The organism is Mycobacterium persicum, from assembly GCF_002086675.1.
Classification (GTDB): domain Bacteria; phylum Actinomycetota; class Actinomycetes; order Mycobacteriales; family Mycobacteriaceae; genus Mycobacterium; species Mycobacterium persicum.
This window is the reverse complement of sequence record NZ_MVIF01000003.1, coordinates 57672-115342: the sequence shown is the minus strand read 5'-3', so window position 1 is coordinate 115342 and position 57671 is coordinate 57672. Positions and strand designations below refer to the sequence as shown.

The window sequence follows — 57671 nt, the reverse complement described above, 5'->3', positions numbered from 1 at the left end:
GTCGCCGCCGTCGTGCTGCGGTTAACCGGCGCGCCGGGGCCCGGCCAGGGCGCCCGACCGCTGCTGCTTGCCGGCGTGGCCTGGGTCGTCATTCCCGCCGCCGTCGTTCTGATCTACTCGGCGACCGTCGAACCCATCTACTACCCGCGCTACCTGATCCTGACCGCCCCCGGGGCGGCGGTCATCCTGGCCATCTGCATCGTCACCGTCGCCCGCAAGCTCTGGCTCATAGCCGGCGCGGTGGTCGTCTTCGCCGTCGCCGCGTTCCCGAACTACTACTTCACCCAACGCGGGCCCTACGCCAAGGAGGGCTGGGATTACAGCCAGGTGGCCGACGTCATCAGTGCCCATGCCGCGCCCGGTGATTGCCTGCTGGTGGACAACACCGTGCCGTGGCGACCCGGGCCGATCCGGGCGCTGCTGGCCACCCGACCGGCAGCGTTCCGGTCGTTGGTCGACGTGGAACGCGGCGCCTACGGGCCCAAGGTCGGCACGCTGTGGGACGGCCACGTCGCGGTGTGGCTGACGACCGCCAAGATCAACAAATGCACGACGCTGTGGACCATCACCAACCGTGACAAATCATTGCCGGATCATCAAGTGGGACAAGGTTTGTCGCCGGGAACGGCGTTCGGGCGCACGCCGGTGTATCAGTTTCCCGGCTACCTGGGTTTCCACATCGTCGAGCGGTGGCAGTTCCACTACTCGCAGGTCGTCAAATCAACCCGGTGACCGGCGTGCGCGCCGGGTCGCCCGGTAGGAGGCGACGAATCCGACGGCGGCCAGCACGGTGAACACCGCGAACAACCAGCGAGCGGCCGTCACTTCGCCCCCCTCGGCTCTGTTGACCACGACACCGGCCAGGCCGGCGCCGAAGGCCGCCGAGATCAGCTGCACGATGTTGATGGCCGCCGCCGCGGCGCCGCTCTCGGCCGGATCGTCGACGGAATCCATCGCCCACGCCGACAGATGCGGCCAGGCGATCCCGATCCCGGTCCCGGTGATCAGCAGCGCCAGCGCCCACAGCGCGACCACCCTCAGAGGCGCATCGGCACGCTGGGTGACGGCACCCAGCGCCAAGCCCGACGCCATCACCAACGGCGCTGCCGCCACTACATGCCCGATCACCCGGGTGTTGTTCACCGATGCGCTGACGATCTCGCTGACCGTCCAGCCCAGCGCCAGTGACGCACCCAGGAATCCGGCCGCCACCGGTGTCAGATTGCCCAACCGCTGACCGAACAGCGGCACATAGGTGGTCACCATCGCGGCGACCATCTGCACGGACATGGTCAGGTAGATCCATTTCAACGGTCCGGGCCCAAACACGCTGTGCGGCAACACTGCTACGTGCATCCGCCAGTCGACGACCACAAAGATCCCGATCAGCAACACGCTGGCGGCGAGCAGGCCCGCGGTCTGCACCAGGTAGCGCGGGAGTTCGGCGACGCTGACGGCCAGGGCGGCCGCGCCCATCAACAACAACGACCACACCGGCACCTTGTGCGCGGGGGTCACCGGCTGCTCACCGCTTACGCCGGCCCGGCTGCTCAGCACGGCCAGCACCAACAGTGCCATCAGCCCGGACATCACCGCCATCGCGGCGAACGCCCACCGCCACAGCCCGAACTGTGCGAAAAGTCCGCCCATGGCCGGCCCCACCAGCGTCGCCACCCCCCACATCGCCGACACCAGCGCCGAGCCACGCGTCCACAGCCGATGCGGCAGCGCGGCGTTGATCAGCGCGTAGCCGAGTCCGGCCAGCAGGCCACCGGCCACCCCTTGCAGGGTGCGTCCGGCGACCAGGGTCTCCATATTCGACGCGGCCGCGCACAACAGGCTCGCGACACCGAAGACGGTCAGTCCCATCAGATACGAGGTGCGGGCACCGACCCGCAACAGCATCGGGTTGACCGAGGTCGCCGCCACCACCGAACCGACCAGATACAGGGTCGTCACCCAGGCATACAGCCGGCTGCCACCGATTTCGGCGATGGTGCTCGGAAGGAGGCTGACGGTAAGGAACTCGTTGGTGGCATACAGCGCAACGCCGCCGGACAGCATGGTGGCCGTCCCCAAGTGCCTGCTCAGCAGTTCGCGCCAGCTGCCGGTCTCGCTCGCCGTATCGGTCACAGCTACACCGTAGGCACCGCGTGGTCACCCCGAGTCACTTGAGCCCGGCAGCGTCCATTCCACGCAATTCCTTTTTCAGGTCGGCAATTTCGTCGCGGAACCGGGCGGCCAGTTCGAACTGCAGGTCGCGCGCGGCGGCCATCATCTGCTCGGTGAGGTCCTTGATCAGGTCGGCCAGCTCAGCGCGGGGCATGTTCGAGGTGTCTCGGCCCTCGACGACGCCGGCGCTGACCGCGCGGCCGGGGGCACCCTGGGCACGTCGGCCGCGGGACGCGTTGCGGCCCGACCCACCGACCGCAACCGCCTCGGTGGCGTCAGTATCCGCGGCCTCGCGGTAGACCTGGTCGAGGATGTCGGCGATCTTCTTGCGCAGCGGCTGCGGATCGATCCCATTGGCCTCGTTGTAGGCGGTCTGCTTTGCCCGACGCCGCTCGGTTTCGTCGATGGCCTCTTTCATCGAGTCGGTGATCTTGTCGGCGTACATGTGCACTTCGCCGGAGACATTGCGCGCGGCGCGGCCGATCGTCTGGATCAGGCTGCGCGACGACCGCAAGAAGCCCTCCTTGTCGGCGTCGAGGATCGACACCAGCGACACCTCGGGGAGGTCCAAGCCCTCACGCAACAGATTGATGCCGACCAGCACGTCGTAGTCGCCCAGGCGCAACTGGCGTAACAGCTCCACCCGCCGCAACGTGTCGACCTCGGAATGCAGGTAGCGCACCCGGATACCCATCTCCAGCAGGTAGTCGGTGAGATCTTCGGCCATCTTCTTGGTCAGCGTGGTCACCAGCACCCGCTGGTCGGCATCGGCGCGTTTGCGGATCTCCCCGATGAGATCGTCGATCTGCCCCTTGGTCGGTTTCACCACCACCTTCGGGTCCACCAAGCCGGTCGGCCGGATCACCTGCTCGACGAACTCGCCGCCGGACTGGCTGAGCTCGTACGGTCCCGGCGTGGCCGACAGATATACCGTCTGCCCGATTCGGGTGGCGAACTCCTCCCAGGTCAGCGGGCGGTTGTCGCACGCCGACGGCAGCCGGAACCCGTATTCGACCAGATTGCGCTTGCGCGACATATCACCCTCGTACATGCCGCCGATCTGCGGCACGGTGACGTGCGACTCGTCGATGACGAGCAGGAAGTCCTCCGGAAAGTAGTCCAGCAACGTCGCGGGTGCGGAGCCGGGCGGCCTCCCGTCTATATGTCGCGAGTAATTTTCGATGCCCGAGCAGAACCCGACCTGCCGCATCATCTCGATGTCGTAGTTGGTGCGCATTCGTAGCCGCTGGGCTTCCAGCAGCTTGCCCTGCCCCTCCAAGTCGGCGAGCCGCTCGGCCAGCTCCTCCTCGATGGTGGAGATCGCGTGCGCCATCCGCTCCGGGCCGGCCACGTAGTGAGTGGCCGGGAAGATCCGCAACGAGTCGACCTGGCGGATCACCTCGCCGGTCAGCGGGTGCAGGTAATACAACGCCTCGATCTCGTCGCCGAAGAACTCGATGCGAACCGCCAGCTCCTCGTAGGAGGGGATGATCTCCACGGTGTCGCCGCGCACCCGGAACGAACCGCGGGTGAAGGACAGGTTGTTGCGGGTGTACTGCACGTCGACCAGCAGCCGCAACAGCCCGTCGCGCGGCACCTCGCCGCCGACCCGCAACTCGACCGAGCGGTCCAGGTAGGACTGCGGGGTGCCCAGACCGTAGATGCAGGACACCGAGGCCACCACCACCACATCACGGCGCGACAGCAGCGCCGACGTGGCGGAATGGCGCAACCGCTCCACGTCGTCGTTGATCGAGCTGTCCTTCTCGATGTAGGTGTCGGTCTGGGCGATGTACGCCTCGGGCTGGTAGTAGTCGTAGTACGACACGAAGTACTCAACGGCGTTGTGCGGCAACATCTCTCGCAGCTCATTCGCCATCTGGGCGGCCAGCGTCTTGTTGGGTTCCATGACCAGGGTGGGGCGCTGCAGGCGCTCGATGAGCCACGCGGTGGTGGCCGACTTTCCGGTGCCGGTGGCGCCCAGGAGCACCACATCACGCTCCCCCGCGTTGATCCGGCGCTCCAGCTCGTCGATGGCGGCCGGCTGGTCGCCGGCGGGCGCGTGCGGGCTGACCACCTCGAAGCGGGCGCCGGAGCGCACCAACCCTTCCACGTCCTCTGCGGCTGGGCGGTATTCGGAATGGGCAACTACTGGGTGTTCGGTGGCAAAAGCCATGTCATCAGAGTAGAACGAGGCACCGACACGTCTTAGCCGTGACGGACCCACATGCGCCTGGTCGGGTCCGATTCGAGCAGGTAGCCGTCGTTGGGGGCGGATACGGCAGACGCGGGGATGACGCGGCGCTGCGACGCCGGATTTGTCTCCCGTAGCACCATCCGGCTGCGCCGATAACGGGCCGTCCCGGCCGGGTAGGGTGGCCTCATCCACCCACCCAAGCACGAGACGTTCGACCTGGCGGCCCGCACCAACACCGACCCCAAAGGCATTGTGCGGGCCGTCGATGAGTACACCGTGCGTCCATGGGGGCTCTATCTGGCCCGGCCCACCCCGGGCCGTGCCCAGTTCCACTACCTCGAGTCCTGGCTGCTGCCATCATTTGGGTTGCGCGCCACCGTCTTTCACTTCAACCCTGGCCATGAACGCGACTACGACCACTACCTCGACGTGGGTGAATACACGCCCGGGGACGCGGTGTGGCGCTCCGAAGATCATTACCTCGACATCGAGGTCCGCACCGGACGCGGGGCCAGATTGGCCGACGTCGATGAGCTGCTGGATGCGGTCCGCCACGGATTGTTGCCCGCCGAGGTCGCCGAGAAGGCACTGCAGCGGGCGGTGACCGCCGTCGACGGCCTGGCCCGCCATGACTACGACTTGGTGCGCTGGTTGGCCGCCTACGGCATGGCCCTCACCTGGCACTCCGGTTGATCGCCGACCGCCGCGGGTCATTTGCGGCCATCGCGGGTATCCGTGTCGTATGCACTTCACCGGATACCGGCGCATGGGGCTGCCCGGCGCCATCACCGTGCGCCGCGGCGCACCAGCAGGACGGCACCGCCCGAAGAAGCTGACGACCGAGCAGGGCCCACGTTTCGTCATCCGCCATCACGTGACACACAGCGACCACTATGACCTGTCCCTCGAGATCGACGGCATGCTCGTCTGCTGGGCGATACCCCGAAGCCCGTCGACCGATCCGAAGGACAAGCGGATGGCCCTGCGCACCGAGGACCGCCCGGTGCAATACGCCACATTCGAGGCGGCGCGTGGCGTCATCGTCTGGGACCACGGCAGCTACGCCAACATGACGGGGCACGCCATGATCAAGGGTCTTGAGCGCGGCCATCTTTGGTTCCACTTGCACGGCCGGACACTGCGCGGCTGCTACGCGCTCACCCGGATCCGCGAGGGCGAGGACGAGACCTGGCTCCTGACCAAACGCAACGACGCCGTTCACCACGGTGACGCCGACGCACGGCCCAAACTTGGGCTGAGCCAACCCGAATCGGTGCTATCCGGTGGCAAATTTGACAACTCGTCGTGACGGATTTCGCCAAACGTGCGATCCGCTGGGTGACCCGCGCACGGCGCGTATCGTCATCGATATGAGCTCCACCACGCAGAAATGGTCTACGATCGCCGCCATCACGGCCGTCGCGGTCGGCTCACAACTAGACCCCGCACTCGCGCTGGCCGATCTCCACAACGTCACCTACATCGCCAGGATCGACGGTGTCGCACCCGGTAGTCAGGCCACCTTCGTGCTCAACGGCGGCCAGACATCCACCGCCCCGCTGAGCCCGATGCCCGGCAGCGTGTTCGAGGCCAACGAGGTACTGGCCGATCCGCAACAGGCAGGGATGCAGGTGTCGCTGCACTGGCCCTACTCGGCGAATGTCCACTGCGAAATCGACGTCGACGACAACGTCGCCACCCAAGTCGACCAGTTCGTCAGACCGAAGCAAGGCAACAGCGATCCCGTGAGCGGGGTACTGCGCTGCGGCGCCCCGCTACCCGGCGCCTGACCGTCACCTCCGGAACGCACCGGGCCTTACGGACGCCAGCCGACGGAATCGGCCCAGTCCCAAGCCCGCCGGTAGGCGTCGAGAAGCCACGGCTCTTTGGCTGCCGCGTAGTGCACGATGTCGCCGGCGGCTGATGCCGCGCTCTCCTCGGCGGCCCGCTTGAGCGACAGGTAGTCGTCGCGTACGCCGGGATTGGCCCGTAGCCAGTCCACGAACAGCAGCGCGAACTGCTGATTGGGCCAACCGTCCACCCGGATATGTACATTCGTCGGCCGTCCGGGATCGGCCGATGCGTGAAAGCGCTTGTGCCACAATGTGGCATCCGAACTGTGGTCAAAGTGGTCCACGGTGCTGCGCGCATCGGCTTTGGCGACGTCCTGGGTGATGTGCTCCAGCCGCGGATAACCGGCGGATAGCAGCGCGTCGGCGAGTTCGTCTGCCATCGCCAGTGATTCGACGGTGATCTGGATGTCGATGATGTCCTTGGCGTCATAGCCCGGAACCGCCGTTGAACCGATATGGTCCACTCGCAGCCCCCGATGGCCGGCTGCCATCTTGAGCCGGTTGACGATGCGGCGGGCCTGGTCCGGCCAACTCGGATCGGCCGGCACCAATCGTGCCGCTGCGTGGGCACGCCGACGCTCACTGAGGTTGTGGGCGAACGGCAGTATCCGGTTGTACCAGACGTCGCGGGCCCGCTCGACCAAAGCGTCCACGCTGCCCGAGTTGTCCAGCCAGACATCGGCGACTTCACGGCGCTGCTCGTCGGTGGCCTGCGCGGCGATCCGGGCGCGGGCGTCGGCTTCGGACATCCCGCGTTGCTCGACCAACCGTCGCACCCGGTGTTCGGCGTCGGCGTGCACGATCACCACCAGCGGGAACAGCGGCGCCATCCCCGATTCGACCAGCAGCGGAATGTCTTCGACGACAACCGCATCCTGCGCTACCGCCGCAATGATCTCGGCGCGGCGGCGGGCCACCAACGGGTGGACGATCCCGTTGAGTTTCGTCCGCGCCTCGTCATCCCGAAAGGCCTTGGCGGCCAACGCCGGTCGATCCAGCGCCCCGCTGGGCAGCAGGATGTCGTCGCCGAACGCGTCGACCAGTGCCGCCAACCCCTCGGTGCCCGGCTCGACCACCTCGCGAGCCAGGACATCCCCGTCGACGATGATTCCACCGCACTGCGCGAACGTGGTGGACAGCACCGACTTGCCGGCGCCGATGCCGCCGGTGAGTCCGATGCGCAGCATCGGCGACTAAGCGTTGCCGGCGAGTTTTTCCCGCAGCGCCGCCAGCTGGGCATCGCTGGCCAGTGACCCACCCGCGGCCTTCTCCGCCGAGGCCGGACTGCCCGAGGGCTGCTCGCCACCGCTGTGTCCGGCCGCCTCGGCCGCGGCAAACTTCTCCATCTGCGCGGTGTGCATCTTGTGGCGCCGCTCGGCCTCGGCGTAGCGGGCTTCCCATTCGGTGCGCTGCGCGTCGAATCCTTCCATCCACTCGTTGGTGTCGGGATCGAAGCCCTCGGGGAAGATGTAGTTGCCCTGCTCGTCGTAGCTGTCGGCCATGCCGTATTTCGCCGGGTCGAACTCCTCGGTGTAGTCCTCGTTGGCCTGCTTGAGCGACAACGAAATCCGGCGGCGCTCCAAGTCAATGTCAATGACCTTGACCATCGCGTCGTCACCGACGGCAACCACCTGGTCGGGCACCTCGACGTGACGCTCGGCCAGCTCGGAGATGTGCACCAGGCCTTCGATGCCCTCCTCGACGCGGACGAACGCACCGAACGGCACCAGCTTGGTGACCTTGCCCGGCACGATCTGGCCGATCGCGTGGGTGCGGGCGAAGTGGCGCCACGGGTCTTCCTGAGTTGCCTTCAGCGACAACGAAACCCGCTCGCGATCCATATCCACGTCGAGCACCTCGACGGTGACCTCGTCGCCCACCTGCACCACCTCGGACGGGTGGTCGATGTGCTTCCAGGACAGCTCCGAGACGTGCACCAGACCGTCCACACCGCCGAGATCGACGAAGGCGCCGAAGTTGACGATCGAGGAGACCACGCCCTTGCGGATGGTGCCCTTCTGCAGCTGGTTCAAGAATTCGCTGCGCACCTCGGACTGGGTCTGCTCCAGCCAGGCCCGTCGCGACAGGACCACGTTGTTGCGGTTCTTGTCCAGCTCGATGATCTTGGCTTCGATCTCCTTGCCGATGTACGGCTGTAGGTCGCGGACCCGGCGCATCTCGACCAGCGAGGCGGGCAGGAAGCCGCGCAGCCCGATGTCGAGGATCAGGCCACCCTTGACAACCTCGATGACGGTGCCCTTGACGGCCTCGTCCTTCTCCTTGAGCGCCTCGATGGTGCCCCAAGCGCGCTCGTACTGGGCGCGCTTCTTCGACAGGATCAGCCGGCCCTCTTTGTCCTCCTTGGTGAGCACCAGGGCCTCGACCTTGTCGCCGACGGAAACGACCTCGTTGGGGTCGACGTCGTGCTTGATGGAGAGTTCGCGGGCGGGGATGACCCCTTCGGTCTTGTAGCCGATGTCGAGGAGCACCTCGTCCCGGTCCACTTTGACGATGGTGCCCTCGACGATGTCGCCATCGTTGAAGTACTTGATCGTTTTGTCTATTGCTGCGAGAAAGTCCTCGGAGGAGCCAATGTCGTTGACGGCTACTTGCGGCGAGGTGACGGCGGGACTCGGCATATTGTTGGGTTGCTCCGGACAGGGTCGGTCGTAGGGACTGGGACGTTGAATTGTTGGTATGACCCGCCATCGAGCACCGACGGGCATCTGTCGAGGCTACTCGACTGTGTACATGCTGGACAAACCGCACCATCCGTCGCGTAGGTAACGCCGGGGTGCATCTATTGCCGTCGTGCTATCGGCGATGCTCGGGCTTCACATCGAGTCGCTGATCAGCCGCGGTGAGACCAACAGTCACCTGCATCCGCCGCGGTCGGCGCGCCGCTCGTCGAACAAGCCGCAAAGGGCCTGTTCCTGCTGCTAATGCTGACCGGGTATCGCCGCCCATGTGGTCGAACGCGCCTTCGTATCCGACCGCATCTACCGGAGGCCTATGCCGTGCACGCGGCCCGGCGGCAGGCGAAGTCACCCACCGAGACCAAGCTGCTCGCTGCACCTAGCGCAGGAACCTCCGTGCGTCAGCAAGTACCGCGGCCGCCCGTGGTTGGTCGCCGATCCGAGTCGACAGTGTGGCCCGAGCCAACTCGGGCGGCAGGGCCGACGAGAACTTGAGTCCCCGGAGCGCGTTCGCGTCGACCGCCGGCTGCTGCCACTCGACGGCATCCAGCGCAGCCGAGAACTCGGCGACCGTGACACCAGGCAGCAGCCGTAGCGACTTCTCGTCGATCCGCTGCCGGGGGTCGACGATCGTCGGCAACGAAGCCTGCAGCGTCCGGTTGGCCGCAGTTCCCGCCCACGTCCACCAACGCCCGGCCGAGTCGGTAGGCAGGCACACGATCAGGGCGTCGGTAGATAGGTGGTCGTCGTTCGCCTCTCGAATCTCTGCGAGCTTCGAGAACGCTCGGCGGGTGAATTCCACTCCCGCAGGCTGGGATCCGAGTAGCACTGACCGCATGCCGCGGGCGATGTCGTACGACAGACCGCCGCCGGACCCCGACCATTTGGCCCGCCCGCCGCCGTCCTCGGGTTCGACGAAGCATCTCCTGCGATCCCAATCGACATGGGTGACGCACCACGAACGCCCGCCGAGCAACAGCACTCGCGGCCCGTCGACCTCGTCGGTGAGCAATTCTGTACCGATGGTTCCGACTTCGACGCGTCCGGCGAGGACCAGGAACTCCGGGGGCGCCGTGAAGACCGCTGTGAGGTCGGAGAAGTAGCGGCGCCCGAACCTTCGCTCGGCCTCGGGCCCGATGTGCAGGAACGGCCCGTCGCGCTCGAAGAACCCCTCGGCGACGAGGTGATCCAGGATCGCCGGGCCGGCATCGAACAACGGCAGCTCACCCCACCAAGACACCCACTCCCCCGCGCTGATGCGGTGTTCCTGCAGGCACAACCCCATCAACTGCTGCGCCGCGATGTGCCGCGGCGCCGGCGGCGGAGTGATCGGTTCGACCCAGCCCTGCGACCAGCGCTGCAGCATCCCTGCTGCCAACAGCACACTCTCGTCGTCGACACACAGGAACAGGCAGTTGCGGACGGTGTAAGCCCGACGGCCGGTACGACCCAGCCGTTGCAGGAACGACGCGACTGTTCGGGTAGAGCCGATCTGGATGACACGGTCGAGATCGCCGACGTCGATGCCGAGTTCGAGGGTCGAGGTGGCGACGATGACGGTGTCGCGAGCCTCGGCGAATGCCGCCTCCGAGCGCCGCCGCTCGGACGCCGAAAGCGACGAGTGGGAGACGAACGTCGAAACGCCCAATCCCCGCAACGCGACTCCGAGTTCCTCGGCCTGGCGTCTGCTGTCGACGAACACCAGCCGCTTCTCTCCGGCGTGCAGTGACGCGATCACCCTGGCGGCATTGCTCAGTGACGCGACGTAATCCACCGTGATCTCGGGATCGGCATCGTTTACGACGGGAGCCGCCACCACCGACGAGGCGCGTGAGATGAAGCTGCCCTGCAGCCACGCCAGCAGTTCCGCGGGATTCCCGACGGTGGCCGATAGCCCCACCCGCTGCAGCTCACAGCCGGCTCCATCGTCTGATCAAGAATGAACTCCTCGACGAACTCCGGGGTCTGCAGCAGCGCGTAGGTCTTCTTCGCGTACTCGGACAGGTCCTGGTACACGTCGCCGAGAAATCGGGTGTCCACGCCGGCGAACGGATACAGCGCCTCACCCGCGGCGCTCTGCTGCCACCAGAACTCCAGCAACGCCCGGGCCGCATCACCGGACGGTGCAACCAGGTGCAGCGGTGCATACTCGTCCACCAAACCCTTTGTCGCAGTGAACTTTCCGAAGTGAGCGATGATCTGGTGCAGCCATTCACGGTCGGTATGCTCAGGATGCTGCTGGAAGTAGGCACGTCGCGCATCCAGCGCGTGGCCGCGTTCGTCAGCGGTGGCACCACCGATCCAGCGCGGCGTCACCAGCGCATTGTCCTCGCAGTAGCGCGCGAACACCGTCACCAGCACCCACGCCACCGCCGCCTGAGTCACCCGGTCGTCGCGCCCCTGCTGCCACGACGACGCCGTGCGCTGCGCCGCGAACGCCGCGTCGTAGTCCCGCTTCCACGACTCGTACACGCCCGGCTGGCGCAGGTCGTGCTCGCCGCCGTCGACTCGCGCCCGCAAGTCGGCTTCGAGCCCTGACACCTGACTGCGCAGCGCGGCCACCAAATCTGCTGCGGCCCAACTCACCACGATGACACCTTCCCCCTACTCGGTCTCACGCGGATGCCCGGGCCCCGCGTGGCGCAGCCATAACGTGTGCTTCGCGACATCGACGAGGTACCAGGTCCTTCCACCGCCGGTCACCTCGTACTGCCACTGCTCCATCTCCACCCCACCGTGCGCGGCCGACGCCAGCCGACCCTTGAGCCGGTGATGCCGCGGCGTTGGCGCCGGACTTTCTGGACGGCCGCGCAGCTCATTCCACGCAACCTCGGTGTTGGCTGCGGCTTGCTGGCATAACGACTCCCATCGCTTGACCGCCTCGCCGGTCGCGAACCGCAACTCCCATTGCCCCCGCGCGGCCGGCGGTGCGACCCTATCTCCCCGTTTCGGACTCACTCAGGCGCCGGCACCCTTCCGTAATCGCCGTCGCTCGGCGCGGTCAGGACCGCCGCCAACTCCGGATCGGCGAGCACCTCCGCCGTATGTCGCCAACTCTCGATCAGCTGAGCCACCGGCGCCGGGTTATCGATCGAATCCGCGGCCCGCATCGTCGCCACCAACTCATCGACGAACTCGTGGACCTCCGCACGCGACAAGAACGCCACCCACGGGAACGCCTCCGGCAACGCCTCGGTCACCAGGTCACGTACCCCGCGGTCGTGCCGCATCATCGCCACGAACAGCCGAGAGGTCGCCGACGACGCCTCCCGCTCCTGGGCCGCCCGCGAGGCCGTAGTCAGTACCAAATCCTCGGCGTCGCGCCGACGCACTCGCAGCGGGCGGCCCGCCGAACTGCGCAGCCAGCGCTCGACGGTCGCCTTGCCCTTCAACTGCAGATCGGAAAACGACACCTCGTCCATGGCATTAAAACTACTTATAAAGTCATCCTGATGTCGATGGTGCGTGTTCGGCTGCGTTGTCATGTGCGCACTGCATCCGCCGCGGCTGGCCAAAGCAGGAACTGCGCGGGCGAGCCCAGTTGAATCGGCTTGCGGTCCACCAGCGCTGCGGTCTGCCCACGCAGCTGGGGTAGCAGCACCCAGACGGGGCGCCGCCGCGGCGCCGACAGGTCGCTGAGCTCGGCGAGAATGTCCAGATGCCCGTAGCGGGCCAGCGGCGAAACCTCGGTGAGGATCAGCGGCTCGTCGCGGGCGCCGTCGAACACCGACGCGCGCAATTCGCCGGTCAACGCTGGCACCACCCGATCGATCACCGCGCGCAGCCCACGCGCATCGCGGGTGCCCGGTGCCGCGGCGTCGGCACTGCGAATCAGCTCCCATGACACGCCCTGCCGCTGCGCCAGTTCCCGCATCGCGGCGATCAGTCGCGTCGTCACGTCGAGTTCCTCGCCGTCGTAGGTAGCGGCGAGCTCCCGCGCGACCCGCTCATGCTCGCCCGGCCGATCCGGCGAGATGGGCACACCGATCGCGAGGAAACCCCGTTCGCCGATGCACCGGTGCAGCACCGCATCGTGATCCGCCCATTGCGCCGCGACGTCCAGGTCACCGGAGCCCGGTACCCGAGTCGGCGCGTGGGTGTGCATGGTGGTAGCGCTGGGCGGTTCGGGAACCCGGAAACGGTAGGCCTCGCCATCCCACTCGAGGTCGAGTCCGGTCTGCGCAATGAGGGTGTCCAGGTGCGGCCGAGATGGAACGCCATCCAACTCGGGGAACCGCGCGGTGACCCGGCTGCGGACCTGCGAGGGCGACAGCGACTCCGACTGCGCCAGCCCCGTCAGCGCCACCCGCACCGCGGCCGCGGGCGGCATGTTGCGGTTGTGCAACTCGCCGCGGCCGGACACCGCGGCATGACGTGAGATGGCGGCGCCCAGCCGCACCAACCGCGCGTCCGCCGGCAACCGGACTGGCGCGTCGGCGTCACTGACGGCGCGGAAGCCGTTGCGGAATGCCGCCCCCAGCTCCCTGGCCGCCGTCGAGGCGGGCACCACGGCGGCAGCGTCGGCGCTGACCAATTTGTCGGCCCGCTCCCCCGCAGCTTCGGCCGCGGCCAGCAGCATCTCGTCGCCGGCCAGCAGCGCCAGTCGCCGGCCGTGCCGTCGACGCACGAATTCTTTTGTCCCCGATGCTGTTTCGTGCTCGCTGAGCCGGTCCAGGGCCGCACGCAGCAAGCCACCAGCGGCGCGGTCGTGTGCCGACCAGTCGGCCGAGGTGACGCCCGACTGCGACAGCTGCGCGCGGATCTCGGCCGTCAGCGTGCTCACCGCGGCGACCCCGCCGAAATCGGTGACCACCTGCTTGGCGATCTCGGAGATCGCGTCGAGCAAGTCCCGGGTGGCGGTGTTGTTCGCCCAGTCGTCCTGCAGTTCCTTGAGTACCTGGATGCCGCGCGGAGTGGTCTTGCCCAGTTTCTCGGCCAGTTCGGCGCTGCTGGCGAACGCGTCCAGTCCCGGGGTGACACCCAGGATCAGCTCGGCGGCCTGCCTACGGGTGGTCACCGCTCGTGGAGCCGATACGGCCGACATCAACAGGCCGACCGCGTCGTCGAGACCCATGAGTTGATCGGAGGCGATGCGCTGCTTGCCCAGCCGCATCGTCCACTCGCGATAGCGGAGGGTGATCTCCTTGCGAGTGTCTTTGGCTTCGCGGGCGACCAGCCGGTTGAGCGGTGTGGAGTCCAGCGCCAGCAGTTCGCCGACGGTGGCGACCTGCGCGGTGGCCAACGCCGAGACGGCCCGAGCGCTCAGCCCCGCGGCGGCCAGCGGAGTCGACACGTCCGCCGTCGCGGCGGCCGAATCGCTTTCCTGTGGCGCGGTTTCGGTGTCCAGCGCGGCGAAGACGGCACGCCAGGCGCGCAGCATGTCCTCGGCGGTGTCGGGCCGTTGGGCAGCATCGCGGGACAGCGCAGTGGTGAAGAACTCGACCATCGCCGCGGCGACCGTCGGCTCGAACATGTCCGGCGTCAGGGCGATGTCGTCGTCGACCGTCGCCGGATTGGTGTTCGAGTCCGGCCCGTACTGGGGGCTGTTGCCGGTCGCCATCTCGAACAGCACCACCGCGGCGCCGTAGCGTTCGGCGGCGGTGTCGTACTGGCGGCGGCCGCCGGTGCCCAAGAACGGGTCCAAGTAGGGCGGGGTGCCTGCCTCGATATTCTTCGGATCGACCCCGGCCATCGAGAAGTCGAACATCACCAGATGCAAGTCGGCGCGTGAACTCGACTGGTAGACAACGAGATTCGCCGGTTTGATGTCGCGCTGTGTGACCCCTTTGCGTTCCAGCGCCACCAGGGCGGTCAGCAGGTCGGTGCCCCAGCGTTCCAATAGGTCGATCGACAAGCGGCCGCGGTTGTTGAGTTCTTCGGCCAGCGTGGTACGCCCGACGTACTTGAGCAGCAGCGCGGTGCGGCCGCCGACGTCGACGACGCCGTGCAAGGTGACGATGCGGTCGTCGTCCTCGAAGCGGCCCAGGAGCTGCGCCTCGGCGCGCAGCCGCTCGGCGGCGTCGGCGTCTTTGGCCACCTTCAACACCCGTTCGGCGCCACCCACCTGCTGGTCGGCGACCAGGATGCCGACCGCCGTCGACCCGGCGCCAAGCTTGCGGCGATAGGTGAACCGTCCGGCCAGCTCGGTTCCGGGCCCGGCCTCCAGCGGGTCGGTGCCGGTCGCCTTGCCGAGCACGTCCTCGCGGGCAGCGGCGAGTCGTTCGAGAAACTCGGCTACGTCGGCTATGCGACCGTCGGGCCTGGGGTTGGTGGCGTCGAGCACCAGCTGGCGCAGCGACGTTCGGACCTGCGGCATCTCCGCGGCTAGATCCAGGCCATGGTCGCGACGCAGCCGGTCCATCAGCTCGCCGCGTTCGGTGGCCGGCGCCCGGCCGCTGGTCAGCACGAAAAACGCCCGCGCCCCGAGCCCGAAGACGTCGATGCGCGCCGGATCCGTCGGGCGCGGCCCCTCCGGGGCGGCGAACAGCCGGGCCATCTCGTGTGGTGCTGCCGCCATCAGCGACAGCGACCCGCTCGACAGCCGGCTCACGGCGGTGTCGGGGTTGGCGGGCAGCACACCGGCGCTATCCCAGTCGGTGACCTGCGGCAGCGGTTCGTCGCGATCGCGGATTGTTACCGAACGCGGGTTGAGGCCGCGATGCACCACGCGGTTGCGGTGGGCGTAATTGACGATGTCGGCCAGCCGACCGATCAAGTCGAGTTGTTGTTCGAGCGACAGGTTCTTGTGAGCGGCCAGCCAAAGGTCAAGCGGCACATCACCTTCGGGCTGTGGGAATACCAGACCGATACCCAGTTCGGGCTCGTTGACCAGGTCTTCGGGAACCTGCAATCCGTCGTAACGCAACCGGGACAGCAGGTGAAACTCGTGGGCGACGGCCTGCTTGCGGGCGTGGCTGTCGGCGGTGGTGGCGCCGTCTCCGATGGTGTAGAAGCGGATGCGGGCGTGCCGTTCGGTGTCGACATGATGGAAGGCCGGCCAGTCCTGCCAACCGTCGCCGTCGGCGAGTGGCTGCTCGTCGATGATCCACGAGCCGACTTCGCGCTGGCGCCGCGGCGCCAGGCCGATCGCCTTCATCAGACCGTGGATGATCAGGCTGTTCTTTTCGCTGACCGGCTCCCGTCGAGCCGGGGCCAGCAAGCGTTCGGATATCCCGGGCAATCGGGTCTTGGCGCTGTACCCGTCCAGGCCGTACAGGTTGATCGTCGAGGTCTCCGGCAGCTCGCAGGTGAACTCCCGATGGTGCAGGAACACCAATTCCTGCACGTAGGGGATGATGCCCGGGTCGTAGCCCGCCTTCTGCCGCAGCGTGTCCTTGAGCAGCGACGCGAAGTACTGGGCCTCGCGGCGCGTCAGCAGCAGTGGCGAATCCTCAGGCCGCTGCCCGTTGCGGATCCACACGTGGTCGTTGCCCCGCAGGGTGCCCGCGTAATGCTTGAGCTCGATCAGATACAGGGTGTCGCGGGCGAGCACCAGGAGGTCGACCTCGTGCCAGCGGCCGCGGTTGTCGCGGAACTCGAAGTTGGCCCAGGCGCGAAACGGCGCGGCGTCGGGAAGAATCCGCTTGATGGCGTCGAGCCCCTGCTGTTCGTGGGCGAATTGCGACTCGGCGATCTGAACCCAACGGCCGTCCTTCACCGGCCGGGCACCTCCTCGTCGCTCTGGGCCGGATTGCTGTGCCCCAGTATCCGCCGCGACACCGACAATGTAGGCACTTCAATGTCGCGTGTGTCGAGCCGCGAGCGCTAGTGCGCCGCCGCGTCCCAGCTCCGGCCGTAGCCCACCGACACCTCCAGCGGAACATCAAGCGGATAGGCGCCGCCCATTTTCTCGCGCACCAACGCCTCGACCCGGTCCCGTTCTCCGGGTGCGATCTCGAACAGCAATTCGTCGTGGACCTGCAGCAGCATGCGCGACGCCAGGCCAGCCTCAGTAAGCGCCTTGTCGACCTCGATCATGGCCACCTTGATGATGTCGGCGGCGCTCCCCTGGATCGGCGCGTTGAGCGCCGCCCGCTCGGCGGCCTCACGCACTTGGCGATTGCTGCTGTCCAGCTCGGGCAGATAGCGCCGACGGCCCAGCACGGTCGAGGTGTAGCCGTCCTTGCGGGCCTGCTCGACGACGGCCTGCAGGTAGTCGCGGACCCCGCCGAACCGGGCGAAGTACTGGTCCATCTGGATCTTCGCCTCTTCGGTGGAGATCTTCAGCTGGGTGGACAGCCCATAGGCGCTCAACCCGTAGGCCAGGCCGTACGACATCGCCTTGACCCGGCGGCGCAGGTCGGCGGTCACTTCGTCGATAGGCACGCCGAACGCGCGGGACGCGACGAACGAATGCAGATCCTCGCCGGTGTTGAAGGCTTCGATGAGGCCAGCGTCGCGGGACAGATGCGCCATGATCCGCATCTCGATCTGGCTGTAGTCGGCGGTCATCAGTTCGCTGTAGCCGGCGCCCACCACGAAAGCGTCGCGGATCTGCCGGCCGGCGTCGGTGCGAATCGGGATGTTCTGCAGGTTGGGTTCGGTAGACGAAAGCCGGCCGGTGGCCGCGATGGTCTGGTTGAACGTGGTGTGAATGCGGCCGTCGGCGGCCACCGAGTTCAACAACCCGTCGACGGTGACCTTGAGCCGGGTGACGTCGCGATGCGCCAGCAGGTGCTGCAGGAATAGGTGCCCGGTCTTATCAAAAAGACCCTGCAGCGCGTCGGCGTCGGTGGTGTAGCCGGTCTTGGTCCGCTTGGTCTTGGGCATGCCGAGTTCGTCGAACAGCACCACCTGCAGCTGCTTGGGCGAGCCGAGGTTGATCTGCTTGCCGATGACGGCGTATGCGGCCTCGGCGGCATCGCGGATCTGGTCGGCGAATTGGCTTTGCAGCTCGGCCAGCATCGGCAGGTCGACGGCGATCCCGGCGCGCTCCATCTCGGCCAGCACCCGCTGCACCGGCAGTTCCATCTCGGCCAGCAGCGCGGTGGAGTCGATGCGGGCCAGTTCGGCGTCCAGCGCTTCGGCCAGGTCCACCACGGCCCGCGCGCGCAGAATAGTGGTCTGGACCGCCTGGTCGTCCACCCCATCAATATCGTCGAGCAGTGAAAGCTGTTGCTGCTCAGGTGTTTCTGCCCGTAGCTCGCGGCGCAGGTAACGCAGCGAAAGGTCGTCGAGTGTGAAGCTGCGCTGTCCCGGCCGCACCAGGTAGGCCGCTAGCGCGGTGTCGGAGGTGACCCCTTTCAAAGTCCAGCCGCGGCCGGCGAGGTCGTGAATGGCCATCTTGGCCTCGTGCAACGCTTTGGATTTGGCAGGGTCGGCCAGCCAGGCCGCCAGCGCGGCGTCGTCGTCGGGCGTCACAGTCGCGGTGTCGAGGTAGCCGCCTTCCCCGTCGGCGGCGGCGATCGCCAGCGCGGTGGCGTCGCCGCCATGAGGCAGATGTGTGCCCACGACCGTCAGGCCGGAGCGGCGCCCGTCGCTGGCGTGCTCGGCCAGCCACTTGGCCACCGTGCCGGGCTCCAGCGCGCCACCGCGAATGTCAAACCCCTCCTCGACCTCGGGTTCGGCGGCGACCAAGGTGTCGAACAGCCGGTCGCGCAGCACCCGGAATTCGAGGTCGTCGAAGAGCCGGTGAATGTGGTCGCGGTCCCAGGGCTGCAGCCGTAACGTGTCGGGGGTTTGGGCCAGCGGCACGTCGCGGACCAGGTCGGTGAGTTCCCGATTGCGCACCACGCTTGCCAGGTTGGCGCGCAGCGCATCGCCGACCTTGCCGCGCACCGAGTCGACGTTGTCGACCAGCCCTTGCAGGGAGCCGTATTCGGCGATCCACTTGGTCGCTGTCTTCTCCCCCACCCCGGGAATGCCGGGCAGGTTGTCGCTGGGGTCGCCGCGCAGCGCGGCGAAGTCGGGATACTGCGCCGGGGTGAGTCCGTACTTTTCGACGACGGCGTCGGGGGTGAAGCGAGTCAGTTCGCTGACGCCTTTGCGAGGGTAGAGCACCGTCACGTCGTCGCTGACCAGCTGCAGGGAGTCGCGGTCGCCGGTGACGACCAGCACCCGATATCCCTCCTTCTCGGCCTGGGAAGCCAACGTCGCGATGATGTCGTCGGCTTCGAAACCCGGTTCGGCGAGCACCGTGATGCCCAGCGCGCCCAGAACCTCCTTGGTGATGTCGATCTGGCCGTGAAATTCGTCGGGCGTCGATGACCGGTTGGCCTTGTACTCCGGGTAACGCTCGGAGCGGAAGGTCTGCCGGGACACGTCGAAGGCCGCGGCGATGTGCGTCGGGGCTTCGTCGCGAAGAAGGTTGATCAGCATGGCGGTGAAGCCGTAGACCGCATTGGTGGTCAGCCCGCCGCGGGTCTTGAAGTTCTCCGCGGGCAGTGCGTAGAACGCCCTAAAGGCCAGCGAGTTGCCATCCAGCAACATCAACGTCGGCTTGGCCTGATCCTCACTGGCGGTGCTCACGGATCACACTCTATGCACCTGGTCCGACGCATATGCGGACGCCGGAACTGCAACACGTTTCAGTTTTGTGCGTCTGCTCGGTAGGCTGGGCCGGTGCCCGAGGTCACCAGCCAAGCACCGGCCATTGACGGGTGGTTTTCCACCGACGACGCCGGTGTCCCGCATCTAATCGGCAGTAAATGCCCGCACTGCGGCACGTACGTCTTCCCGCCGCGCGAGAACAACTGCCCGAACCCGGCCTGCGACGGCGACTCGCTGGAATCGGTCGCGCTATCGACGCGGGGAAAGTTGTGGAGCTACACCGAGAACCGTTATGCCCCGCCGCCGCCCTATCCCTCCCCCGACCCCTTCGAGCCGTTCGCCGTCGCCGCGGTGGAGCTGGCCGACGAAGGGCTGATCGTGCTGGGCAAGGTGGTCGAGGGCACGCTGGCGGCCGACTTGAAAGTGGGCATGGAGATGGAGCTGACCACCATGCCGCTGTTCACCGACGACGACGGTGTGCAACGCATCGTCTATGCGTGGAGGATTGCCCAGACATGAGCACGCCCGAACCGCTGTACATCCTCGGCGCCGGAATGCACCCGTGGGGCAAGTGGGGCACTGACTTCACCGAGTACGGGGTGGTAGCCGCGCGGGCCGCGCTGCGCGAGGCCGGCCTGGACTGGCATCAGATCCAATTGGTGACCGGGGCGGACACCATCCGCAACGGCTACCCGGGATTCGTCGCCGGCGCCACGTTCGCCCAGAAGCTGGGCTGGAACGGCGTGCTGGTCAGCTCCAGCTACGCCGCGTGCGCCAGCGGTTCGCAGGCCCTGCAAAGCGCCCGCGCGCAGATCCTTGCCGGTTTCTGCGATGTGGCGCTGGTGATCGGCGCCGACACCACGCCGAAGGGCTTTTTCGCCCCGGTAGGCGGCGAGCGCAAGAACGACCCCGACTGGCAGCGCTTCCATCTCATCGGCGCGACGAACACGGTGTACTTCGCGCTATTGGCGCGGCGGCGGATGGACCTCTACGGCGCCACGCTCGAAGACTTCGCTCAAGTGAAGGTCAAGAACTCCAAGCACGGGCTGAACAACCCGAATGCCCGCTACCGCAAGGAGAACTCGATCGACGACGTGCTAGCCAGCCCGGTGGTCTCGGATCCGCTGCGGCTGCTGGACATCTGCGCCACCTCCGACGGCGCCGCGGCGCTGATCGTAGCCAGCGCGAAGTTCGCCCGCGAGCATCTCGGCTCGCTGGAGGGGGTGCCGTCGGTGCGCGCGGTCAGCACGGTGACCCCGCGCTACCCTCAGCATTTGCCCGAATTGCCCGATATCGCAACGGATTCCACCGCGGCGGTACCCGCACCGGACCGGGTGTTCAAGGATCAGATCCTGGACGCGGCCTACGCGGAGGCCGGCATCGGGCCCGAGGACGTGAGCCTGGCCGAGGTTTATGACCTGTCTACCGCGCTGGAGCTCGACTGGTACGAGCATCTGGGGCTGTGCGCCAAGGGTGAAGCCGAGGCGCTGCTGCGCAGCGGCGCGACCACCATCGGCGGCAGGGTCCCGGTCAACCCCTCGGGCGGCCTGGCGTGCTTCGGCGAGGCGATCCCCGCGCAGGCCATCGCCCAGGTGTGTGAGCTGACTTGGCAATTGCGCGGTCAGGCCACCGGCCGGCAGGTGGAGAACGCAAAGGTCGGCATTACCGCGAACCAGGGCCTGTTCGGCCACGGCTCGTCGGTGATCGTGGCGCGTTAGACCCTGCCGGGCAGACACAGAATCGCACTCCGCTGCGCGGATCCGTGCGATTCCGCGTCTGCTCGCGCCGTTAGGTGGGCGTGTCCAGGGTCTCCAGGACGACTTCGGCCACCCGCTTCATGGTGGTCCGCCGATCCATGGCGGCGCGCTGGATCCACTTGAACGCCTCCGGCTCAGTCATGCCCTGCTTGGCCTGCAGCAGGCCTTTGGCACGTTCGACGAGCTTGCGCGTTTCCAGACGGTCGGACAGCGCCGCCACTTCTTGTTCCAGCGCGGTGATCTCACTGAACCGGCTGACGGCCAACTCAATGGCCGGGATCAGGTCGCTGGCGGTGAAGGGCTTCACCAGATAGGCCATGGCGCCGGCGTCGCGGGCGCGTTCCACGAGGTCGCGCTGGCTGAACGCGGTCAGCACCACGATCGGCGCGATGCGCTTACTGGCGATCTCCGACGCCGCGTCGATTCCGTCGCGGCGCGGCATCTTCACGTCCATGATCACCAGATCGGGCTTGTGCCGCTCGGCCAGTTCGACGGCTTCTTGGCCGTCGCCGGCCTCTCCGACGATGTCGTACCCCTCCTCTCGCAGCATCTCGGCGAGGTCCATTCGGATGAGCGCTTCGTCTTCCGCGATCAGGACACGGTGTGGCTTCGCGGCATCGGCGTCGTTGGTGGGGCCGGTCATGACGGACATTGTGGCGTGAGCGGCTGCGATGGGAAACCTTGGGGGGCGGCGAGTCGGGATCGGGGTATGAATCCGCTATGGTTGGAGGCTGCTCTGAGGTGGAAAGCCGTAGCGGAACAACCTCAGCCCTCGTATCCCAACTGGCAGAGGAAACGGACTCAAAACCCGTCCAGTGTGGGTTCGAATCCCACCGAGGGCACTCCGGAATCATGCTGTACACCATTGGCCACGGCGCCAAGACGGCCGCGCAACTCACCGATGCGCTGCGACAGCACCACATCAAGCTGCTGGTCGATGTCCGCAGTTTCCCCGGCTCGCGCCGCAACCCCGACGTGTCCAAACAAGTGATGCCCGACTGGCTGGGCGCCGCCGGGATCGGCTACCGGCACGAACCTGATCTCGGTGGGCGCCGCAAACCGCCCGCAAGCCCGGTACCGCGTGACCTCTGGTGGGAAAACCCGGCGTTCGCGAATTACGCGGCGCACACCCGTACACCCGGATTTCAAGCGGCATACCAGCGGCTGCTACAGGATGCCGAAACCAGCGACGTGGCGGTGATGTGCGGGGAACCGACATGGTGGCGCTGTCACCGGCGCATGATCGCCGACCTGGCCGTCCGCGACGGACGCCGGGTGCAACACATCATGCCCAACGGCGACCTGTCGCCACATCGCCTCTCGGATTGGCTCACCCATGACGTCGCCGGCCAGTCCTGAGTCTTGGCAGCTGGCCGACAATATCGAGCTCGACGGCTACGCTTTTGATCGTGGCGGCTAAGAAACGCGGCGCCCCACGGAAACTATCCGAGGGCTCATCCCGCCACGACTGCGTCACGGTGGTGCGCGAGCAAACCCGCGAGTTCGACCAGCACTACGCCCGCAGCGCGGCGCGCCGGGCCCGGCTGCTCAGTATCGCGGCCTGGCTGGCCGTAGTGGTCAGCGCGAGCTTTGTGCTCGTGCAGGTCCTGACCAATGGCTGGGTCTGGCCGCTGAGTTGGATCAACATCGCCGCGGCCGTGGTCTTCGCGATCGTCCCGATGCTGCACCGCTTCGGTGAGTTGGTGGCACCGCTGACGTTCATCGGAGCCGCGTATGTTGCGGTCTTCGCCAGTTGCTGGATCATCGGCACCGGTTCCGGCGCCCAGTTTTTCTTTCTCGTGGGCGCCTGCCTGGTGGTGCTGGTGCTGGGTATTGAACACATCGTGCTGGCCAGCGTGCTGGCGGCCCTTGCCACCGCGTTGATCATCGCGGTGGAGTTCCTGGTCCCGCGCAACACCGGAATCGAGCCCGCCTGGGCACAGTCGGCGGGTTTCGTCGTCACCACGGTCTCGGCCTGCGTAGTGGTGGTCGTGTCGGTTTGGTTTGCCCTGCGGGACACCGCCCGCGCCGAATCGATCATGGAAGCCCAATACGACCGCTCCGAGGCCCTGCTGGCCAACATGTTGCCGGCCAGCATCGCCGAACGGCTCAAGCATCCCGAACGAGACGTCATCGCCGACAAGTACGACGAGGCCTCGGTGCTGTTCGCCGACATCGTCGGCTTCACCGAGCGGGCCAGCAGCGCCGCGCCGGCCGACCTCGTCCGATTCCTGGACCGGTTGTACAGCGCTTTCGACGCGTTGGTGGACAAGCACGGGCTGGAAAAGATCAAGGTGAGTGGCGACTGCTACATGGTGGTCAGCGGTGTGCCACGGCCGCGGCCCGACCACGTGCAGGCGCTCGCCGACTTTGCACTCGACATGGTCGGCGTCGCAGCCGGATTGACGGACCCACAAGGCGGCCCGGTACCGCTGCGGGTGGGCCTCGCCACCGGTCCGGTGGTCGCCGGCGTGGTGGGTTCGCGCCGCTTTTTCTACGACGTATGGGGCGACGCGGTCAATGTCGCGTCGCGGATGGAGTCCACCGACTCGGTGGGCAAGATCCAGGTGCCGGATGAGGTCTACCAGCGCTTGAAGGACGACTTCGTGCTGCAGGAGCGCGGACACATCAACGTCAAGGGCAAAGGCGTCATGCGCACCTGGTACCTGCTCGGCCGCAGGCCGGCGGAGCAGCCGGCCGATGCGCCTGCCGAGGAGCCAAGCACCGCCGGCGTCTGACGCCTCAACCCACCGGGCGGGCACCGCCGGTTTCACCACTATGCCAAAACCCGTCACATGCGTCACACTGGTGCCATGCAAACCGCACCCGTCTCGGGCCCCGTCCCCCGCTTGTTACCGCATCTGTGGATTTCAACGCTGTTATCGGGACTTCTGTCGCTGATCCTCGGCGTCCTGATCCTGGTCTGGCCCGGAATATCGGTCCTGGTGGCCGCCGTCGCGTTCGGCATCTACCTCGTCGTGACCGGCATCGCGCAGGTCGTCCTCGCGTTCAGCCTGCACGTTTCGGCCGGCAGCCGGATCCTGGCGTTCATCAGCGGCGCGGCCTCGCTGATCCTGGCCGTACTGGCATTCCGCCATTTCGGCAACGCGGTCCTGTTGCTGGCCATCTGGATCGGCATCGGGTTCATCTTCCGCGGCGTCGCCACAACCGTGTCCGCGATCAACGACCCGACCTTGCCGGGACGGGGATGGCAGATCTTCGTCGGGGTTATCAGCCTAATCGCCGGCGTCGTGGTGTTGGCCGCGCCGTTCGAGTCGATCATCACGTTGGCCATCGTCGTGGGTGTGTGGCTGGTCATCATCGGGTTATGTGAGATCGTCTCGGCCGTCGGCATCCGTCAGGCGGCCAAAAAACTGGGGCTATGAGTCCTCCGACAAGCGTCACTCGACTCGCGTCAACTCCGACTGTCTACTACACTTCGTCGTAGCCCGCTTGTAAGGCCCGCGATCCCGGGAGATGACAGATGAATGTCGTCGATATTTCGCGCTGGCAGTTCGGTATCACCACCGTCTACCACTTCATCTTCGTGCCACTCACCATCGGCCTGGCCCCGCTGCTGGCCGTGATGCAAACGGTGTGGGTGCTCACCGGTAACACGGCCTGGTATCGGCTGACCAAGTTCTTCGGGAAGTTGTTCTTGATCAACTTCGCCATCGGCGTGGCGACCGGGATCGTGCAGGAATTCCAATTCGGAATGAATTGGTCCGAATACTCCCGATTCGTCGGCGACATCTTCGGCGCGCCGTTGGCAATGGAAGGTCTGATGGCCTTCTTCTTCGAATCGACGTTCCTTGGGCTGTGGATCTTCGGTTGGAGCAGGCTGCCCCGGCTGGTGCACCTGGCCTGCATCTGGATCGTCGCGATCGCGGTCAACGTCTCCGCGTTCTTCATCATTTCGGCGAATTCGTTCATGCAGCATCCCGTCGGGGCGCACTACAACCCGGCCACCAAACGCGCGGAGCTGAACAGCATTTCCGCGCTGCTCACCAATAACACTGCGATAGCAGCGTTTTCACACACTGTCGCGGGTTCGCTGCTTACCGCGGGAACTTTTGTCGCCGCGGTCAGCGCATGGTGGCTGGTGCGTTCGCACAACGCCCCGGTGGGGCCCGGCACCCGCGCCATGTATCGCCCGCCGACCATCCTGGGCTGCTGGGTTGCGCTGATCGCCACCGTCGGGCTGTTCTTCACCGGTGACCACCAGGGCAAGCTGATGTTTGTGCAGCAACCGATGAAGATGGCGTCCGCGGAATCGCTGTGCGACACCCAGACCGATCCGGACTTTTCCATCCTGACGGTCGGCCGGCAGAACAATTGCGACAGCCTCACGCGGGTCCTCGAGGTGCCCTACGTGTTGCCGTACCTTGCCCAAGGCCGCACCACCGGTGTCACCTTGCAAGGCGTCCGCGATCTGCAGCAGGACTACAACCAGCGATTCGGCCCGAATGATTATCGGCCCAATCTATTCGTCACCTACTGGTCATTTCGCGCGATGATCGGGTTCCTCGCGATTCCGGTGCTGTTCGCATTGCTGGCCCTGTGGCTGACCCGCGGCGGACGGATCCCGGGACGGCGGTGGTTCGCCTGGATTGCGCTGTTGACGATTCCCGCACCGTTCCTGGCAAACATGTTCGGATGGGTGTTCACCGAGATGGGCCGTCAGCCCTGGATCGTGGCTCCCAACCCGACCGGTGACCAGCAGGTTCGACTCACCGTCGGAACTGCTGTCTCGGACCACGCGTTCGGCATGGTCGTCACCTCATTGGTGACGTTTACGCTGGTCTACGCGGTGCTCGCGGTCATCTGGTGCTGGCTGCTCAAACGCTATGTCGTCGAAGGCCCGCAGGAGCACGACGCCGAGCCGGCGGCGCCTGTGGCGCCCAGCCGCGACGAGGTGGCACCGCTGTCGTTCGCTTACTGAGAGCCACTGACCCAGAAGGGAGATGACCGGTGGGACTCCAACAACTGTGGTTCGCTGTCATCGGTGTGCTGTTCCTCGGTTTCTTGGTTCTCGAGGGATTCGACTTCGGTGTTGGCATGCTGATGGAGCCGCTGGCTCGGGTGGCCCCGGGCGATCCTGAAATCCAACGGCGAGCCGTACTGAATACCATCGGCCCGGTCTGGGACGGTAACGAGGTCTGGTTGCTCACGGCCGGCGCGGGAATGTTCGCCGCGTTTCCCGGCTGGTACGCCACCGTGTTTTCGGCATTGTATTTGCCGCTGCTGGCGATCTTGTTCGGCATGATCCTGCGCGCGGTGGCCATCGAATGGCGCGGGAAGGTCGACGACACCAAATGGCGGGCCTGGGCCGATTTCGGGATTGCCGCGGGGTCTTGGCTGCCCGCGGTGCTGTGGGGCGTCGCGTTCGCGATCCTGGTGCGCGGACTCCCGGTCGATGGCAACGGCCACGTACATCTGGCCATCGGCGATGTGCTCAGCGCCTACACACTGTTGGGGGGCCTCGCCACGGCGGGGTTGTTCCTGCAGTACGGCGCGGTGTTCATCGCCTTGAAAACCGCCGGGCCGATCCGCGACAGCGCCTACCGGATCGCGCTGTGGCTAGCGCTCGCGGCGACGGCGCTGGTTGGGGGGTTCGGAGTTTGGACCCAGCTGGCGTATGGCAAGCAATGGACCTGGGCGGCGCTGGGCGTAGCGGTGATCGCCCAGGTGGCGGCCGTACTGCTGGTATGGCGGCGCGCATCCGACGGGTTTGCGTTCCTGAGCACGCTGGTGGTCGTCGCGGCCGTTGTGGTCTTGCTGTTCGGCGTGCTGTATCCGAACCTGGTGCCGTCGACGCTGAACGAGCAGTGGAACGTCACGATCTACAACGCCTCGTCGACGCCTTACACCCTGAAGATCATGACCTGGGTGACGGCCATCTTCGCGCCGCTGACGGTGGTGTATCAGGCCTGGACGTATTGGGTGTTCCGGCAACGCATTTCGGCTGAGCGGATACCTCCGTCCATCGGTCTGGCGAGGCACCCGTCCTGAGCGCGACGGACAGGTCCGCCCGGGCGCCGCTGGATCCGCGGCTGTGGCGGGCATCGTCGGCCTTGCGCCGCTACCTGATCGCCGCGGTGGCGTGTGGAGTGGTGATATCCGGCTGCGCGATCGGCTCGGCGGTGGTCCTGGCGAGCATCGTCGCGCGGATCGTGGCCGATCCCTCGACGCGACATCTGGACCGCTGGCTGGAACCGCTGGCAATATTGTTGGTGCTGTGGACAATTCGCGCCCTGACGCACTGGTTGCAGGCACGTCTTGGGCAGCGGGGAGCCAGCGCGGTGATCGCGGATCTCAGCGGTCAGGTGCTGACGGCGGTAACGGGGCGCCAACCCAGGCAGGTGGCGGCACAGCGTGATGCCGCCGCGGTGCTGGTCACTCGCGGACTGGACGGTTTGCGTCCCTACTTCACCGGTTATCTGCCCACCTTGCTGCTTGCGGTGATTCTGACGCCGGCCACCGTCGCGGTCATCGCGGCCTACGACATGAAGTCGACGGCGATCGTGGTGATCACGCTGCCGCTGATTCCGATCTTCATGGTGTTGATCGGGCTCGCGACCGCCGATCGGTCGGCAGCCGCGCTGGCCGCGATGGGCGCGCTGCAGGCTCGGCTGTTGGACCTGATCGCCGGCATCCCCACCCTGCGGGCGTTGGGCCGTGCAGTGGGGCCGGAGCGGCGCATCGCAGAACTCGCTGCCGCGCACCGCCGTTCGGCGATGGCCACGCTGCGGGTCGCCTTCCTGTCGGCGTTGGTGCTCGAATTGCTGGCCACGCTGGGTGTGGCCGTGGTCGCGGTCAGCATCGGTCTTCGCCTGGTGTTCGGTCAGATGAGCCTGGCCACCGGGTTGACGGTGCTGCTGCTGGCACCCGACGTGTACTGGCCGCTGCGGCGCATCGGTGTGGAATTCCATGCCGCCCAAGACGGCAGAGCCGCGGCCGCCCAGGCTTTCGCGCTCATCGGCGAACCGGCGTCCGCGACCGCGGGCACCCGTACGGTGGCGGCTCGCAGATCCTTGATCCGCATCGAAAACCTCAGCGTCGCAAGCAGAGACGGCCGCTCACCGGATCACCTGACCGCGGTGCTCGAACCCGGCCGGGTGACGGTGCTGACCGGGCGAAACGGCGCGGGCAAGAGCACCACCCTGCAGGTGATCGCCGGCCTCACCGTGCCGTCGTCGGGACGGGTCACCGTCGCCGGAATCGACGTCGGCGAATTGGAGCTCGCCTCCTGGTGGCGGCAGCTGTCCTGGCTGCCACAACGCCCGGTCCTGATTCCGGGAACGGTCCGCGACAACCTGGTGCTGTTCGGTGATCTGGATGACATTGAGAGTGCTTGCACCGCAGCAGGATTCGACACCGTGCTGGCGACGCTGCCGGACGGATTGGACACCGTGCTCGGCCGCGGCGGCGTCGGCTTGTCGCTGGGGCAGCGGCAACGCCTCGGGCTGGCCCGGGCACTCGGATCAACCGCCCCGGTACTGCTGCTCGACGAACCCACCGCGCACCTGGACGCCGCCACCGAGGGCCGGGTGTTGCGGGCCGTCGTCGACCGGGCCCGCCAGGGTGCGACGGTGGTGGTCGTCGGCCACCGGGCCCCCGTCGTGGCCATCGGTGACCGGGTCGTCGAGGTCACCGCCGGCAGCGAGGTCGGCTATGCCCCGGTCTGATCCGCTGCCGGCCGGCTATGACCTGCTGCGTCCGCGATTGGGGCGCATCCTGGCCGCGATTGTTCTGGCGGCGTTGTCACTGGGCAGCGGCCTCGCCTTGGCCGGCGTTTCGGCATGGTTGATCACCCGCGCCTGGCAGATGCCGCCCGTGCTGGACTTGTCCGTCGCGGTCGTCGCGGTGCGAACGTTCGCGATTTCGCGCGGGATTCTGCACTATTGCGGGCGACTTGCCACCCACGACACCGCGCTGCGCGCGGCCGGCGCAGCGCGCGCCCGGATCTACCACCGGCTGGCCGTGGGACCGCCGGCGGCGGCGGTCCGGCTGCACAGCGGCGAGGTGGTGGCCCGAGTCGGTGCCGACGTCGACACCTTGGCCGACATGCTGGTCCGTGCGGTGGTACCGATCGGCGTCGCCGCATTACTGGCGCTGGCCGCGACCACGGCCGTTGCGATCATCTCGGCGCCGGCCGCAGCGGTCCTGGCGATCTGCCTGTTGGTGGCCGGGGTCGTCGCGCCTTGGCTTGCCGGCAGAGCCGCCGTGCAACACGAGACGCTGGCCCGGCGGCATCATGGCGGCCGCGACACGTCGGCCATGGTCGCACTCGAGCACGCACCCGAGCTTCGGGTCGCCGGAGTCCTCACCGACATCATTGCCGAATCCCAACGGCAACAACGTGCTTGGGGTAGGGCTCGCGACGCCGCGGCCAGGCCGGCGGCGATCGCCGAGGCGATACCGACCGCGGCGATCGGGATCAGCGTGTTGGGTGCGGTGGCGGCGGCAATCGGCATGGCTCCCACGGTGGCGCCGACGACGCTGGCCGTGCTGATGTTGTTGCCATTGTCGGCCTTCGAGGCGACGACCGCACTTCCGGTGGCCGCGGTCCAGCTGACCCGGTCACGTATCGCGGCACGGCGGCTGCTTGACCTGACTCCGCCCGAGGACAGTCGCCCGGCCCGGGCCGCGCCAACACCAGCGGGGCCCCCGAGCACCGGCCGGCTATCCGCCGACGTCTGGTGCGGTCACTTGGCGGTACGGTCGTGCCAGGCGGTGCTCGACCTGCCACCGGGTGGTCGGCTCGCCGTCACCGGCCCCAGCGGCTCCGGCAAGACGACGCTGCTGATGACGCTGGCCGGGCTGTTGCCGCCACTAGACGGCCGGGTGCTCGTGGACGGAACCGACGTGAGCCCCTTCGATGAAGCCGAACTGCGAAGAGCTGTCACCTTTTTCGCCGAAGACGCACATGTCTTCGCCACCACCGTACGAGATAACCTGTTGGTTGTCCGCGGCGATTGCGGCGATGACGAATTGACGGCCGCACTGGCGAAAGCCGGCCTCGGCGACTGGCTGGCCGGCCTTCCAGAGGGCTTGTCGACGGTGTTGATCGGTGGCGTGCAAGGACTTTCAGCAGGACAACGCCGACGGCTGCTGCTCGCGCGGGCGGTGCTGTCCCCCGCCCGAATTGTGCTGCTGGACGAGCCAACCGAACACCTTGACGCGACCGACGCCGAGGCCGTCCTGCGCGACTTGCTGATGCCAGGCCCGGGGCCGATTCTGGGCGACCGGACGGTTGTGGTGGCCACCCACCACCTGCCCGACGACATTGCCTGCGCCCGACTCAGCGTCGGCTCACCGGCGTGCCCCTTCGGGTAGCCCGCGGCGCCGCGGCATGAACTCCAGGGAGAGCAACACCAGCAGCAGCGGAACGATCTGGGTCAACGAGACCAGCGCATAGCGCCGTTCGTCCAATGCGTGAAATTTACCCAGGTACCGGTACAAGGACTCCAGGGAGATGAACGGGTCGAGCAGATGGATCAGCAGATAGAACACGCGTTGCGGCCGGCTCCGGTGTGCCGCGTCGAAGATCTCCGGGAACGCCGCGAAGGCTAGCGACAGCCGCTGCGCGCCAGCCTCTTTGGCGGCGGTGATCATGTCGACGCTGAGCCGCTCGTCGATCCCGTTCGGGGCACCGCGGCGCCGCCAGGGCACGTCGAGGGAGAAATCACTGCCGCCACCCGCGGTCGTGAATCGGTCGAAGCCCTGCACCCGCCCCGAAGCGTCCCTGGCGATGATCAGCTGAACGCCTGGGTATTTGCCTTCCAGTACGCCGTCCAGGCTCATGCAGAAGCCGCGATCGGTACGCGCCCCTTTGGGGGACGCCAGCAGCATCTCGGTCAGCTCTGCGCGCTGCTTGTCGTCGAGTTCCCGTTCGGCCACGATTTCGGTGGTGATGCCGGCGTTATGGGTCCGTTTGACGGCCTGACGCAGGTTGCGGAACTTGCGGCCCACCATCGCGAAGTTGGGGACATCGATGACGACGTCCCGCCCGATGGGTACCGCCCGCAGCGACCGTCCCGGCACGTCGGGGTCGGTCCACAGGCTCAGCCGTCGCTCACTGCAGGCCAGCACCGCAATCCGCCAGCCGCGGGCATGACAGGTGGCGACGAAGTCGGCAATCAGCTCGGGAAACTGCGATTCGTCACCAATCGGGTCCCCGGCGACCACCGCAAAGCCCAGCCGCGTCCGGTATGCCAGCGCCGCGGTGCCGACCGCGCTGAAGTGGTAGCACTTGCCCGCCTGCATGGCGAACGGTGCCAACGGATCCTCGCTGGTGGCGTTGATCAATGCCCACACCCGGGGCAAGTCACCAGGTCGTGGATGCGACGACGTCGGCCACATCAACACCAACCCCGATCCGGCGATCAGCATCTCACCGGCCAGGTCGAAGGACAGCACATGCAGGCCCAGCCCCGCGACCAGGAATAGCGCGGCCGCAGCCGCATGCATGGCCGTGACCGGACGCCCGAGGAAGATACCCCGGGCTATCAACGCCACCGCCGCCAGGATCGTCAGCGACCAACTCAGCCGCCCGGCCGCCTGCCAATCCTCGTGCCGGTAGTTATGCGCGAGCAGCGCAATGAGCCAGCACGCCGCGCAGAACACCGCAAGGGCGCCGACAAGGCGAGCCCTGAATGTATCGACGTGCACGACGACGCGTTCGCGGGCACGGACCCTCGGCGCGACATCGACCGACGGTTCGTTCACACTCACCTCCCGCTGACCTGCCTCTCAGCTGCCGGACGGGTACCCGCTACCTGGAACGGTACGCCTGAGCGTGGCCGGGTTGAGCCGAAACCAGGCGGTTGTCCTGCGGTTACCCCACCTGTCTATCGGCGAGCCGCGGGAAAGTATTTCACGACGCCCTCCTGCACCACGGTTGCGATGAGTCGCCCGCCGCGGTCGAAGAAATGCCCGATACCCAGCCCGCGCGAATCCGCGGCTACCGGTGACGATGTCGAATAAAGGACCCAGTCGTCGAAGTCGACCTGCCGGTGAAACCACACCGAGTGGTTGGCGGAGGCGGCAAAGATGCGGTCGAAGCCCCAGGACAGCCCGTGGGTGGTGATCACCGAGTCCAGCACCGTGGTGTCCGAGGAGTACAACATCGTCGCAGTGTGCAGCACCGGGTCGTCGGGCATCGTGCCCAGCGCCTTGACCCAGACGCGGTTATAGGGCAGCCGATCACCCTTCTCCCGCATCACCCAGGAGGGGTCGTTGGTATAGCGCCACTCGATCGGTTGCAACGCGTTGACGAAGTGCGGAACGGTTTCCTCATAGCCACGCAATAGCTCACTAATTGGCGGCCGGATGTGCGGCTCGTCCACCTCCGGTGGCTCGACACCGTGCTCGAGCCCGGGACCGCCGGACATGTAGGAGATCATCGCCGACGACAGCAACGTGCCGTCCTGTACCGCGTCGACACGCCGGTTGGCGAACCGCCGCTCGTCGCGCAACCGCACCACATGGAATTCGATGTCCTTGGTGGTGTCGCCCCCGTTGATGAAATGCACCGAGAGCGCGCTGGGCGGTAGCTCTTCGCGGGTCAGCGTGCGGGTGCTGGCGACGAACGACTGCGCCACCAGCAACCCACCGAAAGTGCGCATCGGGTTCTTGCTGGGATGAGATCCGATGAACCGGTCGTCGGCGACCCGGTGGAGATCCAGCACCGCCAGCAGCTCATCAAAATCGGACAACTAAACGTCGTCCTCACCGATCCGGTGCACGTGGATCAGGTTGGTTGAACCGACCGTGCCCGGAGGCGCACCCGCGACGATCACCACCAGGTCGCCCCGCTTGTAACGGCCGAGTTCCAGCAGCGACTTGTCGACCTGGCGGATCATGCCGTCGGTGGACTCCATCTTCGGAACGATGAATGTCTCGGTGCCCCAGGTCATCGCAAGCTGGCTGCGCACCTCGGGCCACGCGGTGAAGGCCAGCAGCGGCAGCGGGGTGTGCAGGCGGGCCAGCCGTCGCACCGTGTCGCCGGATTGGGTGAAAGCGACCAGGGCCTTGGCGTCCAGTCGCTCACCGATGTCGCGGGCGGCATAGGAGATCACGCCCCGCTTGGTGCGCGGCACATGCGTCAACGGCGGAGCCGCCGTCGAATTCTCTTCGACCGCACAGATGATCCGCGACATGGTCCGCACCGCCAACAGCGGATACTTACCGACCGACGTTTCACCGGACAGCATCAGCGCGTCGGCGCCGTCGAGCACCGCGTTGGCGACGTCGGAGGCCTCGGCGCGGGTCGGCCGCGAATTCTCGATCATCGAGTCCAGCATCTGGGTCGCCACGATCACCGGCTTGGCGTTCTCCCGCGCCATCTGGATGGCCCGCTTCTGCACCAGCGGAACCTCTTCCAGGGGCAGCTCGACCCCGAGATCACCGCGCGCCACCATAACGGCGTCGAAGGCCAGCACGATGGCCTCGAGGTTGTCGATGGCTTCGGGTTTTTCCAGCTTGGCGATCACCGGGACTCGCCGGCCGATCCGGTCCATCACCTCGTGGACTAGTTCGACATCAGAGGGCGAGCGCACGAAGGAGAGCGCCACCATGTCGATGCCCAAGTTCAGTGCGAATGTCAGGTCCTCGATGTCCTTGTCCGACAGCGCGGGCGCGGAAACACTCATGCCGGGCAGCGAGATTCCCTTGTTATTGCTGACCGGGCCGCCCTCGACGACAGTGCAGACCACGTCGTCGCCGTCGACGTGATCGACCACCAGCCCGACTTTGCCGTCGTCGACCAGCACGCGGTCACCGGCCGTCGCGTCCTGAGCCAACCTCTTGTAGGTGGTGGACACCCGGTCATGGCAGCCGTCGCAGTCTTCGACGGTGATCCGGACCGTTTCACCGTCAGCCCAATAGGTCGGCCCGCCGGCGAAGCGCCCCAACCTGATCTTGGGACCTTGAAGGTCGGCGAGCAGGCCGACGGCGCGTCCGGTGGCATCCGAGGCTGCCCGCACTCGTTTGTAGGCCGCCTCGTGATCCGCATAGTCGCCGTGGCTGAAGTTCATTCGGGCGACGTCCATTCCGGCTTCGACCAGCGCTCTGACCATGTCGTCCGATTGGGTGGCCGGCCCGAGAGTGCAGACGATCTTCCCGCGTCTTGTCACGACGACAAAGCATAGTCGCGGTCATGTGCCTTCGGTGCGCCTCGCCGATACCCGCGCATCGGGACCACGGCAGACCGTGGGCGTCGCAACACCGGTGCGCGCTCCCACTCTCCGCGCGATGCAAACGCGGACCGGCCGCGGCGGCGTCAGCCCGTCGATTGCCGTACGCGGGCAACTTTCCGCGTGCAAAAGGTGACGAAAATTTGCCAATTTGAGAAACTCCTCGTATGGACACCTTCCCCGCCGTGATTGCTTCTCCCGTCGTCCGAATCCTTGGTCCCGCAGTCGTCACCGCGTGGGGTATCAGCGCCTCCGTCCTTTCCGGCTTTGTGGTCCCGACGGCGTCCGCGGAGCCCTGCCCCGACGTCGAGGTGGTGTTCGCCCGGGGTACCGGTGAGGCTCCGGGTGTCGGACCCACGGGGCAGGCATTTGTCGACTCCCTGCGCTCCCGAGCCGGCGGCAAGACGTTCGGGGTATATCCGGTCAACTACCCGGCCAGTGACCAGTGGGACACCGGGATCGACGGCATCCGAGACGCTAGTGCTCATGTCGTTTCCATGGCGGGCAGCTGTCCCCAGACCAAAATGGTCCTCGGCGGATATTCGCAGGGAGCGGCCGTGATGGGCTTTGTCACGTCGGCCGCGGTGCCGGATGGAGTCGATCCCGCCAGCGTGCCCAAGCCGTTGGCGCCCGAAGTGGCTGACCACGTCGCCGCGGTGGTGTTGTTCGGGTTGCCCAATCACCGGGCGATGGACTTCCTCGGCCAGCCCCCGGTCGCTATCGGTCCCGCGTATCAGGCCAAGACCATCAAGGTGTGCGAACCCGAAGACCCGGTGTGCTCCGACGGGCTGAACTTCGCCGCCCATGACGCGTACGCAGGCGACGGGCTGGTGGTGGAGCAGGGGGTGGCCTTTGCCGCCAGTCGGCTTAGCGCGGCTACTGGTGCGCCGGGCCCGTTGACGGGCTTCGGCAACTGAGCTACCGGGCCGGCGCCGGCTGAGGTCAAACGCCCAGAACGGTTGGCACCAACGGGAAGCCGGGCAGGTTACGCAGCACGGTCCACACCACCGTCGCCACCGCAAGGGTGATGATCGCGGGCGCGGGCAGCCACGACTGCCCATTGCGGCGGCGCCGCAGCATCCAACCGGCAAGCATGGGGATGCCGGCCAACAAGAAAACCAAGAAAATGTTGTCATTGACGGCGGCCGCGACATCACCGTGCAGCAGGTCGTGCGTCATCCGCAGTCCACCGCACGCGGGACAATTCCAGCCGGTGAGCAACTTGAACGGACATTGCGGGTACAGCGAGTGGCTGCGGTGCGGATCGACCACGCCGACGTAGCCCAGTGCGCCCACCAACAGCACGGCCGAGCCCGCGGCGCCGCAGAGATGACGAAGCCGCCGAGCGTGCTTTCCCCGCGCCCCCGATGCCGGGGCGGGCCGATCAGGTTCCATCGCGCAATGGGCGACCCCACGGGTCGCTCACTTTGTCAGTCAGGATCAGCACCGCGTCGATGACGCCCCAGATGACCGCGCCGACCCCGCACGTCAGCCAACCGACGAGCAGCTGTGCGATGCCCATCCCGGTGTGCCCGAGGTAGATTCGGCCGATACCGGCGATGCCGAACAGCCCCAACAGCTGTAACAGCCCAGCGACCGTCTTCGATTTGTCCGAAAGTGGTTGCCCGGTAACAGGATGCCGACCGAAGGGAGCTGACGGGTCGGCTGCCGGACCGAAGTAGCCGCCGGGCCGCGAGTATTCCGGATAGTAGGGCGGCGGAAAAGGCGGCGGATATCCCGGTTGCTGCTCCGGTGAACCGGGCTGCGCAGCCCACGACTGGTCAGTCACCGCTTCAGCATGCCAGATTCAGTGGGTCTGCGCCCGAGGCCGCTGGTGCCGGACCACGCCGGCGGCTACCGTCCCGGCCGCTGTCGCCGATTTCGCAACCGAGCCCGCCAGCCCTGCCGTGTCGAGCCGGTGTTATCCGGTGTCGGCGAGTTGGGAACGGACGGTGCCTGGTCGCCATCCAGGTGATCATCCTGGTCGTCAGCACCGCCGGAAGCATTCTCCGCCGCCGCCTTCGGCGCGGTGGTGTCCTCCGCGTCAGGCTCTGAGGCTTCGGCCTCTTCGGCTTCGGTCTCTGCAGCTGGCGCAGCGAGTTCTGGCTCCCCGGCCGCTGATTCGGCTTCAGCCTCTGCAGCCTCAGCCTCATCCGTCACCGACTCGGCCTCGGCCTCGTCGACGACGAGCTCCGATTCTTCGGCTCGAGCTTCGTCGACCTCGGGCTCCTCGGGCACGGGCACCGGCTCAACCTCGGCCTGTTCGGCTTCTTCCGCCCCAGCCGGCTCAGCCTCGGCCTGTTCGGCTTCTTCCGCCTCAGCCGGCTCAGCCTCGGCCTGTTCGGCTTCTTCCGCCTCAGCCGGCTCAGCCTCGGCCTGGGGGACCACCTCGGCGGCTTCCTCACCGGTTTCCGGCTCCTCGGTCTGCGCTTCTTGAGCGTCGGTTGTGCCGTCCTCGGACGCCGAGGTCTTCAGGGTTTGCGGCTCGGCGGGTTCGCCGGCTCGCTGGGTTTCCGCCGACGCAGTCGGTTGGTCGTCTTCGGCATCGGCAGCCCCAGCGACTGCGGTGACAGCCGCCGAACCCGAACTCACAGCCGCGGGCTCTGCCTCAGGCGCGGCGACTTCCGCCGGCTCGGCCGCTTCCTCGCCGACCACGGCGGTGCCACGCACCGTGGCCGGATCCTCCCGGCCCTTCGGCGCCAAGATCACATACACCACGGCGCCGATGAACACGAAAGTTGACGTGAACAAATTGATCCGGATTCCGGCGATGTGTGTGGCGGTATCGTCACGCATCAGCTCGACACCGAATCGCCCGACGCAATAAAGCGCGACGTAAAGCCCGAACAGTCGCCCATGGCCGATCGTGAAACGCCGATCCAGATAGATGAGCACGCCGAATACCAGTACGTTCCACAGCAATTCGTAGAGGAACGTCGGGTGCACGACGACCGCGAGCTGCCCGGTCGAGACACCGTCAAGGGAATGGACGTCGACAAATCCGGCGGGATCGCGGCGGTAGAAGATCTCCAGTCCCCACGGCACTGTGGTTTCGCGGCCGTAGAGCTCTTGATTGAAGTAGTTTCCGAGCCGGCCGATCGCCTGCGCCAAAACGACTGCGGGGGCGGCCGCGTCCAAGAAAGCCGGCAGCGGAATTCCGCGGCGTCGACAGGCGATCCACGCCCCGACGGCGCCGAGTGCGATCGCTCCCCAGATGCCCAGGCCGCCATCCCAGATTCGCAGTGCCGCGGCAAACCCGGCGCCGCCATGGCCGAAATATGTCCGCCAGTCGGTGGCCAGGTGGTAGAGCCTGCCGCCGATCAAGCCGAAAGGCACCATCCACAGCGCGATGTCGTAGATCACGCCCCGCTCACCGCCGCGGGCCGCAAAGCGTCGATCGCCGATCAGTAAGGCCACGATGATGCCGGTGATGATGAACAGCGCGTAGGCGCGGATGGGCAGCGGCCCGAGGTGCCAGACGCCGCGCGGCGGGCTGGGAATGTACGCGAGCCACATCGTGGTCATGAGGCCGGCCTTTCACGGACCCCGGCGGCAAGTTCCTCCGTCAGTGCACGCAGCCTCGGCAAGCCCGCACCCAGGGCCGACACCAACGCCGAGCCGACAATGACACCGTCGGCGTAACCTGCGATCTGCGCGGCCTGTTCTCGTGACCGCACCCCCAACCCGACCCCGACCGGTATGTCCGACACTGCCTTCACCCTCCCCACCAGCTCGGGCGCGGCCTGTGAAACCACATCTCGCGCCCCGGTCACCCCCATGGTCGACGCCGCATACACGAACCCACGCGACGCCTTGACCGTGATTGCCAATCGTTCGGGCGTCGATGACGGCGCCACCAAAAAGATGCGGTCCAGTCGATGTTCGTCGGATGCGGCGAACCAGGGCTGCGCCTCGTCGGGAATCAGGTCGGGAGTGATGAGCCCCCGCCCGCCGGCCGCGGCCAGGTCTCGGGCGAACGCGTCGACTCCGTAGCGCAGCACCGGGTTCCAGTACGTCATCACCACGGCATTGCCACCTGCCCGGCTGATCGCCTCGACCGCCGCCAACGTGTCCCGGACCCGCACTCCCCCATGCAACGCCGCCTCGGTAGCCCGCTGAATGGTAGGTCCGTCCATACCCGGGTCCGAATACGGAACACCGACTTCGACTATGTCACAACCAGATTCGACCAGCGCAGTCATGGCTTCGACCGACGTGCGCACGTCGGGATAGCCGGTGGGCAGATAGCCGATCAACGCCGCACGACCAGCCGCCCGGCACGACTCGAAAAGTGGCCCCAGCTTGCTCGTTTCACACTGCTCGACGGTCATCGTCAACCAGACCTGTCCGCGTCGGCGCCGGGTGACAATAGGCCGAACCATCTGGCGGCTGTCTCGACGTCCTTGTCTCCGCGTCCTGACAGGTTCACCACAATGACTGCGCCCCTTCCCAACTCAGCCCCCAGCTGGAGCGCACCAGCCACCGCGTGCGCGGATTCGATGGCAGGGATGATCCCTTCCATCCGGCACAGCAGACCGAACGCCTCCATCGCTTCGGAGTCGGTGATCGGTTGGTAGCTGACGCGTCCGGTCTCCTTGAGCCATGCATGTTCGGGGCCGACTCCGGGATAATCCAGACCTGCTGAGATCGAATGCGATTCGATGGTCTGGCCGTCTTCGTCCTGCAATAGATAGGAGTACGAGCCCTGGAAGGCGCCGGGCGAACCTCCGGTGAATGTCGCCGCGTGCCGACCGGTCTCGACACCGTCGCCCGCCGCCTCGTATCCGACCAATCGCACCCCCGGATCGTCGAGGAATGCGTGAAAGATACCGATCGCATTGGATCCGCCGCCCACACATGCGACGACCGCGTCCGGCAACCTGCCCGTCTGGTCCTGGATCTGGACGCGCGCCTCCATGCCGATGATTCGCTGAAAGTCGCGCACCATGGTGGGGAAGGGATGCGGACCGGCGGCCGTGCCGAAGCAGTAGTACGTGTTGTCGGCGTTGCTGACCCAATCCCGGAACGCCTCGTTGATGGCGTCCTTGAGCGTTTGGGAGCCGGTCTGCACGGACACGACCTGCGCCCCGAGCAGCCGCATCCGTGCCACGTTGAGCGCCTGGCGCGCGGTGTCGACGGCACCCATGTAGATGACGCACTCCAGGCCCAGCAGCGCGCACGCGGTGGCGGTGGCCACCCCGTGCTGGCCGGCGCCCGTCTCGGCGATCACCCGGGTCTTACCCATCCGGCGAGCCAGCAACGCCTGGCCGAGGACGTTGTTGATCTTATGAGAACCCGTGTGGTTCAGGTCTTCTCGCTTCAAGAACAGTCGCGATGACCCGGCATGTTCGCTGAGTCGGGTTGCTTCGTACAGCGGCGACGGACGGCCGGCATAGTTGGCTTGCAACGTGTCCAGGGTGTCCAGGAAGTCCTGGTTGACGCGTTCCTTCTCGTAGGCGACGGTGACCTCCTCGATCACCGCCATCAACGCCTCGGGAACGTAGCGGCCACCATAACCACCGGGGCCTCCGAAATGTCCGCCGGCATCAGGATCGTGGCTGGTGCGTTCGGCGATGGCAGCGCTCGTGCGCGGAAGCTCCGGGCGAGATTGATCTGCCATCACCGACGCTCGAGGTGCACGCGGGTCATCAACGACTAACGAGCCGGCTTCGGGCAGGACGGGTGGGTGCCCGCAGTGACCAGATCGGCGACCGCCGCACGCGGGTCACCGCTTTTCACCAGACCTTCACCGACCAGCACCGCATCAGCGCCCGCGCCGGCGTACGCGAGCAGGTCACCGGTGCCGCGGACCCCCGATTCGGCGATCCTGATCACGTTGCTGGGCAGCCCGGGCGCGATTCGGGCGAAGCAGTCCCGGTCGACCTCCAGGGTCGTGAGATCGCGGGCGTTGACGCCGATGACCTTGGCACCGGCCTTCAACGCCCGGTCGGCTTCCTGCTCGGTGTGCACTTCGACGAGCGCGGTCATACCGAGTGATTCGGTGCGGTCCAGCATCGACACCAACGCCGACTGGTCGAGTGCGGCGACGATGAGCAACAGCATGTCGGCGCCGTGCGCACGCGCCTCGTGAATCTGATAGGGCTGCACCACAAAGTCTTTGCGCAACACCGGAATCGAGACAGCCGCACGTACCGCGTCGAGGTCATCGAGGGAACCGTGGAACCGCCGCTCCTCGGTCAACACGCTGATGATGCGAGCACCGCCGTCTTCGTATGCCCGCGCCAGCTTCGCCGGATCGGCGATGGTCGCCAGCGAGCCCGCTGACGGGCTGGCGCGCTTGACCTCGGCGATCACCCCGATACCGGGCGCGCGTAGCGCCGCCATCACGTCAAGCGGCGGCGGCGCCGCGGCCGCGGCAGCCTTGATCTCCGGCAGGCTGATACGTGCTTCGCGCGCGGCTACGTCGGCCCGGACTCCCTCGAGGATGGAGTCAAGCACGGTTGCCGGACTCATGCCTGCTGTTTCCTTTCCCAACGGTCTCCAACGGTCTCCAACCGTCACCACCGTGACCCACGCCCCGCAGCCGATTGCGATGACGTTCATGAAGGGTAGCGGCCCTCGGCGCGCGCTTCGTCACCGACCCTCGGTGTCAGACCCGTGCGGTCGATCGGTCGGGTCGACACCGCGGTCTAGGGCATCCCAAATCATTCGTTCCGACATGGGTCCGTCGTGGTCGCGACGCGCCGTAGCCTGGCGCGCCGCAGGTCCGGCGTACTTTGTAGGGCCCGGATGAGCCGACCCGGCAATCGACGCGGCGCGCAGCAGCACCGCGGCAGCCATCAGGATGCACACCGCAGCGCCGACCGCCACCGCAGCACCCCAGTAGTAACGTCCGCTGCCAACCAGGGCCGTCAGCGGGACATCGGCGAGTTCGGCGCCACGGGCCGCGACGTCGGGAATCACCCACAGGCTGATGCCGAGGTAGCCGACCGCAAAGCTCGTTGCCGCCAGCAGCGCGGCCAGCACCCGCAGCGGCCAGCCGCGCACCGCGAGTGCCGCTACCGCCGCGGCCAACAGCAACATCGCTACCGGCAGCAACGCAGTCGACCAGGTGGCACCGGTCAACGTCACCTGCCGCGGCGGCCCCAGCCCGTCGAACGAGCGAATGACGACCCACGGCAGCCGCGACGCCGCCCACAGCGCCGCGGCAGCAATCACCAGCAATAACTGGGCCATTCCCACCATCAGCCGACTGGGCAGCCGGCGGGACCGACCGGGCCGGGGGTCGTCAGCCACCACGCCCCGTGTCCGGGCTAGCTAGCGTCTCGGCGGCGGCAATCGCATTGAGCACCGCCCGCGCTTTGCTGCCGGCCTCGTTGTATTCGTAAGGCCCGTTGGAGTCGGCCACCACGCCGCCACCGGCCTGGACGTAGGCGGTGCCGTTCCGCATCAGCGCGGTACGGATGGCGATCGCGAAGTCAGCGTTGCCGGCGAAGTCGAGGTAGCCCACCACGCCGCCGTACAGCCCGCGGCGGGTCTTCTCCACCTCTTCGATCAACTCCATGGCCCGCACCTTCGGTGCGCCCGACAGCGTGCCCGCCGGGAAGCAGGCGGTCACCGCGTCCAGAGCGGTGTGATCGTCGTCGAGCAGACCGGTCACCGTCGACACCAGGTGCATGACGTGGCTATAGCGTTCGATGTGGCTGTAATCCTCGACCCGAACGGTGCCCGGCGTACAGACTCGGCCCAGGTCGTTGCGGCCCAAGTCGACCAGCATCAGGTGCTCGGCCCGTTCTTTGTCGTCGGCCAGCAACTCCTTTTCCAGCAGCTGATCCTCTTCCTCGGTGTTTCCGCGCCACCTCGTCCCGGCGATGGGGTGAGTTGTCGCTCGGCCCTCATGGACGGTAACCAGCGCCTCGGGACTGGATCCGACGATCGAAAAGTCGATTGCGCCAGCACTATTCGGTATCTGAAGCAGGTACATGTAGGGGCTCGGGTTGGTCACCCGCAGGATTCGGTAGACATCGATCGGATCGACGTCGGTGTCCATCTCGAAGCGCTGCGAGGGCACCACCTGGAAGGCCTCGCCGGCAGCGATTTGTCCGACCAGGTATTCGACGATCGCGCCGTACTCTTCGACGGTGCGCTGGGCACGGTATCGCGGCTCGGGCATGCTGAAGGTGGCGACCGTCGACGGTAGCGGTTGGCCCAGTGCCGCCGTCATCACGTCCAGGCGCGCGACCGCGTCGTCGTAGGCGCAGTCGACCCGCTCGTCGGTGCCGTTCCAATTCACCGCGTTGGCGATCAGCGTGATAGTGCCCTCGTGGTGGTCGACCGCCGCCACATCGGTGGCCAGCATCAGCAGCATGTCCGGCAGCTGCAGGTCGTCGACGGCGAGTTCGGGCAACCGCTCGAGGCGCCGCACCATGTCGTAGGCGAAAAAGCCGACCATGCCGCCCGACAGTGGCGGAAACCCGGGCTCGGACTGATTCGGGGCCGCTGTGGCGAGAAGGTCCAGGGTCGCCTGCAGCGCGGCCAGCGGGTCGCCGCCGGTTGGGGCATCCTTCGGGACGGTGCCCAACCACACCGCTTCGCCGTCGCGCACCGTCAATGCCGTCGGTGCCCCGGCACCGATGAAGGACCACCGCGACCACGACCGCCCGTTCTCGGCCGACTCGAGCAGGAACGTCCCGGGCCGGTTGGCGGCGAGTTTGCGGTACGCCGACAGCGGAGTTTCGCTGTCGGCCAAGACCTTGCGAGTCACCGGGACCACCCGGTGCTCTGCCGCCAGCACGCGGAAATCCTCCCGCGTGGTCGTGGTTGCAAGGTTGGCGTGCACCGACCTATCCAACCAGATTCGCAGATCAGCACCGGCCTGACCTCGTGGTCAGGAAGGCCGGACCGCTGCCGGCGCGGAACTCTGGATCGGACCGCAGCGCTCGGCGCGCCGCCTGTCCGCCGTCGTATCGCGGGTGAGCAAGGGGTGGCTTCTTGCCGGGCCCGCGCGGCCTGACCGAACCTTACGGCCCGAAGAAGTCCAATGCCGGCGGCAAGAACTTGAAGGTGGTCTTCAAGCTTCCCAGGGCATTCGCCGTGAGGTTGTTGGTGCCGGGGAGCAGGCCCGAGACCCCGGCCGCGTTGAAGTTGCCAAAGCCGGCCAGGGCCGAACAGCCGGTGCCGGCGTAGACGCCGGCGATGTTGGCGTTGCCAGAGCCCGCCTGGGCGTGGCCGTTGGTGGCGGAGACGGCGGCCGCGACGTTGGCGTTGCCGTCGATCGCATTGGCAAGGCTGTGGTTGCCGAGGAACACGCCGGCGACGTTGGCGTTGCTGGAGTTATTGGTCAGGGTCCCGGCCATGACGTTGCTGTTGTTCCCCTGCGCGAAGCCAAGATTGAGGTTGCTGGTGGCGCCGCCGGCGATAGCCGGGTTGCCGCCGGCCCTCACCGTGTTGTCGTTACCGAAGGTCACGGCCGCGTTGCCGCTGCCGGACCCGGCGAGAGCCGAGCTGTAGTTACCGGAGACGGCGGCGAGGTTGCCGATGTCGCGGTTGCTGAACCCGGCAGAAGCTCCAGAGTGGTCGCCGGTGACGAAGGCGGTGCTGCCGAGCCCGCCGAAGCCCCCGGTGGCATTGCTGTAATTGCCCAACACGGTTGCCGTGCACAGCGTGCCGTTGGCCACGGCCGTGTTGTTGTTGCCAATGGCAGTGGCAAAGGAACCTAAGCCCGGGGTGAGCATGGTGGTGTTGGCGGTGGCATTGCTGTTGGCGCCGACGGCAAGCGCAACACCCCCGAAACCGGAGGTGGCGTGCGCCGTGCCCGACTGGAACAGCGTCGTCCCGAACATCGACAAGGCGATGTCCGGACCCGCCGGGGCGGCCGCCGGGGCAGACGCACTGACCTGGCCGGGCAGGCTTTGCAGCATCCGCTGGAACGGGGTCAGCCGCGCGGCCACCGCCGAGGCGCAGCCGTGATAGCCGGCCATCGCGGCCACGTCCTGGGCCCACATCTGCTCATACTCGGCCTCGGCGCCTGCGATCGCCGGGCAGTTCTGCCCGAACCAATTCGTCAGCACCATCCGCACGAACGCATTGCGGTTGAGCGCCACCATGATCGGTTGCACTGTGGCGGCCTGGGCGGCCTCGAACGCGCTCACCATGGCCCGGGCCTGTCCGGCAGCCCCTCCCGCCTGCGCCGCCGCCGCGGTCAGCCACCCCATGTAGGGCGCGGCCGCGGCTGCCATCGCCGCCGACGCCGGCCCCTGCCAGGCGGCGCCCGCCAGCTCCGAGGTCACCGACGAAAACGAGGTTGCCGCGGCCTGCAGCTCGCCGGCCAGCCCGTCCCAGGCCGCCGCCGCCGACAGCATCGGACCCGGGCCTGCACCGACAAACATCCGCGCCGAATTGATCTCCGGCGGCAATACCGAAAAATTCATCACAGCCGTCCCTTCTTAGGTGGCCTGCCCGGGCTGCCCCCCAATCCACGGTGACGGCCGTGGCGATCCCAGTTAACGCGAGCAGTTCGGTACCAGAACTTTATGACAATCGCGGCCCGATATCCCGGTAGTCAGCAAACTGGCGCAGGTTTTTTCGGAAACGTCTTTCGGCCGCACCTCGTCGACCCGCAAACCACGAGCCGATCCAGCGCCGACCACCCCGATCCCCGCGACCCCCGGCTATCGCCGGCCCGTCGACACATCTGCGCGACCACCCCCGGTCGAGATCCTCGCCGAGCGGGGTCGGCCGGTCGGCGTAGCCTGACGGCCATGAAAACTGGTGACACCGTGGCCGACTTCGAGCTTCCCGACCAGACCGGCTCGCCTCGCAAGCTCAGTACGCTGCTATCCGACGGACCGGTGGTTCTGTTCTTCTACCCGGCGGCCATGACGCCGGGCTGCACCAAGGAAGCCTGCCACTTCCGCGACCTGGCGGCAGAATTCGCCGCCGTTGGCGCCACCAGGGTCGGCATCAGCGCCGATCCCGTCCACAAGCAGGCCAAGTTCGCCGACATGCAGCACTTCGACTACCCACTGCTGTCCGATACCGAGGGCACCGTCGCCACCCAATTCGGCGTCAAACGGGGCCTGCTGGGCAAGTTGCTTCCGGTCAAGCGGACCACCTTCGTCATCGACACCGACCGCCGGGTGCTCGAGGTGATCTCCAGCGAATTCAGCATGGACACTCACGCCGACAAGGCACTGCAGACGCTGCGCGCGCGTTCTTGACGCCGTTTCACGGGACGATCGAAAGAAATAGATACGCGGCCAGCAACACCAAATGCACCTCGCCTTCCAGCCTGGTGGCCCGGCCCGGCACCACCGTCAGCATGCTGACCGCGACGGTAAGTATCAGCAGCACCAACTGGGTCGGACCGAGACCGAGTAGCAGCGGGCCGCTCAACCAGAGCGAGGCCAGGGCGATTGTCGGGATGGTCAGCCCGATGCTGGCCATCGCGGAGCCGTACGCCAGGTTCAAGCTGATCTGCAGGCGACCCTGCCTGGCCGCGCGCGCTGCCGCCAGCGTCTCGGGGAGCAGCACCAACATGGCGATCACCACGCCGACGAACGACGGCGGAAACCCGACCGCCGCGACGCCGCGCTCGATGATCGGCGATTCCACCTTGGCCAGGCCCACCACCGTCACCAGCGCGACCAGCAGCAGCCCGAGGCTGCGCAGCGCCAGGCAGGCGCTCGGAGGGTCCGCATGGCGATCGTCATCGACGGCGCCCTTTTGGGCCACCGGCAGAAAGAAATCTCGATGCCGGACCGTTTGAGTGAACACGAAAAGTAGGTACAAGCCCAACGAGGCGACCGCGGCGAACGCGAGCTGGCTGGGGGAAAATTGCGGCCCCGGTTTGCTGGTGGTGAACGTTGGCAGTACCAGGCTCAACGTTGCCAACGTGGTGACCATGGCCAGGGCGGAGCCGCTGCCCTGGTCGTTGAACAGCGTCACGCCGTAGCGGCGGGAACCCAGCAGCAGCGCCAACCCGGCGATCCCATTGGTCGTGATCATGACCGCGGCGAATACGGTGTCGCGGGCGAGCGTGGCCGTCTCGTGTCCCCCACCAGCCATCAGCGTGACAATCAAGGCCACCTCGATCACGGTCACCGCGACGGCCAACACCAGTGACCCGAACGGCTCGCCGACACGGTGCGCTACCACCTCGGCGTGATGAACCGCAGCCAGGACCGCACCGGCAAGCAGCACCGCCACGAAGAGACCCATCAGGGTCCCGATTTTCTGGCCCCACGTCAATGCCAGCGCGATGAACGCAAGCACCGGCGCCATCACGCTCCAGGGCACCCGTTTGATCATCGACCGCCATTGTTGCCGACGCCATCGGCCGGCCGATCATCCCCTACGCCGGTTGGCGGGACTCGAAGTAGGCGCCTGTCATTTCGGAGACGGTATTCGCGGCGCACCGAATGGGCTCGCCGCGTGCCGAATTGCGGGCCCGACGCAATCAGCAAGCGCTCGGTATCGCCATGGCGCCGTCTCAGTAGCATGCTCACATGCCGACCAGCGCCGGCCAGAGCGAAGGCCTAGTGAAGGCGAGTTGTTCGCCGGGTACACCATCGTGTGCCGGCTCGGCGCGGGCGGGATGGGCGAGGTGTATCTGGCGCAGCACCCCCGGGCTGCCGCGGCGCGATGCCCTCAAGATCCTGCCCCGCGAATTGACCGGCGACCTCGAGTTTCGTCAGCGCTTCAACCGCGAGGCCGATCTGGCCGCGAGCTTGTACAACGAGCACATCGTCGGCATTCATGACCGCGGCGAATTTCAGGGCCACCTGTGGATCTCGATGGACTACGTCGAGGGAACCGAAGCCGCCCACCTGCTGCGCAGCCGGTACCCCGCCGGGATGCCGCACCCGGACGTCGTCGAGATCATCTCGGCCGACACCGACGCCATGCTCGCGGTTGCCACCGGCGGCCCGGCCTTCTCCTTCCCGGTGCCGGCTGCCGTCACCGCCGGGCGCGTCATCGACATCGAGGTCATCCGCCGCGACCGTATCGAGCCGGCGGTGTTCCGGCGCGAATGGACGCGTGCGGCGCTGGCCGCCGCCAATCGCCTGGACGTGGCTGCCCGCTAGCTCTCCGGCTCCTCGGGGGTCAGCAGCACCGCTGCGTCAAAGCAACTGTGGTCACCGGTGTGGCAGGCTGCGCCGACCTGGTCCACCGTCAACAGCACGGCATCCCCGTCACAGTCCAGGCGTACCGAATGGACGCGCTGGGTGTGCCCCGAGGTAGCGCCCTTGACCCATTGTTCGCCGCGGGACCGCGAATAGTAGGTGGCCTCACGGGTTTCCAGGGTGCGCGCCAATGCGTCGTCGTCCATCCAGGCGACCATCAGCACGTCGCCGCTGCCACGCTCCTGCACGACCGCGGTGAACAAACCGTCGGCGTTGCGCTTGAGGCGCGCGGCGATCGCGGGGTCGAGGCTCATCGCACGGTGATCCCTGCTGTTGCCATGGCGGCCTTCACCTGCCCGATCGTCAATTCCCGGAAATGAAAGACGCTGGCGGCCAATACCGCATCGGCCCCGGCGGCGACCGCGGGGGCGAAGTGTTCCGCTGCGCCGGCGCCGCCGCTGGCGATGACCGGCACGGTGACCGCGGCCCGAACCGCGCGCAGCATCGCGAGGTCGAAGCCGGCCTTGGTGCCGTCGGCGTCCATCGAGTTCAGCAGGATCTCCCCCACGCCCAGGTCGGCGCCGCGGGCCGCCCACTCCACGGCGTCGATGCCGGTGCCGCGGCGGCCGCCGTGGGTGGTGACCTCCCAGCCCGACGGAGTCGGGGGTGAGCCGACGGGCACGGTGCGCGCGTCTACCGACAAGACGATGCACTGGGAACCGAATTGCCTTGCCATATCACCCAGCAGATCGGGGCGGGCGATCGCGGCGGTGTTGACCGAGACCTTGTCGGCACCCGCGCGCAGCAACGCATCCACGTCGGCCACGGTACGCACCCCGCCGCCGACAGTGAGCGGAATGAACACCTGCTCGGCGGTGTGGCGGACCACCTCCAACATGGTGGCCCGACCCGACGACGACGCGGTCACGTCAAGAAACGTCAGCTCGTCGGCGCCTTCGGCGTCATAGGCGGCGGCGAGTTCCACCGGATCGCCCGCATCCCGCAGGTTCTCGAAGTTGACTCCTTTGACGACGCGCCCGCCGTCGACGTCCAGGCACGGGATCACCCGCACCGCAAGGCCGGTATCGGCGTACATGTCAGTAGTCCTCCGGTTCCCCGGTGCCGCGCAGCATTTCGAGGATCTCGTCGTGCACGCCGGGCGCCGCGGCCAGCACCGAACGCGCCGCCGGAGTCCACGGTTCGCCGGCCAGGTTGGTGACGATGCCGCCGGCGGCGCGCACCTGAGCCACGCCCGCCGCATGATCCCATACGTGGCCGCCGAAACTTATTGCACCACCGAGGATTCCGTCAGCAACGTAGACCAGGTCGATACCGGTCGACCCGTGCATGCGCAACCGCGACGAGACCCGGCTGAGGTTCTCCAGCACCGCCAGCCGATAGCGTCCGGGGAATCGGCCCCGAGAATCCGCGCTAAACGTGCCGACGCCGATAAGGCTGTCGGCCAGCTTGGCGGGCGCCAACCGCGGACGTGCCACACCGTTTTTCATCAGGGGGCCGCCGGTGACTGCGGTGTAGCGCTCATCGATGAACGGCAACCAGGTCAAGCCGGCCACCGGATCGCCGTGGTGCAGCAGACCCAACAAGATCGCGGCCATCGGCGAACCCGCGGCGTAGTTGAACGTGCCGTCCACCGGATCCAATACCCACACCCAGGGCGAGTCGACGGGCGTCCCACCGAATTCCTCACCGTGCACACCGATTCCGGTGGCCGCCAGCAACGCGTCAACCACTTGGCGCTCGATCGCCAGGTCGACCTCGGTGGCGAAGTCATTGCCCTTCTTGCGGACCGCGGAATCGGCACGATGACCGTCCAGAAACCGCGGCACCGCGGCATCCAGAATCGCCGATGCCTGCTCGACCAACGGTGTCAGCTGCGCAGCGAAATCCATGGCAGGGCTACTCCCGTACCGCGGCCAACGCCTGCGGCAAGGTGAACCGCCCGGCGTAGAGGGCCTTACCGACGATGGCGCCCTCGACCCCGCGGCCGGCAAGGGTTGCGATGGCCCGCAAATCGTCCAGGCTGGATACCCCGCCCGAGGCGATCACCGGCGCCTCGGTGCGGTCGGCAACCTGCCGCAGTAGGTCGAGGTTCGGACCGCGCAGGGTGCCGTCCTTGCTGACATCGGTGACGACGAACCGCGAACACCCTTGCCTATCAAGGCGTTCCAGTACTTCCCACAGGTCGCCGCCGTCGGTCTCCCAGCCGCGTCCACGCAACCGGTGCCGCCCGTCGACGATGTGGACATCCAAGCCGACGGCGACCTTGTCGCCATGCTCGGCGATCACCCGCGCGCACCATTGCGGGTTTTCCAGCGCGGCCGTGCCCAAGTTGACCCGGGCGCACCCGGTGGCCAACGCCGCGGCCAGCGAAGCGTCGTCGCGGATCCCCCCGGACAACTCGACCCGCACGTCGAGCTTGCCGACCACGTCGGCGAGCAGTTCGCGGTTGGAGCCGCGCCCGAATGCGGCGTCGAGGTCGACCAGGTGAATCCACTCGGCGCCGTCGCGCTGCCAACCCAACGCGGCATCCACGGCCGATCCGTACTCGGTTTCACTGCCGGCCTTGCCCTGTACCAGGCGCACGGCACGACCGTCGACCACGTCGACGGCGGGCAACAGAATCAGTGGCATTTTCACAGTTCCCCAACCCAATTGCTCAGTACGACCGCACCGGCGTCCCCGCTTTTTTCCGGGTGAAACTGGGTGGCGGCCAACGGTCCATCCTCCACGGCGGCCAGGAACGGTACCTGATGGGTAGCCCAGGTCAGCAGCGCACCCGGGTGCCCCTCCCAGCGCTGCGCGGCATAGGAATGCACGAAATAAAACCGGGCGTCGGCGTCCAGCCCGCGGAACAACGTGCTGCCCGTGGCGGCGTTCACCACGTTCCACCCCATGTGCGGAATCACCGGGGCGTCCAGCCGCGTGACCGCGCCGGGCCACTGCCCGCAGCCTCGCGTCTCGACACCGAACTCGACCCCGCGCGCGAACATGATCTGCATGCCGACACAGACGCCGAGCACCGGGTGCCCGGCCGCCACCCGTTCGGCGATGATCCGCTCTCCCCCGATCTTGCGCAGGCCAGTCATGCACGCTTCAAAAGCTCCGACGCCGGGCACCAGCAGCCCGTCGGCAGCCGCGGCCGCCTTGGCGTCCGCGGTCACCTCCACCGCCGCACCGACCCGCTGCAGCGCACGTTGGGCCGACCGCAGGTTGCCGGAGCCGTAGTCCAGGACAACAACTGATTTCGTTGTCACAGAACGCCTTTGGTGGACGGCACACCGGAAGTCCGGGGGTCGGGTTCGACGGCTTGCCGCAGCGCGCGAGCGACGGCCTTGTACTGGGCTTCGGTGATGTGGTGCGGATCGCGTCCGTACAGGACGCGCACATGCAGGGCGATGCGCGCGTTCATCGCCAGCGACTCGAACACGTGCCGGTTGATGACGGTGTGGTAGGGCACCGAGCTGCCGGCGATCGTGGTGTGCTGCAAATGATCCGGCTCCCCGCTGTGCACGCAGTAGGGCCGGCCGGACACATCGACCGCGGCATGAGCCAGCGCCTCGTCCATCGGGATGAAGGCATCTCCGAAGCGACGGATACCCTTCTTGTCGCCCAGGGCCTGCCCGAGTGCCCGGCCCAGCGCGATCGCGGTGTCCTCGACACTGTGATGCGCTTCGATGTGGACGTCGCCGGTGGTACGCACCATCAGGTCGAAGCTGGCGTGACTGCCCAGCGCCGTCAGCATGTGGTCGTAGAACGGCACTCCGGTGTCGACGTCGACTTGCCCGGTGCCATCGAGATCCAGTTCGACGACGATGTCGGATTCGCGCGTGCGGCGTTCGACGCGGGCACGACGAGTTCCGTTGCCTGTCGGGGGGGCGGTCATGGCGCTCCTACGGGGCTGGTGGCGGGAACCAATTCGGTGGCAGCGATTTGCGCGCTCGCCCGCAGGAATGCGTCGTTCTCGTCGGCCAGGCCGGTGGTGGCGCGCAGATAACCGGGAATACCGACATCGCGAATCAGGACCCCGGCATCCAGGTAACGCTGCCAGGCGGCCGACGCGTCGGCGAATTTTCCGAACAGCACGAAGTTGGCATCACTGGGGACAACCCGGAAACCCATGCCGGACAAGGAGGTTGACACCCGCTCGCGTTCGGCGATCAGCGCGGCGACGCTGGCCAAGGTGTCGTCGGCGTGCCGCAACGCGGCGCGGGCCGCCGCCTGGGTGACCGCGGACAGGTGATAGGGCAGCCGCACCAGCAGCATCGCCTCTACCAACGCCGGCGTGGCGATCAAGTACCCGAGCCGGCCGCCGGCGAAGGCGAACGCCTTGCTCATGGTGCGGCTGACGACCAGCTTGGTCGGATACCCGGCCACCAACCGCACCGCGCTGGGCTGCGACGAAAATTCACCGTAGGCCTCGTCGACGATCAAGATCCCGGGCACCACGTCGAGCAGCCTGCACAGGTCACCCAGCGAAACACTTTGTCCGGTGGGATTATTGGGGCTGGCAATGAAGACAACATCCGGCCGTCGCCGGGCGACGGCGGCCACGGCGGCGTCGATGTCCAGGCTGAAGTCGTCGGCCCGCACCGTTTCCATCCACTCGGTGTGGGTGCCACCGGCGATGATCGGGTGCATCGAATAGGACGGGACGAAACCGATCGCGCTACGCCCCGGCCCACCGAACGCCTGCAGCAGCTGCTGCAGGATCTCGTTGGATCCGTTGGCGGCCCAGACGTTTTCGACGCCGAGCTGGACACCGGTTTGCGCAGTCAGGTACGCGGCCAGATCACGTCGCAATGCGACCGCATCCCGGTCGGGGTAGCGGTGCAAGTCGACTGCGGCCGCCCGCACCGACCGGACCACGTCGTCGACCAGCGCCTCGGTGGGCGGATGCGGGTTCTCGTTGGTGTTCAGCCGCACCGGAACCGCCAATTGTGGTGCGCCGTAAGGTGATTTACCGCGCAGGTCATCGCGCAGCGGCAACTCGTCAAGGGTGGGCCCTTGCGATGCGCCCGTCACCGCTCGAACCTCCGCCGTACCGCCTCACCGTGGGCGGGCAGGTCTTCGGCCTTAGCCAGGGTGATCACGTGCCCGGAGACGTCTTTGAGCGCCGCTTCGGTGTAGTCCACGACATGGATGCCGCGCAGGAAGGTCTGCACCGACAGGCCGCTGGAATGCCGGGCGCAGCCGGCCGTCGGCAACACGTGGTTGGAGCCGGCGCAGTAGTCACCCAGACTGACCGGCGCCCAGGGTCCGACGAAAACGGCCCCGGCCGAACGTATCCGACCGGCAACCTGCGGCGCATCGGCGGTTTGGATCTCCAGATGCTCGGCGGCGTACGCGTTGACGACCTTGATGCCCGCCTCCACATCGTCGACCAGGATGATCGCCGATTGCGAGCCACTCAGCGCGGCCGTCACTCGCTCGCGGTGCACGGTGGTCTGCACTTGGGCCGCTACTTCGCTGTCGGTCGCGTCGGCCAGATCCGCACTCGGGGTGACGAGGACGCTGGCGGCCATCTCGTCGTGTTCGGCCTGGCTGATCAGATCGGCGGCGACGTGCGCCGGATCGGCCGTGTGATCGGCGAGGATGGCGATCTCGGTCGGCCCCGCTTCGGCGTCGATGCCGACCTGAGAGCGACACAACCGCTTTGCGGCCGTGACATAGATATTGCCGGGGCCGGTGATCATGTCGACCGGCGCCAGCTCAGCGCCGTCGGTGTCGGCGCCGCCGTAGGCCAATAATGCCACCGCCTGGGCCCCGCCCACGGCCCAGACCTCGTCGACGTCCAACAGCCGGGCCGCGGCGAGGATCGTCGGGTGCGGCCAGCCGTCAAACTCGGCCTGCGGCGGACTGGCCACCACCAGCGAGTCGACACCCGCGACCTGCGCGGGCACCACGTTCATCACCACACTCGACGGGTACACCGCGTTGCCCCCGGGGACATACAGGCCGACCCGCTGAACCGGAACCCACCGCTCGGTGACCGTCGCACCGGGCCCCAGCGTCGTGGTGACGACGCTGCGCCGCTGGTCGGCGTGCACCGCGCGGGTCCGTTCGATCATCACCTGCAGTGCTTCCCGTACCTCGGGTGCAAGCTCAGCCAGCGCTGAGTCCAACGCGTAATCCGGCACCCGCACCGCCGCGGGGCGCACTCCGTCGAACGACTCGCCGAAGTCCAACGCGGCCTCGGCACCGCGCTCGGCCACTGCTTGCACTATCGGCCGGACGGTGGGCAGCACGGTCTCCACGTCGGCCCCGCCGCGCGGCAACGCCGCCCGCAGCCGCGCCGCCGTCAACTCCGCTCCCCGCAGATCGATACGGGCCAGCAGCGCGGGCGTTGTAGTCACGTGGACCATTGTCCCAGAGCAGCTCAACTCGATATCCGGCCGGTACAGTGCCGGTAGAGCGGCTCCACCGACCGCGTTCGCGAAAGGCAGCCAACATGTCGGCAAAGGACCACCCGAACAACGCGCCGGGCGTCCCCATGGTGTTCCCGCCCTGGTTTGAGAATTTCCAGATCAAATACATCAATCCCGCGCTCAAACCGGTCGCCCGGTACCTGCCCGGCGCAGCGACCATCACCCACCGCGGCCGCAAATCCGGCAAGCCGTACCGGACCATCGTGACCGCCTACCGCAAGGGCAACGTGCTGGCGATCGCGCTGGGCCACGGTAAGACCGACTGGGTCAAGAACGTGCTGGCCGCCGGCGAGGCCGACGTGCTGTTCACCCGCCGTCAGGTGCACATCACCAACCCGCGGATCCTGCCCGCCGGTTCGGACGGCGCGGGGTTGCCATTCATGGCACGCATGCAGGCGGGTCGGATGGGGATCTTCGTCGCCGACATCGCCTGAGCTCAGCTGCGCGTGCGCCCCTGGGGTCGGGGCAAGCCGCGATCAGGGCCTGGCGAAGACGGTCTTTCCGGCCATCGCCGGCCAAGCCGACGGCGCGTCGTCCCAGGCCACGACGTGATCGACGGCGGGCGACAGGTCGCAGCCGCCGGCGATCACGTCCAGGATTTCCGGGATGACCGCACGCGCATTGACGCGTCCGGTCACAAACCTCACGCCGCGGGTATACATCGACAGCAACGGCATCTCTACCGTGCGTTCGTAGTAGATCCCGGTGTCGGTGCATACCCCGTCCGGCCAGGTGGCACGCAGCGTAGCGGCCAGCACAGACGCGTCGGCCGAGGTGTGCACCGTGACGGGATACGGGTCCCACTCTTTGGCCGGCTTCGGCCGGTCATGCGCGGTTGCCCCGAGCTTTTCGGCGACCGCGAGACGCTGCGCGTCGGTGTCGACGTAGTCGACGTGGGCTCCCAGCGCCGCCGCAAAGGCCGCGGCATACAGCCCGATCGACAACCGCCCGACCACTAAGACCCGGCGGTCGGCAGGCTCGAGCCCGGACAAGTCGTTCGTGAAGGGCCCCACGGTGCGCCAAGCGTCGGGAATGTTGTCCGACAGCGATGCAATGGCGATCAGGTCGCGGGGGTCGATGCTGGCAGGCGTCGCGACCAGCATCGCGTCGGCGTAGGGCACCAACACCAGGTCGGCCATGAATCCGCCGCCATCCAGACCGGCGATCGGACCCATGCCGTACATCGCCATCAGCGGCACCGAGTTGCACGAGCCCGTCATGCCGCGACGACATTCACGGCACCTGCCGCAGCTGATCTGGAAGGGCACAACCACCCGGTCGCCCACGCGGATGGTGCTGACGCCGTCGCCGACCGCCACGACTTCGGCCACCCCCTCGTGACCGACCGAATAGCCGGATGGCAGCGGTAACCGGCCAGTCACCACCGCGACATCGAGGTCACAACAGGCCACGACCAGTGGCCTCACCAGTGCTTGGTCCGGAGTGGTGAGCACCGGGTCCGGCGCCTCGCGCCATGCGTATCGCCCCGTCTCCTCGAAAACCAATTGTCTCATTCCGCTATTATTGAGTGATCACTCAAGAATTGTCAAGTATTTTTTACCCATGCCCAGACCAGACCACAGCCGTGCAGCGTTGATCGGTACGGCCGCAACGCTGTTCCGTCGTCAGGGGTACGCAGCGACCGGGCTGAAGCAGATCCTCGACGACGCGGGCGTCAGACCAGGGTCGCTTTACCACCACTTCCCCGACGGCAAGCAACAATTGGCCGCCGCGGTCGTCGGCACGGCGGGGGCCGCCATCGAGCAACTTCTGCGCAGCTTCCTGGCCTCCGACCGCCCGGTGGCTGACGTCGTCGACCAATGGGTCGACCTGTTGGTGGCGGGACTGGCCGGCGACCATCGCGACGGCTGCCCGATCGAGCCGATCGCCACCGAGGCCGTGCACGCCAGCCCATTGGTGCGCGAGGCCTCCGCACACGCATTCAAAGGATGGTCTGCCGCGATCGCGGAACGGCTTAACGCCGAAGGTTGGGTGGCCACCGACGCGGAATCGGTTGCGCTCGCGGTGGTTTCGTTGATCGAGGGAGCCTTGATCCTGTCCCGCGTCGCCGGTGATGCGGCCGCGCTGCAAGCCGTCAAGCCGGCAGCACGCACCCTGCTGTCCGGCTAGACCTACATGTCCAAACCGATATCGAGGACACGCACCGAGTGCGTCAGCGCCCCCACCGCCAGGTAGTCCACTCCGGTTCGGGCGTAGGTCGCCGCCGTCTCCAGGCTGAGCCCGCCGGACGACTCGAGCAGCACGGTGGGTGCACGTGCATCGCGTCGCTGCACCGCCGTCTGGGTCTGCCACACCGGGAAATTGTCCAGCAGGATCAATTCGGGCTTTTCGGGCAACACCGCGTCGAGTTGCTCGAGCGAGTCGACCTCCACCTCGCAGGGCAGCTCGGGCGCGGCAGTGCGCACCGCCCGCAACGCCTCCACCACCGATCCCGCGGCAGCGACGTGGTTGTCCTTAATCAACGCCGCATCCCCCAGGCCCATCCGGTGATTGACGCCACCGCCGACGCGCACCGCGTATTTCTGCAATGCACGCAGACCCGGCAAAGTCTTGCGGGTGTCGCGGATCTTGGCCTTGGTGCCGTGCACCGCGTCGACCCAAGCCGCGGTCACCGTGGCGATTCCCGACATGTGGCAGACCAGATTGAGCATGGTGCGCTCGGCGGTCAGCAGTCCGCGTACGTCGGCCCGGAGGGTTAGCATCGGCTCGCCCGGCCGCAGCCGCACGCCGTCATCGACGCGGTGCAGCACCCGGTATCCGCCCTTGCCGATCACCTCGTCCAGCACCATCAGGGCCACGTCCACCCCGGCGATCACCCCAACTTCCCGGGGAACCATCGACGCTGTGGCCACCGCGCCGGCGGGCACCGTCGCGATCGTGGTGACGTCCGGCCCGAAGCTCAAGTCCTCATCGAGTCCGCGCCGGATGGTCTCCCGAGCGGCATCCCGCTCCCGATCAGACAGCGTCATCAGCTCACCGCAGCCAACGCCGGCACACCCACCGCGTGGTGGTCATCGGCCAACCGAACCACGATGCTGCGCGCCTGCTCCGGGGTGGCATCCGGGTACTCGGCGCGATGGTGACAGCCGCGGCTTTCGGTGCGCGCCAATGCGGCGGCAGCCACCACGCGCGCGGCAACCGCCAACGACACGTCTTCGAAATCCCGACGGCCCTCGACCCTGCGCACCGGTCCGGCCAGCAATCCGGACAGCCGCCGCAGCCCGTCGGCGGTGCGCACCACCGATGCTTCCCGACTCATCGCCCGTTGCAGCTCGGCACGCTCCGGGGCAGTGTGCAGGATCGACTCAGGCAAGCTCGCGCGGCGGCGCCCGACTACCGTCGCATGCGCGGCCGCCGCACTTCCGGCCCGGCCGCCGACCACAAGGCCCTCGAGCAGGCTGTTGGAGGCCAGCCGGTTGGCGCCGTGCATCCCGGTGCGGGCAACCTCACCGGCGGCGAACAACCCCGGCATTTCGGTCTGGCCGAATACGTCGGTGATGACGCCGCCGCAGCTGTAATGCGCACCCGGGACCACCGGGATAGGTCGGCGGACCGGGTCGACGCCGACGGCGCGGCACGAGGCGGTGACGGTCGGGAACCGCGATTCAAAACCGTCGATGCCACGCGCGTCGAGGTAGACGCACGGGTCGCCGGTGGCCCTCATCCGTGCGTCGATAGCCGCCGCGACGACATCGCGTGGCGCCAGGTCGCCCATCGGATGAACGCCTGCTGTAATCGAACGGCCTTGGCGGTCAAG

52 protein-coding genes, 1 tRNA gene and 2 pseudogenes (2 of these 55 cut by a window edge) are annotated in these 57671 nt (G+C 67.1%); 19 read left to right on the top strand and 36 right to left on the bottom strand.

The genetic code is table 11. From position 1 onward, the window contains the following. On the top strand, nt 1–732 hold the 3' end of the coding sequence (locus BST40_RS02460) for a mannosyltransferase (protein ID WP_089024983.1). 930 nt of this gene lie to the left of the window's left edge; the window shows 732 of its 1662 coding nt (coding positions 931–1662); the start codon falls outside the window, past its left edge; it ends in the stop codon at nt 730–732. Here BST40_RS02460 and BST40_RS02455 read toward each other — a convergent pair. From BST40_RS02455 to BST40_RS29955, 3 genes are read right to left on the bottom strand one after another with little or no spacing between them, the layout of a single operon-like run. Then, on the bottom strand, nt 721–2133 hold the full coding sequence (locus BST40_RS02455) for an MFS transporter (RefSeq protein ID WP_075546211.1): 1413 nt from the start codon (nt 2131–2133) through the stop codon (nt 721–723). The genes BST40_RS02460 and BST40_RS02455 overlap by 12 nt on opposite strands. Nucleotides 2134–2167: 34 nt before the next feature. Further along, nucleotides 2168–4348: an excinuclease ABC subunit UvrB gene (gene uvrB, locus BST40_RS02450; RefSeq protein WP_083153318.1), complete on the bottom strand. Its 2181-nt coding sequence runs from the start codon at nt 4346–4348 to the stop codon at nt 2168–2170. Between the two features lie 32 nt (nt 4349–4380). Continuing rightward, nucleotides 4381–4557: a hypothetical protein gene (locus BST40_RS29955; protein WP_158006320.1), complete on the bottom strand. Its 177-nt coding sequence runs from the start codon at nt 4555–4557 to the stop codon at nt 4381–4383. 64 nt (nt 4558–4621) lie between these two features. Between BST40_RS29955 and BST40_RS02440 the strand changes: the two genes are divergently transcribed. The 3 genes from BST40_RS02440 to BST40_RS02430 all read left to right on the top strand — a co-directional run bounded on the left by BST40_RS02440 (nt 4622) and on the right by BST40_RS02430 (nt 6159). Next, nucleotides 4622–5062, top strand: coding sequence for a ribonuclease FAU-1 family protein (locus BST40_RS02440; RefSeq protein ID WP_075546208.1), 441 nt, complete (start codon nt 4622–4624; stop codon nt 5060–5062). A 49-nt stretch (nt 5063–5111) separates the two neighbouring features. Further along, on the top strand, nt 5112–5678 hold the full coding sequence (locus BST40_RS02435; RefSeq protein WP_244174260.1) for a DNA polymerase ligase N-terminal domain-containing protein: 567 nt from the start codon (nt 5112–5114) through the stop codon (nt 5676–5678). A 61-nt stretch (nt 5679–5739) separates the two neighbouring features. Further along, nucleotides 5740–6159, top strand: a complete 420-nt coding sequence (locus tag BST40_RS02430; protein ID WP_075546207.1) for a hypothetical protein — start codon at nt 5740–5742, stop codon at nt 6157–6159. Nucleotides 6160–6185: 26 nt separating this feature from the next. Here BST40_RS02430 and coaE read toward each other — a convergent pair whose 3' ends face one another. From coaE to polA, 8 genes are all read right to left on the bottom strand, one after another. Beyond that, entirely contained in the window at nt 6186–7409 is a 1224-nt protein-coding gene (gene coaE, locus BST40_RS02425; RefSeq protein ID WP_083153316.1) for a dephospho-CoA kinase, read from the bottom strand. A 6-nt stretch (nt 7410–7415) separates the two neighbouring features. Continuing rightward, nucleotides 7416–8861: a 30S ribosomal protein S1 gene (rpsA, locus tag BST40_RS02420; protein ID WP_083153314.1), complete on the bottom strand. Its 1446-nt coding sequence runs from the start codon at nt 8859–8861 to the stop codon at nt 7416–7418. Nucleotides 8862–9297: 436 nt separating this feature from the next. Further along, nucleotides 9298–10818, bottom strand: coding sequence for a helicase-related protein (locus BST40_RS02415; RefSeq protein WP_244174258.1), 1521 nt, complete (start codon nt 10816–10818; stop codon nt 9298–9300). Then, nucleotides 10716–11507 carry a hypothetical protein gene (locus tag BST40_RS02410; protein ID WP_240316640.1) on the bottom strand — a complete coding sequence of 264 codons (792 nt, stop codon included), beginning with the start codon at nt 11505–11507 and terminating at the stop codon, nt 10716–10718. The genes BST40_RS02415 and BST40_RS02410 overlap by 103 nt, the downstream gene beginning before the upstream one ends. A 15-nt stretch (nt 11508–11522) precedes the next feature. Next, nucleotides 11523–11876, bottom strand: a complete 354-nt coding sequence (locus BST40_RS02405; protein WP_083153312.1) for a hypothetical protein — start codon at nt 11874–11876, stop codon at nt 11523–11525. Next, nucleotides 11873–12340: a hypothetical protein gene (locus BST40_RS02400; RefSeq protein WP_083153310.1), complete on the bottom strand. Its 468-nt coding sequence runs from the start codon at nt 12338–12340 to the stop codon at nt 11873–11875. Before BST40_RS02400 ends, BST40_RS02405 begins: the two co-directional genes overlap by 4 nt. Before the next feature lie 59 nt (nt 12341–12399). Further along, entirely contained in the window at nt 12400–16575 is a 4176-nt protein-coding gene (gene pglW / locus BST40_RS02395) for a BREX system serine/threonine kinase PglW (protein WP_083153308.1), read from the bottom strand. A 107-nt stretch (nt 16576–16682) separates the two neighbouring features. After that, on the bottom strand, nt 16683–19346 hold the full coding sequence (polA, locus tag BST40_RS02390) for a DNA polymerase I (protein ID WP_089024982.1): 2664 nt from the start codon (nt 19344–19346) through the stop codon (nt 16683–16685). Between the two features lie 132 nt (nt 19347–19478). On the opposite strand from polA, the gene BST40_RS02385 reads away from it, so the two are divergent. Both BST40_RS02385 and BST40_RS02380 read left to right on the top strand, forming a co-directional pair. Further along, the gene (locus BST40_RS02385; RefSeq protein ID WP_075546202.1) at nt 19479–19925 is read left to right on the top strand and encodes a Zn-ribbon domain-containing OB-fold protein; all 447 of its coding nucleotides are present in this window, start codon (nt 19479–19481) and stop codon (nt 19923–19925) included. After that, on the top strand, nt 19922–21124 hold the full coding sequence (locus BST40_RS02380; protein WP_083153304.1) for a lipid-transfer protein: 1203 nt from the start codon (nt 19922–19924) through the stop codon (nt 21122–21124). The genes BST40_RS02385 and BST40_RS02380 overlap by 4 nt, the downstream gene beginning before the upstream one ends. A 70-nt stretch (nt 21125–21194) precedes the next feature. Here the strand turns inward: BST40_RS02380 and BST40_RS02375 are convergent, their stop codons facing one another. Beyond that, the gene (locus tag BST40_RS02375) at nt 21195–21806 is read right to left on the bottom strand and encodes an ANTAR domain-containing response regulator (RefSeq protein WP_063468602.1); all 612 of its coding nucleotides are present in this window, start codon (nt 21804–21806) and stop codon (nt 21195–21197) included. Between the two features lie 125 nt (nt 21807–21931). Here BST40_RS02375 and BST40_RS02370 point away from each other — a divergent pair. The 8 genes from BST40_RS02370 (at nt 21932) to cydC (ending at nt 30502) form a co-directional block, all read left to right on the top strand. Next, nucleotides 21932–22005 (top strand) — tRNA-Leu (locus tag BST40_RS02370). A 10-nt stretch (nt 22006–22015) separates the two neighbouring features. Continuing rightward, the gene (locus tag BST40_RS02365; protein WP_083153302.1) at nt 22016–22522 is read left to right on the top strand and encodes a DUF488 domain-containing protein; all 507 of its coding nucleotides are present in this window, start codon (nt 22016–22018) and stop codon (nt 22520–22522) included. Nucleotides 22523–22572: 50 nt separating this feature from the next. Then, nucleotides 22573–23901 (top strand): adenylate/guanylate cyclase domain-containing protein, encoded by a 1329-nt coding sequence (locus BST40_RS02360; RefSeq protein ID WP_083153328.1) that lies wholly within the window; start codon nt 22573–22575, stop codon nt 23899–23901. Between the two features lie 57 nt (nt 23902–23958). Beyond that, nucleotides 23959–24549, top strand: a complete 591-nt coding sequence (locus tag BST40_RS02355; protein ID WP_089024980.1) for an HdeD family acid-resistance protein — start codon at nt 23959–23961, stop codon at nt 24547–24549. 98 nt (nt 24550–24647) lie between these two features. Beyond that, on the top strand, nt 24648–26105 hold the full coding sequence (locus BST40_RS02350) for a cytochrome ubiquinol oxidase subunit I (RefSeq protein WP_083153300.1): 1458 nt from the start codon (nt 24648–24650) through the stop codon (nt 26103–26105). Between the two features lie 29 nt (nt 26106–26134). Further along, nucleotides 26135–27175 (top strand): cytochrome d ubiquinol oxidase subunit II, encoded by a 1041-nt coding sequence (gene cydB, locus BST40_RS02345; RefSeq protein WP_075546197.1) that lies wholly within the window; start codon nt 26135–26137, stop codon nt 27173–27175. A 62-nt stretch (nt 27176–27237) separates the two neighbouring features. Then, complete coding sequence (gene cydD, locus BST40_RS02340) at nt 27238–28851, top strand: thiol reductant ABC exporter subunit CydD (RefSeq protein WP_083153298.1); 1614 nt, start codon at nt 27238–27240, stop codon at nt 28849–28851. Further along, nucleotides 28838–30502: a thiol reductant ABC exporter subunit CydC gene (cydC, locus tag BST40_RS02335; RefSeq protein ID WP_083153296.1), complete on the top strand. Its 1665-nt coding sequence runs from the start codon at nt 28838–28840 to the stop codon at nt 30500–30502. The genes cydD and cydC overlap by 14 nt, the downstream gene beginning before the upstream one ends. On the opposite strand, the gene BST40_RS02330 is transcribed toward cydC, so the two are convergent. From BST40_RS02330 to pyk, 3 genes are all read right to left on the bottom strand, one after another. After that, the gene (locus BST40_RS02330) at nt 30479–31894 is read right to left on the bottom strand and encodes a bifunctional lysylphosphatidylglycerol flippase/synthetase MprF (RefSeq protein WP_083153294.1); all 1416 of its coding nucleotides are present in this window, start codon (nt 31892–31894) and stop codon (nt 30479–30481) included. The two genes, cydC and BST40_RS02330, sit on opposite strands and share 24 nt — an antisense overlap. A 122-nt stretch (nt 31895–32016) precedes the next feature. Continuing rightward, nucleotides 32017–32883, bottom strand: coding sequence for an acyl-CoA thioesterase II (locus BST40_RS02325; protein ID WP_075546193.1), 867 nt, complete (start codon nt 32881–32883; stop codon nt 32017–32019). Next, the gene (gene pyk / locus BST40_RS02320; protein ID WP_075546192.1) at nt 32884–34302 is read right to left on the bottom strand and encodes a pyruvate kinase; all 1419 of its coding nucleotides are present in this window, start codon (nt 34300–34302) and stop codon (nt 32884–32886) included. It abuts the gene before it with no gap. Between the two features lie 227 nt (nt 34303–34529). Between pyk and BST40_RS02315 the strand changes: the two genes are divergently transcribed. Then, nucleotides 34530–35279, top strand: coding sequence for a cutinase family protein (locus tag BST40_RS02315; protein WP_075546191.1), 750 nt, complete (start codon nt 34530–34532; stop codon nt 35277–35279). A 25-nt stretch (nt 35280–35304) separates the two neighbouring features. Here BST40_RS02315 and BST40_RS02310 read toward each other — a convergent pair whose 3' ends face one another. The 9 genes and pseudogenes from BST40_RS02310 to BST40_RS31020 form a co-directional block, all read right to left on the bottom strand. Then, nucleotides 35305–35757, bottom strand: coding sequence for a DUF2752 domain-containing protein (locus BST40_RS02310; protein ID WP_083153292.1), 453 nt, complete (start codon nt 35755–35757; stop codon nt 35305–35307). Beyond that, nucleotides 35747–36162, bottom strand: a pseudogene (locus BST40_RS02305) (TM2 domain-containing protein). Before BST40_RS02305 ends, BST40_RS02310 begins: the two are co-directional and overlap by 11 nt. A 54-nt stretch (nt 36163–36216) precedes the next feature. Next, nucleotides 36217–37887 (bottom strand): prolipoprotein diacylglyceryl transferase, encoded by a 1671-nt coding sequence (locus BST40_RS02300; protein WP_082275313.1) that lies wholly within the window; start codon nt 37885–37887, stop codon nt 36217–36219. Further along, complete coding sequence (gene trpA / locus BST40_RS02295; RefSeq protein WP_075546188.1) at nt 37884–38693, bottom strand: tryptophan synthase subunit alpha; 810 nt, start codon at nt 38691–38693, stop codon at nt 37884–37886. The genes BST40_RS02300 and trpA overlap by 4 nt, the downstream gene beginning before the upstream one ends. A 2-nt stretch (nt 38694–38695) precedes the next feature. After that, nucleotides 38696–39982: a tryptophan synthase subunit beta gene (gene trpB, locus BST40_RS02290; RefSeq protein WP_075546187.1), complete on the bottom strand. Its 1287-nt coding sequence runs from the start codon at nt 39980–39982 to the stop codon at nt 38696–38698. Between the two features lie 35 nt (nt 39983–40017). Next, nucleotides 40018–40836, bottom strand: a complete 819-nt coding sequence (trpC, locus tag BST40_RS02285) for an indole-3-glycerol phosphate synthase TrpC (protein ID WP_023373644.1) — start codon at nt 40834–40836, stop codon at nt 40018–40020. Between the two features lie 120 nt (nt 40837–40956). Next, nucleotides 40957–41568 (bottom strand): TIGR02234 family membrane protein, encoded by a 612-nt coding sequence (locus tag BST40_RS02280; RefSeq protein ID WP_075546242.1) that lies wholly within the window; start codon nt 41566–41568, stop codon nt 40957–40959. 43 nt (nt 41569–41611) lie between these two features. After that, entirely contained in the window at nt 41612–43162 is a 1551-nt protein-coding gene (locus BST40_RS02275) for an anthranilate synthase component I (RefSeq protein ID WP_075546186.1), read from the bottom strand. Nucleotides 43163–43343: 181 nt separating this feature from the next. Continuing rightward, on the bottom strand, nt 43344–44753 hold the full coding sequence (locus BST40_RS31020; RefSeq protein WP_075546185.1) for a PPE family protein: 1410 nt from the start codon (nt 44751–44753) through the stop codon (nt 43344–43346). 330 nt (nt 44754–45083) lie between these two features. Here BST40_RS31020 and BST40_RS02265 point away from each other — a divergent pair, with 330 nt between their 5' ends. Next, a complete protein-coding gene (locus tag BST40_RS02265) occupies nt 45084–45542 on the top strand; it encodes a peroxiredoxin (protein ID WP_075546184.1) in 459 nt (152 codons plus the stop codon). Nucleotides 45543–45549: 7 nt separating this feature from the next. Here the strand turns inward: BST40_RS02265 and BST40_RS02260 are convergent, their stop codons facing one another. After that, nucleotides 45550–46632: a calcium:cation antiporter gene (locus BST40_RS02260; RefSeq protein WP_083153290.1), complete on the bottom strand. Its 1083-nt coding sequence runs from the start codon at nt 46630–46632 to the stop codon at nt 45550–45552. A 241-nt stretch (nt 46633–46873) separates the two neighbouring features. On the opposite strand from BST40_RS02260, the pseudogene BST40_RS02255 reads away from it, so the two are divergent. Beyond that, a pseudogene (locus BST40_RS02255) lies at nt 46874–47228 on the top strand (protein kinase domain-containing protein); the annotation flags it as partial. Nucleotides 47229–47404: 176 nt separating this feature from the next. On the opposite strand, the gene hisI reads toward BST40_RS02255, so the two are convergent. Genes hisI through hisD form a run of 8 tightly spaced genes read right to left on the bottom strand, consistent with a single transcriptional unit; the run spans nt 47405 to nt 53803 of the window. Further along, entirely contained in the window at nt 47405–47761 is a 357-nt protein-coding gene (gene hisI / locus BST40_RS02250) for a phosphoribosyl-AMP cyclohydrolase (protein ID WP_075546181.1), read from the bottom strand. Further along, nucleotides 47758–48543: an imidazole glycerol phosphate synthase subunit HisF gene (gene hisF, locus BST40_RS02245; protein WP_075546180.1), complete on the bottom strand. Its 786-nt coding sequence runs from the start codon at nt 48541–48543 to the stop codon at nt 47758–47760. The genes hisI and hisF overlap by 4 nt, the downstream gene beginning before the upstream one ends. 1 nt (nt 48544) lies before the next feature. Next, the gene (locus tag BST40_RS02240) at nt 48545–49357 is read right to left on the bottom strand and encodes an inositol monophosphatase family protein (RefSeq protein ID WP_075546179.1); all 813 of its coding nucleotides are present in this window, start codon (nt 49355–49357) and stop codon (nt 48545–48547) included. Between the two features lie 7 nt (nt 49358–49364). Further along, nucleotides 49365–50099 (bottom strand): bifunctional 1-(5-phosphoribosyl)-5-((5-phosphoribosylamino)methylideneamino)imidazole-4-carboxamide isomerase/phosphoribosylanthranilate isomerase PriA, encoded by a 735-nt coding sequence (gene priA, locus BST40_RS02235; protein WP_075546178.1) that lies wholly within the window; start codon nt 50097–50099, stop codon nt 49365–49367. 2 nt (nt 50100–50101) lie between these two features. Next, nucleotides 50102–50722 carry an imidazole glycerol phosphate synthase subunit HisH gene (hisH, locus tag BST40_RS02230; RefSeq protein WP_083153288.1) on the bottom strand — a complete coding sequence of 207 codons (621 nt, stop codon included), beginning with the start codon at nt 50720–50722 and terminating at the stop codon, nt 50102–50104. Then, nucleotides 50719–51351 (bottom strand): imidazoleglycerol-phosphate dehydratase HisB, encoded by a 633-nt coding sequence (gene hisB / locus BST40_RS02225; RefSeq protein ID WP_075546176.1) that lies wholly within the window; start codon nt 51349–51351, stop codon nt 50719–50721. The genes hisH and hisB overlap by 4 nt, the downstream gene beginning before the upstream one ends. Next, on the bottom strand, nt 51348–52490 hold the full coding sequence (locus BST40_RS02220) for a histidinol-phosphate transaminase (protein ID WP_075546175.1): 1143 nt from the start codon (nt 52488–52490) through the stop codon (nt 51348–51350). Before BST40_RS02220 ends, hisB begins: the two co-directional genes overlap by 4 nt. Then, entirely contained in the window at nt 52487–53803 is a 1317-nt protein-coding gene (hisD, locus tag BST40_RS02215; protein WP_089024981.1) for a histidinol dehydrogenase, read from the bottom strand. Before hisD ends, BST40_RS02220 begins: the two co-directional genes overlap by 4 nt. Before the next feature lie 113 nt (nt 53804–53916). Between hisD and BST40_RS02210 the strand changes: the two genes are divergently transcribed. Next, complete coding sequence (locus BST40_RS02210; protein ID WP_083153286.1) at nt 53917–54327, top strand: nitroreductase family deazaflavin-dependent oxidoreductase; 411 nt, start codon at nt 53917–53919, stop codon at nt 54325–54327. Nucleotides 54328–54369: 42 nt separating this feature from the next. Here BST40_RS02210 and BST40_RS02205 read toward each other — a convergent pair whose 3' ends face one another. After that, nucleotides 54370–55407, bottom strand: coding sequence for an alcohol dehydrogenase catalytic domain-containing protein (locus BST40_RS02205; protein WP_075546172.1), 1038 nt, complete (start codon nt 55405–55407; stop codon nt 54370–54372). Nucleotides 55408–55456: 49 nt separating this feature from the next. Here BST40_RS02205 and BST40_RS02200 point away from each other — a divergent pair, with 49 nt between their 5' ends. After that, nucleotides 55457–56023: a TetR/AcrR family transcriptional regulator gene (locus BST40_RS02200; protein WP_083153284.1), complete on the top strand. Its 567-nt coding sequence runs from the start codon at nt 55457–55459 to the stop codon at nt 56021–56023. Nucleotides 56024–56025: 2 nt separating this feature from the next. Here BST40_RS02200 and nadC read toward each other — a convergent pair whose 3' ends face one another. Together nadC and BST40_RS02190 are read right to left on the bottom strand one after the other, a co-directional pair. Next, complete coding sequence (gene nadC / locus BST40_RS02195) at nt 56026–56883, bottom strand: carboxylating nicotinate-nucleotide diphosphorylase (protein WP_075546170.1); 858 nt, start codon at nt 56881–56883, stop codon at nt 56026–56028. Beyond that, on the bottom strand, nt 56883–57671 hold the 3' portion of the coding sequence (locus BST40_RS02190) for an L-aspartate oxidase (RefSeq protein WP_083153282.1). The gene runs 786 nt beyond the window's last position; only the last 789 of its 1575 coding nucleotides appear in the window; its start codon lies beyond the right edge, outside the window — the gene reads right to left on this strand; it ends in the stop codon at nt 56883–56885. Before BST40_RS02190 ends, nadC begins: the two co-directional genes overlap by 1 nt.

Coding starts and splice junctions, on each gene's coding strand:
- BST40_RS02210 (WP_083153286.1), top strand. CDS start 53,917: ATGTCGGCAAAGGACCACCCGAACAACGCGCCGGGCGTCCCCATGGTG.
- BST40_RS02375 (WP_063468602.1), bottom strand. CDS start 21,806: ATGACCGGCCCCACCAACGACGCCGATGCCGCGAAGCCACACCGTGTC.
- BST40_RS02300 (WP_082275313.1), bottom strand. CDS start 37,887: ATGACCACGATGTGGCTCGCGTACATTCCCAGCCCGCCGCGCGGCGTC.
- BST40_RS02430 (WP_075546207.1), top strand. CDS start 5,740: ATGAGCTCCACCACGCAGAAATGGTCTACGATCGCCGCCATCACGGCC.
- hisF (WP_075546180.1), bottom strand. CDS start 48,543: ATGTACGCCGATACCGGCCTTGCGGTGCGGGTGATCCCGTGCCTGGAC.
- BST40_RS02205 (WP_075546172.1), bottom strand. CDS start 55,407: ATGAGACAATTGGTTTTCGAGGAGACGGGGCGATACGCATGGCGCGAG.
- coaE (WP_083153316.1), bottom strand. CDS start 7,409: ATGCTGCGCATCGGACTCACCGGCGGCATCGGCGCCGGCAAGTCGGTG.
- trpC (WP_023373644.1), bottom strand. CDS start 40,836: ATGAGTCCGGCAACCGTGCTTGACTCCATCCTCGAGGGAGTCCGGGCC.
- BST40_RS02260 (WP_083153290.1), bottom strand. CDS start 46,632: ATGATCAAACGGGTGCCCTGGAGCGTGATGGCGCCGGTGCTTGCGTTC.
- BST40_RS02365 (WP_083153302.1), top strand. CDS start 22,016: ATGCTGTACACCATTGGCCACGGCGCCAAGACGGCCGCGCAACTCACC.
- trpB (WP_075546187.1), bottom strand. CDS start 39,982: ATGGCAGATCAATCTCGCCCGGAGCTTCCGCGCACGAGCGCTGCCATC.
- rpsA (WP_083153314.1), bottom strand. CDS start 8,861: ATGCCGAGTCCCGCCGTCACCTCGCCGCAAGTAGCCGTCAACGACATT.
- BST40_RS02265 (WP_075546184.1), top strand. CDS start 45,084: ATGAAAACTGGTGACACCGTGGCCGACTTCGAGCTTCCCGACCAGACC.
- trpA (WP_075546188.1), bottom strand. CDS start 38,693: ATGACCGTCGAGCAGTGTGAAACGAGCAAGCTGGGGCCACTTTTCGAG.
- hisI (WP_075546181.1), bottom strand. CDS start 47,761: ATGAGCCTCGACCCCGCGATCGCCGCGCGCCTCAAGCGCAACGCCGAC.
- priA (WP_075546178.1), bottom strand. CDS start 50,099: ATGCCACTGATTCTGTTGCCCGCCGTCGACGTGGTCGACGGTCGTGCC.
- BST40_RS02400 (WP_083153310.1), bottom strand. CDS start 12,340: ATGGACGAGGTGTCGTTTTCCGATCTGCAGTTGAAGGGCAAGGCGACC.
- BST40_RS31020 (WP_075546185.1), bottom strand. CDS start 44,753: ATGAATTTTTCGGTATTGCCGCCGGAGATCAATTCGGCGCGGATGTTT.
- BST40_RS02350 (WP_083153300.1), top strand. CDS start 24,648: ATGAATGTCGTCGATATTTCGCGCTGGCAGTTCGGTATCACCACCGTC.
- BST40_RS02315 (WP_075546191.1), top strand. CDS start 34,530: ATGGACACCTTCCCCGCCGTGATTGCTTCTCCCGTCGTCCGAATCCTT.
- cydC (WP_083153296.1), top strand. CDS start 28,838: ATGCCCCGGTCTGATCCGCTGCCGGCCGGCTATGACCTGCTGCGTCCG.
- BST40_RS02310 (WP_083153292.1), bottom strand. CDS start 35,757: ATGGAACCTGATCGGCCCGCCCCGGCATCGGGGGCGCGGGGAAAGCAC.
- hisB (WP_075546176.1), bottom strand. CDS start 51,351: ATGACCGCCCCCCCGACAGGCAACGGAACTCGTCGTGCCCGCGTCGAA.
- BST40_RS02380 (WP_083153304.1), top strand. CDS start 19,922: ATGAGCACGCCCGAACCGCTGTACATCCTCGGCGCCGGAATGCACCCG.
- uvrB (WP_083153318.1), bottom strand. CDS start 4,348: ATGGCTTTTGCCACCGAACACCCAGTAGTTGCCCATTCCGAATACCGC.
- polA (WP_089024982.1), bottom strand. CDS start 19,346: ATGTTGCTGGATGGCAACTCGCTGGCCTTTAGGGCGTTCTACGCACTG.
- BST40_RS02435 (WP_244174260.1), top strand. CDS start 5,112: ATGCACTTCACCGGATACCGGCGCATGGGGCTGCCCGGCGCCATCACC.
- BST40_RS29955 (WP_158006320.1), bottom strand. CDS start 4,557: ATGAGGCCACCCTACCCGGCCGGGACGGCCCGTTATCGGCGCAGCCGG.
- nadC (WP_075546170.1), bottom strand. CDS start 56,883: ATGACGCTGTCTGATCGGGAGCGGGATGCCGCTCGGGAGACCATCCGG.
- BST40_RS02280 (WP_075546242.1), bottom strand. CDS start 41,568: ATGGTGGGAATGGCCCAGTTATTGCTGGTGATTGCTGCCGCGGCGCTG.
- BST40_RS02355 (WP_089024980.1), top strand. CDS start 23,959: ATGCGTCACACTGGTGCCATGCAAACCGCACCCGTCTCGGGCCCCGTC.
- BST40_RS02240 (WP_075546179.1), bottom strand. CDS start 49,357: ATGGATTTCGCTGCGCAGCTGACACCGTTGGTCGAGCAGGCATCGGCG.
- BST40_RS02200 (WP_083153284.1), top strand. CDS start 55,457: ATGCCCAGACCAGACCACAGCCGTGCAGCGTTGATCGGTACGGCCGCA.